The sequence below is a fragment of the Nocardioides plantarum genome (genome assembly GCF_006346395.1).
GTDB lineage: Bacteria > Actinomycetota > Actinomycetes > Propionibacteriales > Nocardioidaceae > Nocardioides > Nocardioides plantarum.
The window spans coordinates 225993-283363 of the sequence record NZ_VDMS01000001.1; the positions used below are offsets into that span (position 1 = coordinate 225993).

Sequence of the window (57371 nt, forward strand, 5' to 3'; positions counted from 1 at the left end):
AGCAGGGCTGCTCGACGGGCCGGGCCGACGTACGTCAGAGGATCAACGGAGCTTGATGACGATCCTCTTGCTGACGGTGTTGAAGGTCGTGCTGCCGTTGTAGCGGACCGTGACAGCGGTGTCCTTCGTGATCTTCGGCATCTTGTACTGCGCCTTGCCGTTGACCAGCGTGATCGTGGCGGTCTTGCCGCCGACGGTGAACGACGCCCGGCCGGTGACGACCGCGCCGTCGCCGGTCACGGCCACCTTGACGGTGGGCTGGGTGCCCTTGCGAGCCGACGCCACGGTGGTGATGGTGAGGGTCGGGGTCTGCTTGATGACCTTCACCTGCACCGTCGTCGTGTCGGACGACGCACGCTCGTCACCGCGGTAGACCACGGTGAGCGTGGCCGTGCCGACGCTGGCGTAGGGCCCGACCCGGATCGCGACCCGGCCCTGGCTGTTGAGCTCGCCGGTGCCCAGGACGGTGGAGCCGCGGCGGATCTCGACGGTGCCCGTGGGCGTGTAGCCGTCGGCCGTGACCGCCGCCGTGACCGTGTTGCGACTGCGCAGGACCGTCACCGACGTCGGGCTCGAGGTGGCCGTGACGGTGGTCGTCGCCTTGACGACGGTCACGGTGACCTCGGTGGTGCTCGGGTCGAACCCGTCGTCCCCGGCGTAGGCCACGGTCAGCGGGTGGGAGCCGACCTCGAGGGCACGTGCCTCCAGGGTGAAGGTGGCCTTGCCGTCGACCAGGGTGGCCGAGTCGAGGACGTCCTCACCGTCGCGGAGCTCGACCTCGCCGGTGGGCGTGGCGTCGCTGCCGGTCGCGGTCACCGTGACCGAGACGGAGCCCGCCTTGCCGTAGACGATGTCAGCGGCAGTCGCGCTGATCGTCGTACCGACGCCCGGCGCGGCCTCGACCTCGACCGGGACCTTGACCACGGTGCCGGTCTTGTCGCCGGTGAAGACGATCTCGTGCGTGCCACCGGCGAGGTTGCTCGGGAGCTCCACCTCGGCGGTCGCCGTGCCGACCTCGTCGAACCCGGGAAGGGCGGTCTGCAGCGTGGTCGTCACCGGGAAGGACCCGACCGACTGGCCGTCGATGGTGGCGGTCACGTTGGCGTCGACCAGATCGTTCGGCCCGGTCATCGACAGCGACGACAGGTTGACCGTGACGGTGCTACCGGCCGGGTAGGTCTCCGGGTCCGTGCTCGGGATCGAGACCCCGACGCCGCGCTGGCTGTAGTCCACCGCGAGCGGCGCGGTCTGGGCGTCGAAGTAGTCGACCTGCGCCTGCAGGTCGGTCACCCCGGTGTCCTGCTTGCGACCCGTGCCGTTGAGCGCGGTGAAGTTGTCGCCACCGGTCGACAGGAACGAGTTGACCGTCACCGAGTAGGTGTCGGTCAGCACGATCGGCGTGCCGTTGAGGCTCATCGTCTTGATCCGCGAGCCCTGGGCGGCGCTGGGGTCGTAGGTGTAGCGGAACCCCTTGCTGATGCCGAGCTTGAGGAACGGACGCGAGGCACCGCTGGGCTGCCACTGCTGCTCCAGAGCCGCCTTGATCTGAGCACCCGTCAGGGCCTCGTTGACCAGCGTGTTGGCGAACGGCTGGACGTTGGCGGCCTGCTTGTAGGTGACGTCGCGGCTGGAGCCGTTGACGGTGCCGGCCAGGTCGGCCCGCAGACCACCCGGGTTCATGAACGCGATCTGCGCGGCGCCCCGGTTGGAGCCCGAGGTCTGCTCACGCTGGATCTCGGCGACCAGGTTGCCCAGGGTCGACTCGCCACCGCGGTTCTCGGTGGTGCCGTCGGCCAGCTTGGCCCGGTTGTAGGCGCCACCGATCTGACCGATCACCTGAGCACCGAGCACCTCGGCCTGCTGGACCGCGGTGGTCACGATCGACTGCGTCGCCGAGTCGACCGGGTAGTTGAAGGTCGAGCCCGTCGTACCGCTCTTGAGCGGCAGGACCGACTGGGTCTTCGCCTCGACGACGCCGGTGGTGGCGTCGACCGAGAAGTTGATCTTGTTCAGGTTGGTGCCGTACTGGCCGGCCGAGACGATCGGGCGGGTCGTGACCGGCCGGTTCGCCCAGCTGCTGACCGGCTGCGAGCAGTTGTAGACCAGGTGGGTGTGGCCCGAGACGATCGCGTCGACGTTGCCGTTGACCGCCGAGGTGATCTTGCCGAAGTCACTGGTCGTGTCGGAGTTGATCGTCGCGCAGTCGGTGCCCGCGGCACCCTCGTGGACCAGCAGGACGACCACGTCGACCCCGTCGGCCTTGAGGGCATCGGCCTCGGCGTTGACCGCGTTGGCGATGTTGGTGACCTCGATGTCGGCGATGCCGCCGGGGGCGACGAGCTCGGGCAGGTGCTCGGTGACCGCACCGACGTAGCCGACCTCGACGCCGCCCTGGTTCATGACGAAGCTGGGCTCGAGAGCCGGGTCGCCGCTGGCGCGCATCTTGACGTTGGCGCCGATGTAGGTCCACTCCGCGCGGTCCATGACCCGGTTGACCAGGTCGTCGTAGCCCTTGTCGAACTCGTGGTTGCCCACCGCCGACACGTCGAGACCGGCCTCGTTGAGCGCGTCGATCGTCGGCTCGTCGTTCTGGATGAACGACTCGAACGTCGAGGCGCCGATCAGGTCACCCGCGGCGACGAACGACGTCGCCGGGTTGGCGGCCTTGAACTGCTTGACCGCACCGGCCAGGACGGCCGCGCCGGCCGAGCCGGAGCTGGTGTCGTTCTGGATCCGGCCGTGGAAGTCGTTGGTCGCCAGGATCTGGACGTCGACCGGGGTCTCCCCCGCCGCCGAGGTGGTCAGCCCGATGATCTCGGGGTTGTGGTCCGAGGCACGGTAGGGCTCGGTGTTGTAGAGGTTGGTGACGTTGTAGTTGAAGCGGCTGTACTCCTGGTAGACGGACTCGTCGCCGTTGATGTTCCAGATGTCGACGCCGGTCACGAGCTCCTCGGCCGCCGCGTTCGCGAACACGTGGTCGAGCGAGCCGTCGAGGCCACCGAAGTTGTAGCTGTCCTCACCGGGCGTCGTGGTCGACTGGAGCTCGGTGTAGTCGCCGTTCTCCTCGATCTTCTGGACCGGGTCCTCGTGGCTGTAGGCGTTGAAGTCGCCCGTGAGGAACACGGCGCCGCTGCCACCGAGGCTGGTGGAGAAGCTGGCGGCGAAGGTCTTCAGGGCCGCAGCCTGGTTGACGCGGTCGGGGTTGGCGTTGCCCTGCCCGGTGCCGTCGTTGGTGCCGGAGCCCTTGGACTTGAAGTGGTTGACCACCACGGCGAACGCGTTGCTGTCGGGGTCGCCGACCTTCTTGAAGCCCTGGGCCAGCGGCTCACGGGCGTTGCCGAACGGGGCCGAGCCGACGAGCACCTTGGAGGCGCCGACGAGCGAGACCTCGGAGGGCTTGTAGACGAACGCCGTGCGGATGACGTCCTGCTCGGACTGGGCCGGCAGGTCGGCGGCGGCCGGCGAGGGAGCGAAGGCCCAGGTGCCGGCGCCGGCGTCGTCGTTGAGGGCGTCGACCAGGGTGCTGAGGGCGAAGTCGCGCGGCTTGCCGTAGAAGATCGAGTTCTCGACCTCCTCGAGCGACAGGATGCTGGCGTCGAGCGAGTTGAGCTCGTGCACGATCTTGTCCTGCTGGCGCTGCAGGTTGGCCGCGTTGGCCGCACCGCGGGGACCGTTGGGGTCGCACTGGTTGTTGGTGATCCGGTTGCCCGCGCGGTCGGTGTAGTAGCTGCAGGTCCCGCCGTTCTGGGAGACGAACTCCTCGCCGGTGGTCGGGAAGTAGTTGAGCACGTTGGCCGTGGCCAGCTTGATCTCGCCGCCGACCTCGCCGGGGGCCTCGGGCCGGTTCTGGGCGAAGTTGACCTTGCCGGTCGGGTCGCCGGTGATCTGGCCGCCGGACGGCACGAACGTCGCCCCGTCGAAGCCGACGGTCAGGACCACGGGCTCGGGGAAGGTGACGGCCGCGTTGTTGCGCACGTAGTGCGTCGGCGTGAACCACGGGAGCGGGGAGCCGGTGTTGGCGGCCAGCGTGTAGTTCAGGGAGGAGCCGTCGTCCATGATGATCCGGTGGGCGTCGTTGTACGCCGTCCGGGCGGTGACCTGCGCCGCCTCGTTCTGGACGTCGTAGAGGTCGCTCGGGGCGACCAGGGCCCGGGTGCTCTCGGCCGCGAGGCCGAGCTCACCGAAGTTGGCGGTCGAGGTGCTCGGGTACGGCGAGCCGTCATAGACGTCGGTCGTCGTGTACTTGCCCGTGGGGGCGAAGAGCTCGCCCTCCACCTTCTCGCGGGCGGTGGCCAGCGCCGAGGCCGAGAGGCAGGAGCCCTGGACGCAGTCGGTGCCGGGGACGACCGTCTTGGCGACGACAGCGGGCTGCGCGGTCGCGGCGGTGGTGACGGCGCTGGCGCCGGCGACGTTGATCTCGGTGAGACCGAACGTGCCGAACTCGACGGCGGTGCCGGTCACGGTGACCGTCGAGCCCTTGGCCGGGTACGACGCCGCGGGGATGTTGGTGCCGGCGTAGACGAAGACGGCGTCGGAGGCGTCGGGCGTCGTGTCGGTGCCACCGGTCTGGATGTAGAAGCCGTTGAGGCCACCGGTCGGGAACGCCGCGGTGACGACACCGGTCGTGGTGACCGTCTGGTTGGCGTACGGCGTCGTCGCCGTCGTGCCCTGGATCTCGGCGATCGTGAGCTCGGCGCCGGGGGCCGTGACCGTGTAGGTGAAGGTCGTGGTCGCCGTGGCCGGGGTCGCGGCCGAGTCGGTGACCGTCGCGGTCACCGTCGAGGTGCCGGCCGCGGTCGGGGTGCCGGAGACCTGGCCGGCGGAGCTGATGCTCAGCCCGTCGGGCAGGCCGGTGGCCGTCCACGTGTAGGGCGAGGTGCCACCGGTGGCGGCCAGGGTGAAGGGCGTGATGGCGGTGCCGGTCACGGCGGTCTTGTTGCCGGGGTTGGTCGCCGCGAGGTCACCCGGGGTGGTGGTGCCGCCGCCCGACTTGGTCGGGGTGGGGGTGCCGTTGGTGAAGTCGGCGGCGTTGTTGTTGGTGTCGGTGTGGTTGGCGTTGCGCGAGCCCGACGTGGTGTTGGACTGGTTGGCCGTGGTCGGCGCACCCTCGAAGGTCGTCGTCGCCGGGCCGAAGCCGAGCATGTCGATCACGGTCGTCGCGGACGTGGTGTCGCCCGCAGCACCGGTGTAGGCGGTCGGCGTGGTGAGCAGCAGGACCTGACCGGCGGTGCCGGACATGCCGAGCACGGTGCTGGTGACCAGGTCGGGGTCCAGCGCCGCGCCGACGCTGCCGGCCGCGGTCGTCTGGATCAGGAAGGTGCTCCCCGCCGGGACGGACCCGGACAGGGTGGCCACGCCGCCGGAGCCGCCCGCGGCGCTGCGGTACTGCAGCCCCCGGCCGGCCAGGGAGATCGGCGCGTTCGTCGGGTTGTAGAGCTCGACGAAGTCGGCGTTGTACGGGGCGCCGGTGTTGCCACCGCCGCCGAAGACCTCGTTGATCACGAGGTCGCCGGGCACGGCGGCCTGGGCAGGGGCCGTGAGGCCGAGTGCTAGCGGACTCGCGACGAGACCGGCAACGAGCGTGCCGATCAACGTGCGGCGCTGTGGAGTGTGCATTGACACAGGGAGAGAACCCTTCGAGGGGGACGATGGAGCGGTGAGATGCCCGAGGTGAGCCATCGCACCTTACGTTGTCGCGAAGGGTGATTCGTCCGTTCCAAAGCGAAATCCTGTAAAACCCTGCGGTCCGGAAGAAGTCCGGGAGGTTTCGCAGGGATGCTGAAACTTGCGTTTCAGACTGCCGGAGCTTGGCGACGCTGGCGGAGGAAGTCGCGGAAGAACTCGTAGCCGGACCACATCGTCATCGCCACGGCGCCGGCGAGCAGGGCCTGGGCGAGGTAGAACAGCCCGTCGCCGGGGAGGTCGCCCCAGCCGGTGAGCTGGCGACCCGGCAGGGTCAGTCCGCCCAGGGCGAAGACCTGGAGCAGCGTCTTGATCTTGCCGCTCTGCGCGGCTGCGATGACGACGTCCTTGGCGACCGAGAGCCGCAGGAGCGTCACCGACCACTCGCGCAGCAGCACGACGATCGTCACCCACCACCAGATGTCACCGGTCACCGAGAGCGCGATGAACGCCATCCCGGTCATCAGCTTGTCGGCGATCGGGTCGGCGATCTTGCCGAAGTCGGTGACCAGGCCGCGGCTGCGGGCGATGTCGCCGTCGATCTTGTCGGTGATCATCGCGACCGCGAAGACCCCGTAGGCCAGGCATCGCCACAGGATCGAGTCGTGGTCGTGACCCAGCAGGAACCAGCCGTAGACCGGCACCAGCACGATCCGCAGCGTGGTGAGTGCGTTGGGGAGGTTCCAGTTGCTGACGACCGGCTGCTGAGGTGGGGTCACCGGGCCGGACCCGTGGGTCGGGCGACGAGGTCGACGCCGTCGGTGCCGACGACCACCGCGGGCACCAGGTCGCCGATCGCGAAGGTGCCCTCGCTGAGCGAGGTGGTGCCGTCGACCTCCGGCCCCTGGTGGACCGAGCGCCCCTCGGCCCGACCGCCGTGGGCCTGGTCCTCGACGTCCTCCACCAGCACGAGCACCTCCTCGCCCAGCCGCTCCTCGGCGCGCTGCGCGGTGAGCTCCTCGACCAGGGCGGTGACGTGCTGGGCGCGGGCCCAGACCTCGTCGGGGTCGAGCTTGTCGTCGTACGACGCCGCCTCGGTGCCGTCCTCGTCGGAGTAGCCGAACACCCCGGTCACGTCGAGCCGGGCGGCCTCGAGGAAGTCGCACAGGGTCTGCAGGTCGTCCTCGGTCTCGCCGGGGAAGCCCACGATGACGTTGGACCGCACGCCGGCCAGCGGCGCGTGAGACCGGACCTGGTCGAGCAGGCCAAGGAAGCTCTCGGGGTCGCCGAAGCGACGCATCCGACGTAGCACGGTGGCGCTGGCGTGCTGGAAGGACAGGTCGAAGTAGGGCGCGACGCCCGGGGTCGTGGCGATCGCCTCGACCAGGCCGGGGCGGGTCTCGGCAGGCTGCAGGTAGGACACCCGCACGACGTCGATCCCGTCGATCGCGGTCAGCTCGGGCAGCATCGTCTCGAGCAGGCGCAGGTCGCCGAGGTCCTTGCCGTAGGACGTGGAGTTCTCCGAGACCAGGAACAGCTCCCGCGCCCCCTGGCCGGCCAGCCACCGGGCCTCGGCGATCACGTCGGAGGGGCGGCGGCTGACGAAGGAGCCGCGGAAGCTCGGGATCGCGCAGAACGTGCAGCGGCGGTCGCAGCCGCTGGCCAGCTTGAGCGGGGCCATCGGCCCGGACTCCAGACGCGCGCGGGGGGCGACCTCGGGGGCCTGACGCTCGGCCGGGCTGATCGGCAGCAGCAGCCGGCGGTCGGACGGCGTGTGCGGGTGGTGGGTCTCCCCCGCCACGATCGAGCGCAGCCGACCCGCGATGTCGGGGTAGTCGTCGAACCCGAGCACGGCGTCGACCTCGGGCAGCGAGGTGGCCAGGTCTTTGCCGTAGCGCTCCGACATGCAGCCCACGGCCACCACGGCCCGGGTGTGACCGCCCTTGCCGGCGGACGCCTTGAGGTCGGCGGCCTCGAGCAGCGCGTCGACGGAGTCCTTCTTGGCCTGCTCCACGAAGCCGCAGGTGTTGACCACGACCGTGTCGGCGTCGGCCGGGTCGGAGACGAGGCGGAACCCGTCGGCGGCCAGGCGGCCGGCCAGCTCCTCGGAGTCGACCTCGTTGCGCGCGCACCCCAGGGTGAGCATCGCGACGGAGAGGGGTGCGGCGGGGGCGGCGTCAGTGGTCATAGGTACCTCCGAGTATGCCGGTGGCCGCCGGGGCACGCCGATTCGTGGACGCGCCCCCACCAGGTGAGGTGGGTGACGTCGGTGACGTCGCGGGCTGGCGACCGGCTGGCGACGGGCTGGTCTGGCTACTTGGGCACGTAGGTGCGGGCGGCGTCCGAGCCGGACGAGCCGAGCGGCCCCTTCTCGTCACCGTCGACGGTGACGACCAGGCCGCCGTCGGTGCTGTTGATGCGCACGGGCGGCACCACGACGAGCTTGGCGGTCTGGTTGAACGGGAGGTCCTCGTCGAAGACGACGCGGCTGCGACCGTCGCGGACGACGACCCGGGCGCCGCCGCTGACGGCGGTGAAGCTGACCGGGACCCGGGTGGTCGAGCCGCTGAGGCGGGCCGTGTTGCCGGGAGAGCCGTTGAGCGGGGGCTGGTCGGAGACCGGCGTCGGAGCGTCGGTGACCAGGCGCGCGACCGACCAGAGGAGCACGACGGCCATCACCGCGGCGACCAGCACCGACCAGTTGACCCGACCGCGCGTGCCCTGGAGACCGCGGCCCGTGGCGGTGGCGAGGTCGGCCTCGAAGACCCGACGCGGGTCGATCGGGGCGCCGGCGTAGTGCTCGTCGTACGCCGCCACGAGGGGCTCGGCGTCGAGCCCGAGGATGCGGCCCAGCGTGCGCAGGTGGCCGCGGGCGTAGAAGTCGCCGCCGCACGGCCCGAAGTCGTCGAGCTCGATGGACTCGATGACGTGCGGGCGAATCCGGGTGCGCTCGGCCAGCTGGTCGACGCTGAGCCCGAGCCGCGTCCGGGCCGCCACGAGGACGGGGCCCACGACCGGGTCGGCCGGGGTCTCGGGCACGTCGTCGGCGTCGATGAGGATCGTCGAGGTCGTCGAGGCGTCGGTGGGCAGCGGCAGCTGCACGACCGAGGTCTCGTCGGCGGGCCCGGCCCTCGTCAGCGCAGGAGCCTTGTCGAGGGTGACCTCCTGGCGGCGCACGGGGGCGGTCTCGCGCGCCGGCTCCGGAGACTCGGACGGGACCGAGGGGCCCGAGGGCTCGTCGGGGCCGGGCTCGACCACGGTGGTGCGACCCTCGCTGAGGTCGAGCAGCGCGTCACCCAGCTCGTGCCAGTCGGACCCGGTCAGCTGGGTCGACAGCGACAGCCGGACCGACAGCACCCGGCCGTCGAGCTCGACGACGCCGAGGGAGCCGTCGCCGAGCAGGGAGGTGCGGGGACGGTGCTCGACACGGTCGACGTCGTCCCACGCGACCCCGTGCCACACCCGCCCTCGGCGCACCCGGACGCCCTGGTGGTCGACGACCATGAGCGGTGCTCGCGCGTCGAGGACGGCCGCGAGGTGCAGCGCCCCGATCACGCCGGTCAGCAGGCACAGCGCCCAGTCGAGGACCGAGCCCGTGCCGGCGGCCCGCACGAGGTAGGCCACCGACACCGCGGCCGCGGTGGCGCCGACCAGAGCGGAGAGCGGCCCGTCACGACGTACCTCCACGGTGTCGTCGTAGGTGTCGTGGAGCTCGTCCGCCTCGGCGGACCCGCCGTCGACCGGGTGCGAAAGATCAGTGCTCACTGCTCCCCCTGGATGGTCATGATCACGGCGTCGATCTCGTCGGGCTTGATGAGCACGTCGCGGGCCTTGGAGCCCTCACTGGGCCCCACCACTCCCCTGCTCTCCATGATGTCCATCAGCCGGCCCGCCTTGGCGAACCCGACGCGCAGCTTGCGCTGCAGCATCGAGGTCGACCCGAACTGCGTCGACACCACGAGCTCGATCGCCTGCACCACGAGGTCCAGGTCGTCGCCGATGTCGTCGTCGAGCACCTTGTTGCTGGCGGCGGGGGCGGTGACGTCGTCGCGGTAGGTCGGCTGCAGCTGGGTCTTGCAGTGCTTGACGACCTGGGCGATCTCGGCCTCGGTGACCCAGGCGCCCTGCACGCGGATCGCCTTGGAGGTGCCCATCGGCAGGAACAGCCCGTCGCCCTGACCGACGAGCTTCTCGGCCCCGGGCTGGTCGAGGATGACGCGGCTGTCGGCCAGCGACGAGGTCGCGAAGGCCAGGCGCGAGGGCACGTTGGCCTTGATCAGGCCGGTGACGACGTCGACCGAGGGACGCTGCGTCGCGAGCACCAGGTGGATGCCGGCGGCGCGGGCGAGCTGGGTGATGCGGACGATGGCGTCCTCGACGTCACGCGGGGCGACCATCATCAGGTCGGCGAGCTCGTCGACGATGACCAGTAGGTAGGGGTACGGCGTCAGCACGCGCTCGCTGCCCTCGGGCAGCTCGACCTTGCCGGCCCGCACGGCCTTGTTGAAGTCGTCGATGTGGCGGAACCCGAAGTTGGCCAGGTCGTCGTAGCGCAGGTCCATCTCGCGCACGACCCACGCGAGCGCCTCGGCGGCCTTCTTGGGGTTGGTGATGATCGGGGTGATCAGGTGGGGCACGCCCTCGTAGGCGTTGAGCTCGACCCGCTTGGGGTCGACCATGATCATCCGGACCTCGTCGGGCGTGGCGCGCATGAGCACCGAGGTGATCATCGAGTTGATGAACGACGACTTGCCCGAGCCGGTGGCGCCGGCGACGAGCAGGTGCGGCATCTTCGCGAGGTTGGCGACCACGAAGCCGCCCTCGACGTCCTTCCCGAGCCCGGCGACCATCGGGTGGTGGTCGCCGCGGGCGGTGCCCGAGCGGAGCACGTCGCCGAGGCTGACGATCTCCTTGTCGACGTTGGGGATCTCGATGCCGACCGCGGACTTGCCGGGGATCGGGCTGAGGATCCGCACCTCGGCCGAGGCGACGGCGTAGGAGATGTTCTTCTGGATGCCGGTGATCTTCTCGACCTTGACCGCCGGGCCGAGCTCGACCTCGTAGCGGGTCACCGTCGGGCCGCGGGTGTAGCCGGTGACATGGGCGTCGATCCCGAACTCGACGAGCACCTGGGTCAGCCGGTCGACGACCGCGTCGCTGGCCTGGGACCGCGCCTTGTGGGGCGAGCCCTCCTTGAGCACGTCGTTGGCGGGCAGCGAGTAGACGATGTCGCCGGACAGGGCGAGCTGCTCCATGCGCGGCTCGATCGGCGTGTGCGGCGGCGGCTCGAGCGGACCGTCGTCGACCTCGACGACAGGCTGGACGGCGGGCTGGACGACGGGCTCGACCTCCGCGTCGGTCCGCATCGGCACGGGACGCGGACGCCGCGACGGCGGGGCGACCGGCTCGTCCGTGTGCGCCAGCGCCACGTCGAGGGCGTCGAACGCCTCGGTGGGCAGGCCCTCGTCCGGGACGGGCGCGGCGGCGGGCTTGCGGCGACGCTTCTTGACCTCGCGGTCCTCGAGCAGCAGCGGGGTGTCGTACGCCGGGTCGCCGAGGTCGGGGTCGATCGTGTCGTCGATGGCGCGACCGTGGGCCGTCTCGTCGACGGGCGGGCGACCGACGGCGAAGTCGTAGAGGTCGCGCAGCCGCTCGGGCACGCGGTAGAGCGGCGTCGAGGTGATGACCAGGACACCGAACACGGCCACCAGCACCAGCAGCGGGACGACGACGGCCGCGGACTGCAGCAGGTCGAGCAGGAGGGAGGAGACGACGTAGCCGACCGCTCCCCCGCCCTCACGCAGCGGCGTGGTGTCGCCCTCGACGGGCTGGGGGTTGCCGGAGGCGATGTGGACGACGCCGAGCACGCCGAGGCCCAACGCGGACCAGCCGACGGCCTGACGGCCCGCGGGGCCCTGGTCGACGGGGTGGCGCATCAGCCGCCAGCCGGCCCAGACCAGGGCCAGCGGCACGAGCCAGCCGACCTTGCCCAGGGTGCCGACGACCGCGGTGCGGCCGAGGTCCATGGCCCCACCGGCGGCGGCGAACCACACGGCTGCGCCGGTGACGACGGCCAGGCCGACCAGGAACAACCCGGCCCCGTCGCGGCGGTGCTCGGGCTCGAGGTCGCGGGCGCTGCGGCCCATCCCGCGTACGGCGGCGCCGATCCCGTGCGCCAGCGCCAGCCACAGTGCGACCACCCCGCGCAGGACGGTCCGCAGGACCCGGGCGACCGGACCGGGTCCGGAGCGCACCGCCCGGGGTGCCGGTCGCGTGCGCGCGGCCGGGCGGCGGGAGGACGTCGCGGACTTCTTCGGGGGGGTCTTCCGCGCGTTCCGGGGTGTGGCACTCGATCGGTTCTGTCCACTGCGGGCCGAGGCCCTGCCGGAACCGGACTTGCCGGTGCCGGACGTGCTGCGGGAGGACGTGCTCGAGCTGCGCGACCCCGGCGGGGAAGACGTACGGGTCGCCATGCCACCAACCTAGGTGATCGCCACATGCGTCACAGGGATCACGCGGATGCGTGTCGCCCCCACCCGTCACAGGCCGGTCACACCTCGCACGGAGTCGACCCAGGGCGGACGTGGCTCGGACGGACCATTCGGTTACCGGCTCGTGACCACCCGGACCTAGACCATCCGGAGATAGGTCCTTAAGGTGCATCTTTGGTGGGCCACATCACAGGCGGCCGACAACTTCATTCTCTCGGGAGGAACACCACGTGAAATTCTTCAAGACCGGGCTGAGCCTGGCGGTGATCGGGGCGACGCTGTCGGTGCTCCCCGGCACGGCCTCAGTCGCAGCCGGCGGCCCCAAGACCGCCGACAACACCTCGGTGACCGCCCGCATGCGCGGCGCCGCCGACGGCAGCGTGCGCATCAGCACCGAGAGCTCGACCGGCAAGGTCGGCTTCATCGCGGCTCGTGGCGCCGGTGCCGACCTCCTCCCCTCCGTGGAGGCCACCAGCAAGGCCTCCGCCGTCGCCAAGGCGACGACCTACATCGACACCTACGCCTCGGCGTTCGGCGCGAGCAAGGGCCAGCTCAAGCGGTCCAGCGTCGTGCACGACCGCTACGGCTACGTCGTGACGTTCGACCAGGCCTACCGCGACATCCCGGTGTTCGGTGCCCGCCTGAAGGCCAACATCGACCGCTCCGGCGCCCTGACCGCGGTCGCCGGCTACGCCGCCCCCGACCTGGCGCTGCCGACGGAGCACCGGGTCACCGCGGCCCAGGCCGCCGAGAAGGCCGTGGCCTTCGTCAAGGCCGACCCGCCGACCGGCGAGAAGGGCGGCAAGGCCGACACCACCGGCGTCAAGGCCGTCCACAACGAGCTCAACGTCTACCGCCTCGGCTCGCTGCGCGGCCAGAGCGGCAAGGCCGTCCTCGCCTACGTCGTCGAGGTGTCCAACGCCAAGAACGTGCGCGACATGGTCTTCATCGACGCCAACACCGCCAAGCCCGTCAACCGCTACTCGATGGTCACCGACGGTCTCGACCGCGAGCTGCAGGAGGCCACCGGCACCAAGACCGACCCGGTGCTGACCACCGTGTGGGAGGAGGGCGACCCGTTCCCCGGCGACCTCAACACCGACCAGCAGAACCTCATCAACTCCTCCGGCGAGTCCTACTGGATGTACGCCAACGCCTTCGAGCGCGACTCCTACGACGGTGAGGGCGCCAAGCGCATCACCGTCAACAACGACCCCCGCATCGACTGCCCCAACGCCAACTGGAACGGCGTCACCACCAACTACTGCGACGGCGTCACCTCCGACGACGTCGTGGCACACGAGTGGGGCCACGCCTACACCGAGTACACCTCCGGCCTGATCTACCAGTACCAGTCCGGCGCGCTCAACGAGTCCTACTCCGACGTCTGGGGCGAGACCCTCGACCTGGTCAACGGCCGCGAAGACGAGGGCGAGGGCGACCTCACCGTCAAGCGCGAGGACGGTACCTGCGACCCGACCGCTCCGGCCCGACTGCAGGTCTCGATCACCGCGCCGTCCTCCGTCGCCGGCCCGTGCACCGCTGCCGCTGCCGGGTTCGGCCCGGCCTACGGCACCACTGCGGTGACCCCGCAGGTCGTCGTGGCCCAGGACGCCGTCAACTCCACCGGCCCCTCGCCGACCGACGGCTGCACGGCGTTCACCAACGCCGCCGACATCGCCGGCAACTACGCATTCGCCGACCGCGGCACCTGCAACTTCAAGGTCAAGATCGACAACGCCATCGCTGCCGGGGCCACCGGCCTCGTCCTCGGTCAGAACGTCGCCGGTCTGCCGTCGGTCGCCACGGGCGACTCGGCGATCCCCGGCCTCATGGTCAGCCAGGCCGACGCCACCCGCATCAAGAGCGTCGGCACCGTGACGATGAGCATCGCGGCCGAGGACACCTCGACCCGCCCCGCCACCAGCCGCTGGCTGATCGGCGAGAAGTCCGAGGCGTTCGGCGGCGCGATCCGCGACATGTGGAACCCCACCTGCTACGGCAACCCGGGCAAGGTGACCGACGCCGAGTACAACTGCGACCCCAACCTGCTCGACTCGGGCGGTGTCCACGGCAACTCCGGCGTGCCGAACCACGCCTACGCGCTGGTCGTCGACGGCGGCACCTTCAACGGCGAGACCATCACCGGTCTGGGCCTCGACAAGGCCGCCAACATCTGGTGGTACGCGCAGACCCACTACCTGACGCCGTCCTCGGACTTCACCGACGCGGCCGACGGCCTCGAGCAGTCGTGCGCCGACCTCGTGGGCGAGCCGATCAACAAGATCAGCACCCAGGCCGACGAGGGTGCGACCCCGGTGACCCCGATCGCCGCGGCCGACTGCGCCTCGGTGACCAAGGCCATGACGGCCACGGAGATGCGGACCGAGCCGGTCCAGTGCGCCTTCCAGCCCGTGCTGGCCCCCGGTGAGCTCAGCCCCTGTGGCGCGGGCACGGTCACCGAGACCACCGTCCTGGACGACTTCGAGGACGGCATCAAGGACTGGACCCTCGAGCAGCAGCTCGCCTCCGGCGCGACCCAGGGCTACCCCTGGACCGCCACGGACGACGCCCCGGCGGACCGCAAGGGCACCGTCGCCTACGGGGCCGACCCCGACGAGGGCTCCTGCGCCCCCGGCGAGGACGACATCTCCAGCCGCGACTCGATGATCAGCCCCGAGTACACCGTCCCCGCGGGCCTGAGCCCCCGGATCACGGTCGACCACTACGTGGCCACCGAGGCCGGCTACGACGGCGGCAACGTCAAGGTCAGCCTCAACGGCGGCGCCTTCGCCACCGTTCCGGCCACGGCGTTCCTCTTCAACCCCTACAACGCCACGATGGCCACCTCGGCCACCAACACCAGCCCGCTCGCCGGGCAGCCGGGCTTCACCGGCACCGACGGTGGCAAGACCCTGGGCAGCTGGGGCCAGTCGACGATCTCGGTCTCCAAGCTCGGCGCCAAGGCCGGCGACAAGATCAAGGTCCGCTTCGACTTCGGTCGTGACGGCTGTGGTGGCAACGACGGCTGGTACCTCGACAACCTGGTGATGACCGTGTGCAAGAAGGCCCCCGAGGTCACCGCGGTGCACAAGCCGGAGCCGTCGACGTACGGCAAGGCCAGCTCGGTGGAGGTCACCGCCCCGGCCGACGCCACCGGCTCGGTCACCCTGCTGTCCGGCAGCACCGAGGTGGCCACCGCCGACCTCAAGGACGGCAAGGCCTCGCTCCCCGTCAAGGCCTCCACGCTGGCCGGCAGCTACGACTGGACCGTCCGCTACAGCGGCGACTCCACCTACGGCAAGGACTCGACCACGGTCTCGGCCACGGTCAAGAAGGCGTCGTCGAGCACCTCGATCACCGCGTGGAACAAGAAGGTCCGGGCCGGCAGCACGGCCGTGGTCAAGGTCCAGGTCACGTCCCCCGGCGGCACGCCGACCGGCAAGGTCACGCTCGTCAGCCAGGGCGTCACCTACGGCACCGGCTACCTGTCGGGTGGCGCGGTCCGCATCGTCACCAAGAAGCTCACCAAGGCCGGCACCTACCGGCTCTACGCGAGCTACGCCGGTGACCGCAACCGCACCGCGAGCCAGACCAAGCTCTTCACGATCACCGTGGTGAAGTAGCACCCCGCTCGCAGCACCTGCACCACCACGGAACCCCCGTCGGCCTCACGGCCGGCGGGGGTTCCTGCGTCCGGCGGTACGACGCGGTGGCTCAGGGGTTCAGGACAGCCCGACGAGCACGGGGCGACGACGAAGCCGATCGACCCCGCTGCCGAGGGTCACCCCGGCGCCGGGACCGGCCGCGCGCGAGCCGGCCAGCTCGACCAGGGCCCGACCGAGCGCCTGGCGGCCCGAGGACCGCACCGCGGCCCGGTCGGCCAGCACCTCGCCCCCGGACGAGACGACGACGTGCGCCCCGAGCATGCCGGGGACGCCCGCGTGGTGGCCAGGTCAATCAGTTCCCTGGTCTTGACGAGCTCGTCGCAAGAAACGTAGCTCCGATCGCGATGAACACCGCCGCGACAGGGCTCACTCTGAGGGTCGTGGGGTCATGCTGGGGCAAGCTCCCTCAGTGCATCCTCGGCGTAGTCCGCGATCCACGGTGGATCGACGGAGACTTCTGCTCGTGCAAAGAACTCGACGGTCGTCTTCTGGGCCGCTTCGACCTTGCTCGAGACGGTGTAGACGGTCACGTATCGCGACCCTCGGATCCGCCTGATCACCTCGGCGGTGGACTGCGGCTCGCACGCGTCCGAGTTGCTGAGTCGAATGTTTCTCGTGCACATCTGCACGGTGAACCCGTCGTACTCGAAGGAGAGGTGCTGACCACTGGCGACAGGGTCGGCGAACGACCTGCTCCGCACGAGGGCTCCCTCCGGCGGTCGGTCGACCGGAAGCGGGACGTGGTCGTACTGATCGATGCGCGGGAGCTCGAGGCCACCGGGAGCAGGTGTCGAATCATTCCCGTCATCTCGTCCGCATGCCGTCGCGAACAGCACCGCTGCTACCGATGCCGAGACCTTGAGACCCAGCTGGAACCGAGAAGTCACGCACCCTCCTTCCGAGAGGGCCAGAACTTAACACCCCGGACGGCAACAGCGTGGACAGTTCGACGATTTTCTCTTGCGCTGCCCGCTCGCCGTCTGTCGCCCCGAACGGATCGGGACACCGGCGCGGTCCTCACGCACCACGGAAGCGCGTTGTCAGGACAGACCCGCGAGCCAGGGCGCGACGACGAAGCCGCTGGGCAAGGCGAGGAGCGCCACGGCGAGGACGAGCAGGAGCGTGGCCTGCACGCGGTGCGGGCCGTCGTCGCCGAGCAGCCGGACCCGCGTCACCAGGTCGACGCCGGCCACGCCGCTGCCGAGGGTCACGCCGGCGCCCGGGCCCGCGGCCCGGGACCCGGCGAGCTCGACCAGTGCGCGACCCAGCGCCCTCCGGTCGGCGGCGCGTACGGCGGCCCGGTCGGCCAGCACCTCGACCAGCAGCCTGACCTCGCCGAGGGCGGCGGCGCTCGACACCCAGCGCGGGAACGCGTCGTGCAGCGCGCTGAACGCCTCGAGCACGAGGTCGTGGCGGGCGCGCAGGTGGGCGCGCTCGTGGGCCAGGACGGCGTCGAGCTCGATGTCGGTGAGGCGGCCGACCGCCCCGGCCGAGACGACGACGCGCGCCCCGACCATGCCGGGGACGCAGTAGGCCACGGGAAGGTCGTGGTCGAGGACCAGGACCGAGGCCCCGCCGTCACGGGCCCGGTCGCGCCGGGCGACCAGGTCGACCTGGTGACGGTGGTGGCGGCGCAGCGCCCGGAGCCGGGTCCCGATCCGGTGCCCGCTGAGCAGGAGCCGCCCGAGCACGAGGCCAGTGACCACCAGGGCCGCCCCGGCGACGACGACGGCCGCGACGTCCGGGTCGCGGCGCCAGGCCCGGTCGGTGGCCAAGGAGGCGCCGGCGCCGAGGGCGGCGAGCACGGCCGCGAGGGCGACGCTCTGCCACAGCAGCATGGCGGCGCGGGGCGTGTGCCGGGTGCGGACCACCCGCGCCAGCAGCGCCGGGACGGGGCCGGCCAGGAGCACGGCCAACGTGCCGAGCAGCAGCGGGGTCATCGTCAGGTGCGGTCGAGGTCGGCCAGGGCCTGGCGCAGGGCGGCGAGGTCCTCGGCGCTGGCCTCCTCGACGAACGCCACCAGGGCGGTGCCGCGGTCGTGGTCGGCGAAGTCGGCCAGGGTGTCGCGCATCAGCCCGGCGGTGAGCGCCGCCCGCGACTCGCGCGCGCGGTAGCGGTAGGCGCGCCCGTCCCGCTCCTGCGTGACGAGGTCCTTGCGGGCGAGGCGGTCCATCACCGTCATCACCGTCGTGTAGGCGATCTCGCGGGTCTCGGCGAGCGCGGCGTGCACCTCGCGGACGGTGAGGGCGCCGTCGCCGGCCGTCGTCTCGAGGGCCGACCAGAGCCGCTCCATGACCGCACGCTCGAGGTCGCCGAGCTGGGACCGGGAGGGCTGGGAGGCGGGCACGAACCGATTGTACCTACGCGACGGGTAGTACTACATTCCGTAGTAACTACTACGGACTGTCGTAGCCAGACCACCAGGAGCCCGTATGGACGTCGTCGACATCGCCCGCTGGCAGTTCGGCATCGTGACCGTCTACCACTTCCTCTTCGTGCCGCTGACGATCGGACTGACCGCCCTGGTGGCGCTGCTCGAGACGCAGTGGCTGCGCACCGGCCTCCCCGACTACCTGAGGCTGACCAAGTTCTTCGGCCGGCTGCTGCTCATCAACTTCGCGATCGGCGTCGTGACCGGGATCGTGCAGGAGTTCCAGTTCGGGATGAACTGGTCGGACTACTCCCGCTTCGTCGGCGACGTCTTCGGCGCTCCCCTGGCGATCGAGGGACTGCTCGCCTTCTTTCTCGAGTCGACCTTCCTGGGGCTGTGGATCTTCGGCTGGGACCGGCTCCCCCGGCGGCTGCACGCCGCCTGCATGTGGATCGTCCACCTCGGCACGCTCGCGTCGTCCTGGTTCATCCTGGCCGCCAACTCCTGGATGCAGCACCCCGTCGGCTACCGGTACGACGCCGAGTCGGGACGTGCCGAGCTCACCGACTTCGCCGCGGTGATGTTCAACAAGGTGCAGCTCGTGACCTTCCCGCACGTCATCGCGGCGGCGTACCTCACCGCGGGGGTCTTCATGGTCGGGGTCGCCGGCTGGCTCTACGTGCGCCGCTCGACGCCCGAGCAGACCGAGGACCGCCCGATGTACCGGCGCGCGATCCGGGTCGGTGCCGTCGTCGCCCTCGTCTCGGGGCTCGCCGTCGCCGTCACCGGCGACCTGCAGGGCAAGGTGATGACCGAGGTCCAGCCGATGAAGATGGCCGCCGCCGAGGGGCTCTACGAGACCCGGGACTCGTGCGCGCCGTTCTCGGTGTTCACGCTCGGCACCCCCGACGGGCGGGAGGAGAAGTTCTCCGTCACCGTCCCGTGCCTGTTGTCCTTCCTCGGCACCGGCTCCTTCGACGGCAAGGTCGAGGGCATCGACGACCTCCGCCAGGCCTACCGCGCCGAGTACGGCGAGGACCCGGGCACGACCTACTACCAGGCCGCCGACTACGTGCCCGTCATCCCGGTGACCTACTGGTCGTTCCGCTTCATGATCGGGCTCGGCATGTCGGCCGCCGCCGGGGCCGCCCTCGTCCTGTGGCTGACCCGCCCTGGCCGGTCGCCGTCGGGACGGTGGTTCCGGGTGCTGCTCCTCGGACTGCCGCTCGGTGCCCTGGCCGCCAACTCGTTCGGGTGGATCTTCACCGAGATGGGACGCCAGCCCTGGGTGGTGTTCGGGCTGATGACCACCGACCACGCCGTGTCGCCCGGCGTCAGCACGGCGGAGGCGATGACCTCGCTGGTGGCCCTCACCTCGCTGTATGCCGTGCTCGCCGTGGTCGAGGTCCGGCTGCTGGTCTCGGCGATCCGCGGCGGCGCCCCGGCGTACGTCGAGCCGCCCGACCCGTCGCGCGACCGCACGGACGACGACGCCCTCGCCTTCGCCTACTGACACCGATCCCAGGAGACCGTCATGGAGCTCACCACCGTCTGGTTCGTGCTGATCGCCGTCCTGTGGGTCGGCTACTTCGCCCTCGAGGGCTTCGACTTCGGGGTGGGGATGCTGCTGCCCGTGCTGGCCCGCGACGACACCGAGCGCCGCGTCATGATCAACACGATCGGGCCGGTGTGGGACGGCAACGAGGTGTGGGTGCTGGTCGCGGGAGGCGCGACGTTCGCGGCCTTCCCCGAGTGGTACGCCTCGCTGTTCAGCGGGTTCTACCTGCCGCTGCTGCTGATCCTGCTCGCCCTGATCGTGCGCGGGGTGGCCTTCGAGTACCGCCACCAACGGCCGGAGGCCGCCTGGCAGGGCTGGTGGGACCGGGCGATCATCGTCGGCTCGTTCGTCCCCGCGCTGTTGTGGGGCGTCGCCTTCGCCAACCTCGCGCGTGGCGTGCCGCTCGACGCCGACCACGAGTTCACCGGGTCGCTGCTCACCCTGCTCAACCCGTTCGGGCTCCTCGGTGGCGTGGTCACGCTGCTGCTCTTCCTCACGCACGGGGCGATGTTCGTCGCGCTCAAGACCGACGGCGACATCCGCCACCGGGCCCGCGCCCTCGCCGTACGCCTCGGCGCCGTCGGCGCGGTCGCGGCCGTGGTGTTCCTCGTGTGGGCCCAGTCCCTCACCGGCACCGCGGTCTCGGCGGTCGTCTTCCTCGCCGCTGCCGTCGCGCTGGTGCTCGGGATCGACGCGGCGCGACGCGGCCGGGAGGGCTGGGCCTTCGCCGGCACCTTCGCCACGATCGCGCTCGCGGTCGCCGGGCTGTTCGTCGCCATGTTCCCCGACGTGATGCCGTCGACCACCGACGCCGCCTTCTCGCTGACGACCACCAACGCCGCCGCGACGCCGTACACGCTGAAGATCATGACGTGGGTGGCCGCGGTGTTCACGCCGATGGTGATCGGCTACCAGGCCTGGTCCTACTGGGTGTTCCGCAAGCGCATCGCCGTGCACCACATCCCGACCGCCGAGCTGGCGCACCGGTGAAGCCCCTGGACCCCCGGGTCCTCCCGCACCTCCGACCCGCAAGAGCACTGCTCTCGATCGTCGTCGCGAGCGGCGTGCTCGGTGCGGTGCTGCTCGTCGCGCAGGCCTACGCCCTGGCGGGGCTGGTGGTCTCGCTCGTGGGCGACGGCGCGACCACGCCGTACGCCGTGGGGCTGGCCTGCGTCGTCGCCGGCCGCGCCCTGACGACGTACGCCGGAGACCTCGCCGCGGCCGCGGCCGCCGACCGGGTCGGGGCCCACCTGCGCACACACGTCATGGAGGACGCGCTGCGCCTCGACGCCACCGCCCACGCACGGCAGCGGGTGGGTGAGCTGACGCTGCTCACCACCCGCGGCGTGGCCGCCGTCGAGCCCTACCTGACCCGCTACCTCCCAGCGCTCGTGCTGGCCGCGGTGCTGCCGGTGCTGACGCTGGCCGCGATCGCGTGGGAGGACCGATGGGCCGCGCTCGTCGTGCTTCTCACCCTGCCGCTCGTCCCGGTGTTCGCGGCCCTCGTGGGCCTCGCGACCCGGGACCGGGTCGACCGACAGTGGCGCCTGCTGGGGCGCCTGTCGGGCCACTTCGTCGACGTCGTACGCGGGCTGCCGACGCTGGTGGCCCACCGACGCGCGAGGGCCCAGTCGGCACGGATCGCCGAGGTGACCGACCGCTACCGGCGAGCCAACCGCGACGTGCTCCGGCTCGCCTTCGCCTCCTCCGCCGTGCTCGAGCTCGTCGCGACGCTGTCGGTCGCGCTGGTCGCGGTCACGGTCGGCCTGCGCCTGGCCGGCGGCGGCCTCGACCTGCACACCGCACTGGTGGTGCTGCTGCTCGCGCCCGAGGCCTACTGGCCGCTGCGCCGGGTGGGGGCGGAGTTCCACGCCGCGGCCGAGGGGACGGCCACCTTCGAGCGGATCGCGGCGCTGGCCGAGGCCGTGCCGTCGCCGGTGCCCGTGACGGCGGGGGCACGGCTGGCGCTCCAGGGCGTCGAGGTCACCTGGCCCGGGCGGTCGGTCGCCGCCCTCGCGCCGGTCTCCGTCGACCTCCCGACGCGCGGCCTGGTCGCGGTCACCGGACCGTCGGGCTGCGGCAAGAGCACGCTGCTCGCAGCCGTCCTGGGCGAGGTGCCGCTCTCGGCCGGACGGCTCGTGGTCCCTGCGGCCTCGCTCGAGGAGTGGCGCGCCTCGGTCGCCTGGCTCGGCCAGGTGCCGTGGCTGGTGGCCGGCACGGTGGCCGACAACGTGCGGATCGGCCGGCCCGACGCCGACACCGCCGACGTCGTGGCGGCGCTGGCCCGCGTGGGTCTGCCGCTCGCGCCCGACCACCCGCTCGGCGAGGACGGTCGCGGCCTGTCCGCCGGCCAGCGCGCGCGGCTCGGGCTGGCCCGGGTGCTCGTGAGCGACCGGCCCGTCGTCCTCCTCGACGAGCCCACCGCCCACGTCGACGCCGCCACCGAGGAGGTGCTGCTGGGCGTCGTACGCGAGCTGGCGCGCGAGCGTCTGGTCGTGGTCGTGGCGCACCGGCCCGCGCTGGTGGCGGCGGCTGATCGGGTGGTCGAGCTGGCTCCGGTGACCCGGTTGGAAAATCTCCGCCTCAGCGGTGAATCTCCCACCGCTATGACGAAGCTTCGTCGTGGAGGTCGGAGTTTCACCACTGACGTGGTGAATCTCCCAACGCCTACGACCCCCGAGATCCGCACCCGCGCCCGCCTGGCGGCCGCCACCGTGCTGGGCGTCCTGGCCTCGACCGCCGGGGTCGCGCTGACGGCCACCGCCGGGTGGCTGATCGTGCGCTCGTCGGAGCACCCCCCGGTGCTGATGCTGATGGTCGCGATCGTCGGGGTCCGCACGTTCGGGCTGGCGCGGCCGGTGCTGCGCTACGTCGAGCGTCTGGTCTCGCACGACGCGGCGCTGCGGCTGCTCGCTGCGCGCCGCGTGCAGGTGTACGACGACCTGGTGCCGCTGGTCCCCGGGCGCACCGGGCGTCGTGGTGACGTGCTGGCGGCGGTCGTGGACGACGTCGACGCCGTGGTGGACGCCGTCGTACGGGTGCGGATGCCCGTGGCCACGTGGCTGGGCACGACCGGGCTGGTCGCGCTGGTGTCGGCGCTGTTCCTGCCCGCCGCCGCCCCGGTCGTCGCCGCGACCGGGCTGGTCGCCGGCGGCGTCGCGTGGTCCGTGGCGCTGGTCGGGGGGCGCCGGCACGGGGCGGCCCGGGTCCGCGCCCGCGCCACCCTGTCCGAGCGGGTCCTGGCCACCCTGCAGGACGCACGTCCGCTCGTGCTGTGGGGCGTCGAGGCAGGCCGGCTGGCCGAGGTCGAACGGGCCGGCGCGGCCCTCGGCACCGCGACCCGCCGGGCCGCCCGGTGGCTCGCCGCGGCCCGCACGGCGCCGCTGCTCGCGGCCGGGGCCGGGGTGCTGGTCATGGCCGATGTCGCGGCCGGACGTGTCTCGGACCCCGTGCTCGCGCTCCTGGTGCTCGCCCCCCTCGCCCTGGCCGAGGCTGCGGCCCCCCTCGCCGACGCGGGTGCGCTGCGCGACCCGACCCGTGCGGCCGCCGCGCGGCTCGACGCCCTCGCCGCCACCGCGCCCGCGGTGACCGAGCCCTCCCGGCCCGCACCGCACCCCGGGTCCGCCGACGTGGACGTCGACGGGGTCTCGGCCTCGTGGGGTGACGCACCCGCGCTGCGCGACGTGTCGCTGCGGGTCGGCCCCGGGCGCGCCACGGCCGTCGTCGGGCCCTCGGGCTCGGGCAAGTCGACGCTGGCGGCGGTGCTGGTGAGGTTCCTCGACCCGACCGCGGGCCGCTACGCGTTGGGTCCGGTCGAGACCCGCGACCTGCGCGCCGACGACGTACGCCGCACGGTCGGGCTCCTGGACGACGACCCGTACCTCTTCGCCACCTCGGTGGTCGAGAACGTCCGGCTCGCCCGCCCCGACGCCACCGACGACGAGGTGCGGGCCGCACTGGTGGCCGCCCATCTCGACGACTGGGTCTCCTCGCTCCCGCGTGGCCTCGACACGGTCCTGGGTGACGGGGGCGACGCGGTGTCGGGCGGCGAGCGCGCCCGGATCGGTCTGGCCCGCCTGCTCCTGGCCGATCACGACGTGCTGGTGCTCGACGAGCCGACGGCTCACCTCGACCACGCGACCGCGACCGGCGTCGCCGACGACCTGCTCCGGCTGCGCACGACCACGGGCCTGGTGTGGATCACCCACACCGCGCACGGCCTCGACCGGATCGACGAGGTGCTCGACCTCAGCGCCGGGTGGGGTTCCCCAGATCGGTCACCAGGTCTCGACGCGCCGGTTCATGGCCCTCGCAGGCTCGGGCCATGACGGCTTGCTCGACCACCGATGAGGCGTAGCGCCCGCTCGCTGCGCTCGCGGGCCTACGCCTCGACGACCACCGGGATGATCATCGGACGACGGCGGTGGGTGTTGCTGACCCAGCGGCCCACGACGCGTCGTACGGTCTGCTGGAGCTGGTAGGAGTCGACGTTGCCCTCGGCGAGCGCGGCGTTGACCGCGTCGATGACCGACTTCTGCACGGCGCTGAAGTCGTTGTTCTCCAGCGCGTTGCCGCGGGCGTGGATCTCGGGGCCTGCGGAGACCTTGCCGGTCACGGAGTCGATCACGATGATCACCGAGATGAAGCCCTCCTCGCCCAGGATGCGGCGGTCCTTGAGGTCGGCCTCGGTGATGTCGCCGACCGAGGTGCCGTCGACGAAGACCAGTCCGACGTCGACCTTGCCGACGATGGACGCGACCCCGTCGACGAGGTCGACGACCACGCCGTCCTCGGCGACGACGACGTTCTCGACGCCGACCGAGCGGGCCAGGGCGGCGTTGGCCAGCATGTGCCGGATCTCGCCGTGCACGGGCAGCACGTTGCGGGGCTGGACGATGTTGTAGCAGTAGAGGAGCTCGCCGGCGCTGGCGTGGCCCGAGACGTGCACGTGCGCGTTGCCCTTGTGGACCACCCGCGCGCCCCAGCGGGCCAGCCCGTTGATGACCCGGTAGATGGCGTTCTCGTTGCCGGGGATCAGGCTGGAGGCGAGCAGGACGGTGTCGTTCTCCTCGATGTGGACGAAGTTGTGGCTGCGCTGGGCGATCCGGCTCAGCGCGCTCATCGGCTCGCCCTGGCTGCCGGTGGAGACCAGCACCTGACGCTCGGGCGGCAGGTCGGCGAGGTCCTTGGCCTCGACCAGGGTGCCACCGGGGACCGTGAGGTAGCCGAGGTCGCGGGCGATGCCCATGTTGCGCACCATCGAGCGGCCGACGTAGGCGACCTTGCGGTTGTTGGCCACCGCGGCGTCGAGCACCTGCTGCACGCGGTGCACGTGGGAGGCGAAGCAGGCCACGATGATGCGCTGGGTGGAGTCGCGGAAGACCTGGTCGATGACCGGCGTGATCGACTTCTCGGTCGGGGTGAACCCAGGTGTCTCGGCGTTGGTGGAGTCGGTGAGGAACAGGTCGACGCCCTCCTCACCGAGGCGCGCGAACGAGCGCAGGTCGGTGATCCGGCCGTCGAGCGGCAGCTGGTCCATCTTGAAGTCACCGGTGTGCAGCACCAGCGCGGTGCCGGTGCGGATGGCGATGGCCAGCGCGTCGGGGATCGAGTGGTTGACCGCGATGAACTCGAGCTCGAACGGCCCCAGGATCATCCGGTCGCCGGCCTTGACCTTGTGGTGCACGGTCTGGCGCAGGCGGTGCTCGCGCAGCTTGCTGTCGAGCAGGGCGAGGGTGAGCTCGGAGCCGACCAGCGGGATGTCCTGGCGCTCGCGCAGGAGGTAGGGCGTGGCGCCGATGTGGTCCTCGTGGCCGTGCGTCAGCACCAGGGCCTCGATGTCGTCGAGCCGGTCCCTGATCGGGCCGAAGTCGGGGAGGATCAGGTCGACGCCGGGCTGGTGGTCCTCGGGGAAGAGCACGCCGCAGTCGACGATCAGCAGGCGGCCGTCGTACTCGAAGACCGTCATGTTGCGACCGACCTCGCCGAGCCCGCCGAGCGCGGTGACGCGCAGTCCGCCCTTCGGCAGCTCGGGGGGTGCGGACAGCTCGGGGTGCGGGTGGCTCAAGGGGTGTTCCTCACGTGTCTAGAGAAGCCCCGACGCGGTGAGGCCGGCCCGCAGGGCGGCGACCTCGTCGTCGTCGAGGGCCGCGAGCGGGGAGCGCACGCGGCGGTTGTCGAGGACGCCGAGGAGCTCGAGTCCTGCCTTGGCGGTGGTGGCGCCGTAGTTGGGGGTGCCCATGACCGCGTCGATCGCGGGCAGCAGTCGCACGTAGATCTCGCGGGCGCGCACGGGGTCGCCACCGGTGAAGGCGTCGTACATCGCGCGCAGCTCGTCGCCGCAGACGTGGCCGAGCACGGAGACGAACCCGACCGCGCCGTGGGCGAGCCAGGCGAGGTTGAGGATGTCGTCACCGGAGTAGATCGCGTAGCCGAGGTCGATCAGGCGGCTGCCGCGGGGCAGGTCGCCGACGGCGTCCTTGACGGCCACGACCTCGTCCCAGCCGGCCATCTCCTCGTACGACGACAGGGCCAGCTGGCTGCCCGTGCGGCCGGGCACGTCATAGAGCATCACCGGCAGCTCGGCGGCGTCGACGACCGTGCGGAAGTGCTGCAGCATGCCGCGCTGACCGGGCTTGCTGTAGTAGGGGGTGACGAGCAGGACCCCGTCGGCGCCGGCCTTGTGGGCCTGCTGGGCCAGCCAGGTCGAGGTGCTGGTGTCGTTGGTGCCGACCCCGGCGACCAGCGCGATGTCGGGCCCGACGGCGTCACGGACGGCGGCCAGGGTCTCGCCGTCCTCCTCCTTGGTCGTCGTCGGCGACTCGCCGGTGGTTCCCGAGACGACGAGCCCGTCGTGACCGTGCTCGACGAGGTGGCGGGCGATGCGCTGGGTGGCCTCGAGGTCGACGGAGCCATCGGGCGCGAACGCGGTGGCCATCGCGGTGAGCACGGTGCCGAACGGCGCGGACGTCATGGGTGCAGGCTATCGGGCGAGGTCGGCTGCACCCGGCAGGACCTCCGCGGCCAGCAGGTCGAGGTGGTCGAGGTCGGCGAGGTCGAGCACCTGGAGGTAGGCCCGCTGCGAGCCGACCGCCGCGAAGCGTGCCAGCGTCGCCACCGCCTCGGCCGGGGTGCCGGCGACGCCGTTGGCCCGCAGCTCGTCGGGCTCGCGCCCGATCGCCTCGGCCCGCCGGCGGAACTCGGCCTCGTCGGACCCCACGCACACCACGAGCGCGTTGGACCACCGCATCGTGGCCGGGTCGCGGTCGGCGTCCTCGCAGGCCCGGGTGACCCGCTCGAGCTGGGCGCGGGTGGTGTCGGTGTCGACGAACGGCAGGTTGAACTCGTCGGCGTACGCCGCGGCGAGGGCCGGGGTGCGCCTCTTGCCGACGCCGCCCACGATGACCGGCGGCTTCGGCTGGTGGGGCTTGGGGAGGCCCGGGCTGTCGCTCACCTGGTAGTGCGTGCCGTGGTGGGAGAAGCCGCCGGTGCTCGCGTCGGCGGCCCACAGCCCGGTGATGACCGCGAGCTGCTCCTCGTAGCGGTCGAACCGCTCGGCCGTGGACGGGAACGGGATGCCGTACTTCTGGTGCTCGGCCTCGAACCAGCCCGCGCCGAAGCCGAGCTCGACCCGCCCGCCGCTCATCTGGTCGACGCCCGCGACGCTGATGGCCAGCGGGCCGGGGTGGCGGAAGGTCGCACTGGTCATCAGGGTGCCGAGGCGGATCGTCGTGGTGTCACGGGCCAGGCCGGCCAGGGTGATCCACGCGTCGCTCGGGCCGGGCAGGCCGTCGGTGCCCATGCCGAGGTAGTGGTCGGAGCGGAAGAAGGCGCCGAAGCCGAGCCGCTCGGCGTGCAGCGCGACCGCGAGCAGGTCGTCGTACGTCGCCCCCTGCTGGGGCTCGGTGAAGATGCGGAGGTCCATGGGCCCCAGCCTGCCAGCCGGTCGGGAGCCGGCCGAGCGTCGGTCAGACCCGCTCGTACCAGACGCGGTCGTAGCCCTCGAAGTGCTCACGGTCGGACTCGGCCCACAGCGCGGGGTCGATCACGGGGAAGAACGCGTCGCCCTCGGGCTCGAGCGGTACCTCGCTGATCACCAGCTCGCTGGCCAGGCTGATCGCCTCGGCGTAGACCTGCGCGCCGCCCGCCACGATCACCTCGCCGTCGGGCAGGGTCGCGGCCTTGGCGAGCGCGTCGAGCATCGACCGGGCGACGAGGACCTCAGGGTGGCCGGGGGTCCAGTCGCGGTCACGCGTCAGCACGATCGTCGTACGGCCCGGGAGCGGGCGGCCGATCGACTCGAAGGTGGCGCGTCCCATCACCAGGGCGTGGCCCAGGGTGAGCTTCTTGAACTCGGCCTGCTCGCCGGGGACCTGCCACGGGATGTCGGGGCCGCGGCCGATGACGCGGTTGCGCGCCACGGCGGCGACGAGGAGGACGCGCTTCATGCGAGCTTGACCCCCTGGTCGGACTGGTCGGGTACGACGCCCAGCAGCCGGTCGCGCAGCTCGACGAGCTCGCCGACCGCGTCGACGAACCGGACGGTGCTCTCGCCGACCTGGAGGTCGTCGAAGTAGTGGTGCCGCATCGCGACGCGGGCCAGGTGGTGCTCGTCGTGCTCGAGGCGGCTGGCGAGCAGCTCGGTCAGGCCGCCGACGGTGCGGACGTCGACGACGTCGGCGCACCGGCTGACCGGGACCTCGCGACGCAGCCGCTCGCCGTCGAGATGGGGGTCGGTGATCAGGATCGGCGCGTCGTTGCGCAGGTAGAGCCAGTCGAGGCCGACCGAGGAGACGTCGGTGACGATCGCGTCGCAGGCCGGCATCAGCGCGAGGATGTCGCCGACGACGACCGCCCGGTGTCCCGCCTCGGGCGCGGCTTCGCGGGCCCGGTCGATCGCCGCGAGGACGTCGCGGTGGGCCTCGCGGATCTCGGGACGCAGGCTCGTGGTGACCTTCGGGTGCGGCTTGTAGACCAGGCGCACGTCGGGCAGGGCCAGCACCGCCTCGACGATGCGCCGCCCGAGGACCGCCACGGAGGTGTAGTCGTTGTAGTCGGCGTCGCCCTCCCAGGTGGGGGCGTAGAGCACCGTGCGCCGCTCGCTCGCGGCGAGCGGGTCGGCGGGGTGCAGGTCGAGCTGGGGCCGGCCGACGCGCACGAGCCTGGCGGCGTCGAACTCCATCAGCGCCGCCGTGTGCCGCTGCACAGCGGCCTCCCCCGCCACGAACACGCGGTCGTAGGCCTTGGCGTTGTTGCTGGCCATGCTCTGCTTGTCGCTCTCGCCGTGGTTGACGTGCGCGTGCAGCATCCGGGCGTCGATGAGCGACTGGAAGTTGGCCGGGCTGTTGTTGCAGTAGAGGACGACCCGGGCGTCGAGCTCGCCGTAGAGCTCGGTGAGGTCGGCGAAGGTCGGCGCCACCAGCACGGGCAGCCCGGTGCGGGCACCGACCACCTCGGCGGAGTCGGGGTCGCGCAGCACCAGCGCCACCGGGTGGTGCTGGTGGAGCACCTCGAGGACCGGCAGCCACGGGATGAGCTGGTAGGTGCGCGTGGGGTCGTCGGCGAAGTAGGCGACGACGGAGACCTCAGGCACCCCGTGATCCTATGCATCGGTGTCGATCGGACCCCACGCTGGTCGAGGTGGCCACCCGCGGCCGTCACCAGACCGCCGTGGTCGCGCTGGCAGCACAGGGTCCAGAGATCTCGAGGCTCGGCCGTGGCCGGCCTCGCACCTCGATCGACGGCCACGCTGGTCGAGGCGGGCCCTGGTCGCTCAGACCGCGATCGGCGCCTTGATGCCGGGGTGGGGGTCGTAGCCCTCGACGGCGATGTGCTCGAGGTCGAAGGCCGCGAGGTCGGTGACCGTGGGGTCCAGGACGAGCCGTGGGAGCGGGCGGGGCTCGCGGGTGAGCTGGAGGCGGGCCTGGTCGAGGTGGTTGGTGTAGAGGTGGGCGTCGCCGAAGGTGTGCACGAAGTCGCCGACCTCGAGGCCGGTGACCTGGGCGACCATGTGGGTCAGCAGCGCGTAGGACGCGATGTTGAACGGGACACCGAGGAAGACGTCGGCCGAGCGCTGGTAGAGCTGGCACGAGAGCCGGCCGTCGGCGACGTAGAACTGGAACATCGTGTGGCACGGCGCCAACGCCATGGCGGGGATGTCGGCGACGTTCCAGGCCGAGACGACGTGGCGGCGGGAGTCGGGGTCGGCGCGGATCTGCTCGACGACCTGGGCGATCTGGTCGACGTGGTGGCCGTCGGGCGTCGGCCACGAGCGCCACTGGTAGCCGTAGACGGGCCCGAGGTCGCCGTCGGCGTCGGCCCACTCGTCCCAGATGGTGACGCCGCGGTCCTGCAGCCACTTGACGTTGGTGTCGCCGCGCAGGAACCACAGCAGCTCGGCGAAGATCGAGCGCGTGTGGACCTTCTTGGTCGTCACCAGCGGGAAGCCCTCGGTCAGGTCGAAGCGCAGCTGGTGGCCGAAGACCGAGAGGGTGCCGGTGCCGGTGCGGTCCGCCTTCTCGACGCCCTCGTCGAGGACGCGTTGGACGAGGTCGAGGTAGGCGCGCACGGTCTCAGGCTAGTCGCCGAGACCGACCGTTCCGACGACCGTCGTCCGGGTGTCCCCGCCGACCCAGACCACGTCGTCCACACGCGTCACGTGGACCCTCCCCCGTCGCTGCAGCACCGTGCCCTGCGCGGCGACGTACGACGACGGGAGCACCCGTCCACCGAGCCACTGGCCGATGCCGGCGTTGAGCGAGCCGGTCACCGGGTCCTCCTCGGGGCCGTAGCCCGGGCAGAACGCCCGCACCTCGACGGCGCACCCGTCGGGACCCGCGCCCTCGCGCCAGGGCCCGACGATCCCGACCTTGAGGTCGTCGAAGGCGCGGTAGTCGGGTCGGCACGCCAGCACCGTCTCGGCGTCGGTGACGAGCAGGCCCATCCAACCCGGCCCGTTGTCGATCCAGGCCGCCTCCACGAGGTCGTCGGGCGCGAGCCCCAGCACCCGGAGGGCGTGCGCGAGGTCGGGCTCGGCGACCGGACCCGAGCGCACGAGAGGCGGAGCCGCGAAGGTCAACCGCTCCTCCCGGCGTACGTCGACCAACCCGGCCGGGCACTCCTGCACGACCACGTCGGTGGACGCCGGCGCTCCCCCGGCCTCGAGCCAGGCGTGCGCCGAGCCGAGGGTCGGGTGGCCGGCGAACGGCAGCTCGCCGCCGGGGGTCCAGATGCGGACCCGGTAGTCGGCGCCGGGCGCCGACGGCGACAGCAGGAAGGTCGTCTCGGACAGGTTGGTCCACCGGGCGAAGGCGGCCATCTGCTCGTCGGTGAGGGCGTCGGCGTCGTGGACGACCGCGACCGGGTTGCCGAGCAGCGGCTCGCTGGAGAAGACGTCGACCTGGCGGAAGGCGGGCACGGCTGGAGTCTGCCCCAGCGTTCGTCGTCAGTGGGACAGCACGGGGGGCCGGTCGACGTCGTAGGTGCTCTCACGCACCTCGCACGCCACCTCGGGCACGGAGCACGCGACCAGGTCGTAGCCGGGGCGGGCGTCCCGGTCGCCGTAGCCGTCGGGGATGAGCGACGGACCGCGTCGCATCGCCAGCACGAGCCCGCCGTCGTCGTCGAACGACGCGTCGACCACCACGGCGTCCGCGGGCAGAGGGAGGGGGACGGGCTCCTGCCGGCCGACGTCGAGCAGGGTCAGGGTCGCGCCGGTGCGCAGGGCGAGGAAGCGCCCGTCGTCGGACAGCACGGCCCCCTCGCCCGCGACCTCGAAGCGGGCACCGCCGGGCACCGCGACCTCCAGGAGCCCGTCGAGCCGGCGGCCCACCCGGACGTCGGACGCGACGTCGAGCAGCGCCGAGCGACGGGCCCGCACCCCGCGCAGGCCCCGGGTGCCGGTCGGGCGGGCGGTCACGACGACCGACCCCGTGGCGGTCTCGGCGTAGACCCGGGAGCCGTCGATCGCCACGACCCGGGCGCCGCGGCCGACGGCGACCTGGTCTCGGCCACCACCCAGGACCTGGACGACGAGCTCGCCCGTGCCGGCCTGCACCCACGACGCCACCGAGCCGGTCGCGACCGCCTGCCGCCCGGGCGCCGTACGACCGAGCGTGGTGACCTCGCCGCCGGTGTGGACCTGGACGACGCGGCCGGCGCCGTCGGTCGTCACGACGCCCCGGTCGGTGCCGGCCAGCGACGTCACCCCGGCCAGCAGGACGCCGGAGGGGCGTCGGTCGCGGCGGTCGGTCCGGTCGCCGTCGTCGGGCAGGTGGACCACGCGGCCGTCGGACCACGCCACGGGCACGCCCCGGCTCCCGGGTGCGACCCCGGCGCTGCCCGGGACGGGGGTCGCGCCGGTGCTGCCGGGAGGTGTCGGGGACGGCGCGGGCTGCGGGTCGCGGGCCAGCACGACGTAGGTCAGCACGGCCGCGAGCACCAGGGCGAGGACCAGCGTCGTCACGGCGACCGTGCGGCAGTTCCGGGTGGACTGCCGGACGAGGGCGTGCGCCGAGTCGACCCGCGCCACTCCGACCGGTACGCCGCGCGCGAGAGCCGCCAGGTCGGGGCCGGCCCGGGCGGTCCCGGCTCCGCTCCACCCGAGGTCGGGGTCGGGACCCAGGGCGTCCTCGACCTGCTCGCGGGACAGCCCCGCCGCGGCGGCCACCAGCCGGGCCCGGGCGGCCGGCGTCAGGGTGTCGAGCTCGTCGAGGGCCCGGCGCAACCCGAGGTCGTCGCTCTCGCCGTCGCGCCCGTCGTCGTCACGCGACGACGACGACGGCGGCGGCGGTCGGTCCCACCAGGCGGTGCGGTCGGACTCCCAGGCCTCGATGGTCTCGGCGACCAGGACGGTGTCGAGGTCGAGCCACGAGTCCTCGTCGGACCGGCCGCCGAGCCGCCCGAGGAACCCGCCGACGGCGGTGACCGCCAGCTCGGCGGCGTACGACGGCGGGGCGCCGAGGAGCACGAGGGTGCGCACGACGACGGGCCAGCGGGCGGCGGCGAAGGAGGAGAGCTCGTCGTCGTGGCCCACCGCCGTCGCCCCCGTCCGACCAGGTCCGGCTAGGGGTGCAGTGACATGGGCCCGTAGACCCGACGGTCGTGCTCGAACAAGGTGACCTGGTCGACCCCGGCGGCGGCGAGCTCACCGAAGAGCTCGCCGACCCAGGACTCGGCATCGGCCTGACTGGCGAAGCGCTGCTCGACCAGGCCGTCGACGTGGTCGCCGGTGGGGGTGACCTCGGCCCCGGCGGCGTCCTCGAGCCGCCAGGCCCAGGGGCGCTCGGCGACCGTGGGACGGCGGAAGGTGGGCGGCTGGTCGGGGAGGTTCACGGCTCAGGACTCCCGCACGGAGGTGTCGACGAAGGGCAGGGGGCGGACCTGGAAGAGCTCACGACGGCCGCGGACGTCGACGCCCACCTGGGCCTCGGGGTCGACGACGGTCGACAGCAGGGCGAGCGCGATGCCCTTCTTGAGCGTCGGCGAGAACGTGCCGGACGTGATCTCGCCGAGCAGCACGTCGGGCGTCAGCGACACGCTCATGTGGGGCCGGGGAATCGCCCGGCCGGTCGACTCCAGGGCGACCAGGCGACGCCGGGGACCGGCCTGCTTCTCGGCCAGGAGCGCGTCGCGGCCCCAGAAGGCGTCCTTCTTCCACCCGACCGCCCAGCCCAGGCGGGCCTGGTTGGGGGTGACGGAGAGCGAGATGTCCTGGCCGTGGAGCGGGTAGCCCATCTCGGTGCGCAGCGTGTCGCGTGCGCCCAGCCCACAGGGCGCGACGCCCAGCGGCTCCCCGGCGGCGAGCAGCGCGTCCCACAGCTCGACGGCGACGGCGTTGGGTGCGACGAGCTCGTAGCCCCGCTCACCGGTGTAGCCGGTGCGGCACACGGTGACCTGGCTGTCGGCGTACGGCGCCTCGACGAAGCTCATGTAGTCGTGGCCGGTCGGCAGCCCGACCGCCTCGAGCACCTCGTCGCTGCGCGGGCCCTGCACGGCCAGCACGACGAAGTCGCGGTGCTGGTCGGTCACCTCGACGCCGTCGGGCGCGGCGGCGCGCAGCAGGCGCACGACCTCGGCGGTGTTGGCCGCGTTGGGGATCAGGAAGACGTGCTCGTCGTCGCGGTAGTAGGCGATGAGGTCGTCGACGATGCCGCCGGTCTCGTCGTCGCAGCACAGCGTGTACTGGGCCTGGCCGGGCGCGATCTTGCGCAGGTCGTTGGACAGCGTGGCGTTGACGAACGCAGCGGCACCGGGCCCGGCGACCAGCGCCTTGCCGAGGTGGCTGACGTCGAACACGCCGACGGCGGTGCGGACGGCGGTGTGCTCCTCGACCACGCCGGCGTACTGCAGCGGCATCGTCCACCCGCCGAAGTCGGCGAACCTGGCGCCGAGCGCCGCGTGTCGGTCGTGCAGGGGCGAGCGCAGCGGCTCAGGGGGACCGGCAGCCTCGGACATGGCTCGAAACCTACCCCCGCGCCCACATGATCGGCGCGGCGGTCGTCGCGCCGTAGGCTCCCGGGGTGACGACGTGGACCCTGCGCAGCGCCAGCCCCGCCAAGACCCGATGCGACGCCGTCGTCGTGGGGGTGCTGTCGGGCGGCTCCCGCCCGACGCTCGCCCCGGGTGGTGACGACGTCGCTGCCGCCTACGGCCGCCGGCTCGCGCCGCTGCTGGCCACGCTCGGCGTGACCGGCAAGCCCGGCGAGGTCGTGAAGGTGCCGACGTCCAAGACGATCTCCTCCCCGGTGCTGGTGCTCGTCGGGCTGGGCTCCGAGGTCACCGCGACCGGCGTACGCCGCGCGGCGGGTGCCGCAGCCCGCGCGGTGTCCAACGCCGCGTCCGTGGCGCTGGCCCTCCCGGCCGACTCGGCCCCGCTCGTGCGGGCCGTCGCCGAGGGCTACGCGCTGGGCGGCTACACGTTCACGACCTACAAGAAGTCGTCCGCTGCGGCGAAGGTGCCCGGTGAGGTCGTCGTGCTCAGCCCGGCCGCACGCAAGAAGGACGTGGTGGCCGCCTTCGAGACCGGACAGGTCCTCGCCGCCGCGGTGTCCCTGACCCGCGACTGGGTCAACACCCCGCCCAACGACCTGCGTCCCCCGTCGTTCGCCGAGGCCGTGGTCACCGCGGTCAAGGCCCGCCCGCGCGGGTCGGCCAAGGTCAAGGTCGAGGTGCTCGACGAGACCCGGCTGGCCGAGCTCGGCTGCGGCGGCATCCTGTCGGTGGGCCAGGGCTCCGACGCCCCGCCGCGGCTCGTCGAGCTGCGCTACGAGCCCAAGGGCGCCACCCAGCACCTCGCCCTGGTCGGCAAGGGCATCACCTTCGACACCGGCGGCCTGTCGATCAAGCCCGCGGCCAACATGCACGAGATGAAGTCCGACATGGCCGGAGCCGCCGCGGTCGTCGCGGCCACGCTGGCGATCGCCGACCTCGGACTGCCGATCCGCGTCACGGCGTACGCCTCGATGGCCGAGAACATGGTCGGCGCCGCCGCGACCCGCCCCGGCGACGTCGTCACGATGTACGGCGGCACCACCGTCGAGATCCTCAACACCGACGCCGAGGGCCGCATGGTGCTCGGCGACGCGTTGGTGCGGGCCACCGAGCAGGAGCCCGACGTCATCCTCGACGTCGCCACCCTGACCGGCCACATGGTCGTCGCGCTCGGCGACCGGGTGGGCGGTGTGCTGGGCGACCCGGGCGTCGTCGACGCCGTGCTCGCGGCCGCCGACGCGGCCGGCGAGGACCACTGGCCGATGCCGATCCCCGAGGCGATGGAGGAGCGGATCCGCTCCAGCAAGATCGCCGACCTGGCCCAGCACGACTGGATCCGCTGGGGCGGCGGGCTCTACGCCGCCGCCTTCCTGCGCGAGTTCACCGCCGGGCTGCCCTGGGCCCACCTCGACATCGCGGGCCCGTCGTACAACTCCGGCGGGCCGCACGGACACGTCACCAGCGGCGGCACCGGCGTCGCGGTCACCACGCTGGTCGAGTTCGCGCGGACGCTCTCGACGACGTCCTGACCACGTCCGACCGCGCACCGGTCGTGACCGGCTCGCGCCGTCCGGTCAGGTGAGGGGCTCGTCCGGCAGCAGCCCCTGCTGGCGCCGCTGCTGCTTGACGCGTGAGTTGTAGTCGCGCATCCGCTGCGGGATGCCGACCACCGCCGCGTCGTACGACGGCACCTGCTGCTTGTTGCAGAAGTCGTGGGCCCACTTGACCGACGGCACCCGCCGTCGCGTCCACTCGCCGTCGTGGGCGACCAGGAGCAGGGTCACCTCGCTGACCGCGGTGCGGGGCTCCACGAAGCCCTCGACGCCGCGGCGCCCCTCGACCCAGGTCTCGAGGTGGAGCACGTCGACCTTGTCGGCGGCACGCACCGTGGTGGACCCGGTGCGCGCGCCACCGGTCGGACGACTCACACGCGGGCGGGACCCGCGGCGGAAACGGTCGAGGAATGCCATGTGCCCAGTCTGCCCCGCCGGGGCCGCGGGGCGCGGCAGAACCCCCGGGGCACCCCCGAGGCGCACTTGCCGACGGTCTTCTGCGTAGTGCAAGGATGGGTGCTCCGGCGGGTCGAGCACCCGCACACCGTGCAGACAGGGAAGGACCAGCGTGGCCGACTTCGACGTCCTCGTCCTCGGAGCGGGCTCGGGTGGCTACGCATGCGCCCTGCGAGCCGCCCAGCTCGGGCTGAGCGTCGGCCTGGTCGAGAAGGGCAAGCTCGGCGGCACCTGCCTGCACGTCGGCTGCATCCCGACCAAGGCCCTGCTCCACGCCGCCGAGGTCGCCGACAGCACCCGTGACTCGGCCCAGTTCGGGGTGCGCGCCACGCTCGAGGGCATCGACATGCCGGGCGTCAATGCCTACAAGGACGGCGTCGTCTCCCGCCTCTTCAAGGGCCTCACCGGGCTGATCAAGAGCCGCGGCATCACCGTGCTCGAGGGCGAGGGCACGGTCACCGGGCCGCGCCAGGTCACGGTGGGCGGCGAGGTCCACACCGGCACCCACCTCGTGCTCGCCTCCGGCTCCTACTCCCGCACGCTGCCCGGCCTCGAGGTCGACGGCGAGCGCGTGGTCACCTCCGAGCACGCCCTGCGCCTCGAGCGCGTGCCCGCCTCGGTCGTCGTGCTCGGTGGCGGCGTGATCGGCAGCGAGTTCGCGAGCGTGTGGCGCAGCTTCGGTGCCGAGGTCACCATCGTCGAGGCGCTCCCCCACCTGGTCGCCGCCGAGGACGAGGCGTCCTCCAAGGCCCTCGAGCGGGCCTTCCGCAAGCGCGGCATCGCCTTCCTCACCCAGACCCGCTTCCAGAGCGTGGCGACCACCGACGCCGGCGTCGCCGTGACCGTCGAGGCCGCCGACGGCACGCAGAGCGTGATCGAGGCCGAGCTCCTGCTCGTCGCCGTCGGGCGCGGTCCGTCCACCGACGGCCTCGGCTACGCCGAGGCCGGCATCGCGATGGACCGCGGCTTCGTGCTCGCCGACGAGCGGTGCCGTACCAACGTCGAGGGCGTCTACGCCGTCGGCGACATCGTCCCCGGCCTGCAGCTGGCCCACCGCGGCTTCCAGCAGGGCATCTTCGTGGCCGAGGACATCGCCGGTCTCGACCCGCGGCCGATCGACGAGACCGCCATCCCCCGCGTGACCTACTCCCACCCCGAGATCGCGTCGGTCGGGCTCGACGAGGCCGCCGCGCGGGCGGCGTACGGCGACGAGGTCGAGACCCTCGTCTACGACCTCGGCGGCAACGGCAAGAGCCAGATCCTCAAGACGGCCGGGTTCGTCAAGCTCATCCGCCGCAAGGACGGTCCCGTGATCGGCGTCCACCTCGTCGGCGACCGCGTCGGCGAGCTGATCGGTGAAGCCCAGCTGATCTACTCGTGGGAGGCCCACGCCGAGGACGTCGCCCCGCTCGTGCACGCCCACCCCACCCAGAACGAAGCGCTCGGCGAGGCCCACCTGGCCCTCGCCGGCAAGCCTCTCCACGCCCACTCCTGAACCTCAGGACTCCACTCCACAAAGGGGAACCGCTCACCCATGGCTACCGAAGTCAACCTCCCGGCACTCGGGGAGTCCGTCACCGAAGGCACCGTCACCCGCTGGCTCAAGCAGGTCGGTGACACCGTCGCGGTCGACGAGCCGCTGCTCGAGGTCTCGACCGACAAGGTCGACACCGAGATCCCCTCCCCGGTCGCCGGCACGCTGCTGGAGATCAAGGCCGCCGAGGACGACACCGTCGAGGTCGGCGCCGTGCTCGCGGTGATCGGCGACGAGGGCGAGTCCGCCGGCGACGCCGACGAGTCGGCCGCGCCCGAGGCCCAGCCGGCCGACGACGGCGAGGCCGCCAAGAAGGCCGAGCAGGAGGAGCAGATCGCCGAGGACAAGGGCGAGCTGCCCGCCGGCGACGAGACGCCCGAGGCCGACAAGGACGCCGACACCGGCGGCGCCGGTCGCGACCTGGCGCAGGAGCGCGGCGAGGCCCAGGCCGCCGAGTCCGACCAGTCCGACGCCGCCCCCTCGAGCGGTGGCGGCAGCGGTGGCGGCAGCGGTACGGCGGTGACGCTGCCCGCGCTGGGCGAGTCGGTCACCGAGGGCACCGTGACCCGCTGGCTCAAGAAGGTCGGCGACGACGTCGCCGTCGACGAGCCGCTGCTCGAGGTCTCCACCGACAAGGTCGACACCGAGATCCCCTCCCCCGTCGCGGGCACGCTGCTCGAGATCAAGGTCGAGGAGGACGAGACGGTCGAGGTCGGTGCCGAGCTCGCGATCATCGGCGACCAGGGCGCCTCCCCGGCCGAGGTCACCGAGAGCGCCGCTCCCGAGGCTCAGCCGAAGGACGACGAGCAGGCCGAGAAGAAGGCCGAGCAGGAGGAGCAGATCGCCGAGGACAAGGGCGAGCTGCCCGCCGGCGACGAGACGCCCGAGAAGGCCAAGGAGCCCGCGGCGGCCAAGCAGCCCGAGCAGCCCGAGCAGCCCAAGCAGCCCGAGCCGGCCCCGGCTCCCGCGGCGGCGGCCGAGAGCGGTGGCACCAGCGGCAGCCCCAGCCAGACCCCGCCCACCGGCGGCTCGTCCGAGCGTGCGTCGAGCAGCGAGGGCGCGGGCTACGTGACCCCCCTGGTGCGCAAGCTCGCCGCCCAGAACAACGTCCACCTGGCCTCGGTGACCGGGTCGGGCGTGGGTGGCCGGATCCGCAAGCAGGACGTGCTCGACGCCGCCAAGGCCCAGGCCGCCCCGGCGCCTGCCGCCGCGGCTCCGGCCGCTGCCGCTCCGGCCGCTGCGGCGTCCGGTGGGGCCGCCCCGGTGACCCCGTCGCCGCTGCGCGGGACGACCGACAAGATCAGCCGGCTGCGCAAGATCATCGCCCAGCGGGTGGTCGAGTCGCTCCAGGTCAGCGCCCAGCTCACCCAGGTCGTCGAGGTCGACGTCACCAACATCGCGCGACTGCGCGACCGCACTAAGGCCGACTTCCTGGCCCGCGAGGGCGTGAAGCTGTCCTACCTGCCGTTCTTCGCCAAGGCGACGGTCGACGCCCTCAAGCAGCACCCGAAGTTCAACGCCACGATCGACACCGACGCCGGCACGGTCACCTACTACGACCGCGAGAACCTCGCCTTCGCCGTCGACACCGAGAAGGGCCTGATCTCCCCGGTCGTCAAGGACGCCGGCGACCTCTCCATCGCCGGTCTGGCCAAGAAGATCGCCGACGTCGCCGAGCGCACCCGCACCAACAAGATCGGACCCGACGAGCTCGGTGGGGGCACCTTTACGATCACCAACCTCGGCAGCGTCGGGGCCCTGTGGGACACCCCGATCATCAACCAGCCGCAGGTCGCGATCCTCGGGCCCGGCGCGGTGGTCAAGCGTCCCGTCGTGATCGACGACCCCAATCTCGGCGAGACGATCGCGGTGCGCCACATGGTCTACCTCGCGCTGACCTACGACCACCGGCTGATCGACGGCGCCGACGCCGGTCGGTTCCTGCAGGACGTCAAGAAGCGCCTCGAGGCCGGCCAGTTCGAGATCTGAGGTCTGAGGCACGACGACGGACGCCCCCGCGAGCTTGCTCGTGGGGGCGTCCGTCGTCGTGACCCGAAGAGGTCGAGCGAGCGCGCGACCGAGCTTGCTCGGGCGCGACCGCGGGTCGAGACCCCGCTGACCCGTCGCCCATGGGCGACGGGTCAGCGCAGAAATGACATCGACCCGTCGCCCATGGGCGACGGGTCGATGTGATGTGATCTCGGGCAGGACTAGAGCTCGAACTCCGAGGGGTCGATGCCGACGGCGTGGCAGGCCTCGCGGACGACGGCCTTCTCCTGGTCGTCGAAGTTGCCGTCGGCGCCGCCGATGATGATGCCGATCTGGATGACCGCGCGTGCCTCGGCGGGCTTCTTCTTGGTCTTGCCGACCAGCTGGACGAGCTCGACCTTGCCGAGCTGGTAGTCGGCGGCCAGCTTGTTGCAGTTGTCCTCGAAGCGGCTGCTCAGGGTGTCGGGCGGGAAGTTGCCGAGCGCGGCGTTGGAGGTGATCAGGCTCGACACCTTCTGGCGCTCGGCGGCATCGACGGTGCCGTCGGCGGCCGCGACCAGGGCGCACATCGCCATGCTCGCGTCGCGGAACGCGCCGCTCTGCAGGTCGTTCTTCTTCGACAGCAGCTGCGCCTGCATGTCCTGGGTGGCCTGGCGGAGTCGGTTCCAGATGGGCATGCGGTTCCTTCACGGGTCGGTGGGGGTGGTCGTCACCCATCGTGCCCGAGCGCACAACCTCCGGGTGAGCCCCGGTCTGGGAGGCTGAGGACATGTCGACTCCCCTCTCGATCGTGCTCGCCGGCGGTTCCGGCTTCCTCGGCCACCACCTGCGCGAGGCGCTGCGCGAGCGCGGCCACCGCGTCACCTCGCTCGTACGCCGCGAGGCGGCCGGGCCCGACGAGTCCACCTGGGACCCGTACGCCGGGCAGGTCGACCGCACCCTGGTGCGCACCGCCGACGTCGTCGTCAACCTCGCCGGTGCCCCCACCCTCGGCAACCCGCACTCCAAGAAGTGGGCCCGCGAGCTGCGCGAGAGCCGGGTGGTGACCACGCGGCTCCTCGCCGAGACCATCGCCGGTGCCGGGTCCGAGCACCGGCCGGCGTACTTGGCCGGCAACGGCATCTCCTACTACGGCGACCACGGCTCGGCGGTGCTGACCGAGGCCTCCGACACCCGCGGGCACGCCCTGCTGACCGACGTGACCCGTGAGTGGCAGGCCGCGGCCGACCCGGCGGTGGCGGCCGGAGCCCGGGTCTGCGTGCTGCGCACCGCGCCGGTGATGGATCGGCGCGCGGCCCCGCTGCAGCCGCTGCGGCTGCTCTTCAAGGCCGGCCTCGGCGGCCGGATGGGCAACGGTCGCCAGCACATGCCGATGATCTCGCTACGCGACTGGGTCGGGGCCGTGGTCCACCTCGCCGAGCACCCGGACGTGTCTGGCCCGGTCAACCTGTGCCTGCCCCAGGCGCCCACCAACGCCGAGTTCACCCGGGCCCTCGCCTCCGCCGTACGACGCCCCGCCTTCATGCGGGTGCCGGGCGCGGCCCTCAGGGTCGCCGGCGGAGCCATGGCTCCCGAGCTGCTCGGGTCGCTCAACGTGCGGCCCGCGGCGCTGCTGGCCTCGGGGTTCGTCTTCGCCGACCCCGACCTCGAGTCGACCCTCAGGACCGCGCTGGCGGCTGGGGACTGACCGACGCCACCCGCCAGCGGCCGGCGGTGCGGACCAGCACGATCCGCCGGGTCGAGGGCCGGTCGCGCGGCAGGCCACCGACGCTCGCCACCCCCGCGACCCCGACCTGCGCGACCCGGTCGGTGACCACCAGCACCAACCGTCGTCCGCGATCGGACAACACCTGCAGCCGCAGCACCTGCGTGGTGAGCTCGGTGACGCGGGCGCCGCGGTGGGTCCAGGCGCGCAGCATCGCGATGTCACGGGCTCCGGCGACCGACCCCGGCGTGTAGAGCCGGGCCAGCGCGGCCGGGTCGGCGCGCCTCCAGGCCCGCTCCCGGTCGGCGTCCCACCGGCGGAGCACCTCGCGCGCCCGGTGACGCGGGTGCGCGGACGGGGTGGCGGACTGCTCAGGCGCAAGGCGCGGCACCGTCGTCGGGTCCCCGACACCGCCGTCACCGTCGTCGGCGACACCCAGCACCAGCACGCCGCAGGTCACGACCACCCCGCAGAGCCCACCGGCCAGCACGCTGAGCAGCACGCGCGTGAGGGTCCGGGTCGACATGGCTCCAGTAGAGCCGAGATCCGACCCACCGTGCCGAGGTCATCCACAGGCCCGCGGGCACCCCGGCCCCCCGCGCACGACGCGCGTAGGCTGAGCGGGTGCTGAGCTTCCAGGTCGCCGGGCTCGGGTCCGACGCCGTCGACTACCTCGCCGCGTGGGACCTCCAGCGTGCCGTGCACGCCGGGGTCGTCGAGGGCTCCCGCCCCCCGACCGTGCTCCTGCTCGAGCACCCGCCGGTCTACACCGCGGGCAAGCGCACCGACGCCCACGAGCGACCGGCCGATCCCGGCGGCGCCCAGGTGGTCGACGTCGACCGCGGCGGCAAGATCACCTTCCACGGGCCGGGTCAGCTCGTCGGCTACCCGATCGTCGCGCTGCCCGACCACGTCAAGGTCGTCGACTACGTCCGGCGCGTCGAGGAGGCCCTGATCGCCGTGTGCGCCGACCTCGGCGTCGAGACCGCGCGCGTGCCCGGCCGCAGCGGCGTGTGGCTGCGCGCCGACGTCGAGCGCGGCCTGCCCGAGCGCAAGGTCGCCGCCCTCGGCATCCGCGTCAGCCGCGGCGTGACCATGCACGGCTTCTCGCTCAACTGCGACGTCGACCTGTCCTGGTACGACCGGTTCGTCCCCTGCGGCATCGCCGACGCCGGCGTCACGACGCTGTCGGTCGAGACCGGCCGACCGGTCACGGTGCCCGACGTCCTCCCCCTGGTCGAGCGGCACCTGCGAGACCTGCTCGCCTGGGCGCCGTACGACGCCACGCCCGACTACGAGCCGCGCCCCGAGCCCGGCCGCGCGCCGCGCATCGAGCTGGTCCGTCCCGGCGGTTGACCGCTCGCCGCTGACGCGCCGGCGGTGGCCCGCGCGGCGTACCCGTGATCCGGCGGCCGGCCGTGGTCTGATGTCGTCCGCCGACGACGAGGAGCACGTGTGAGTGAGCTGGTGATCGAGACCATCGGGCTGCGCAAGGAGTTCCGCGGGCGCCGCGGGACCCGGGTCGCGGTGCACGACCTCGACCTGGCCGTGCCCGCTGGCGGGGTGCACGGCTTCCTGGGGCCCAACGGATCGGGCAAGACCACGACGATCAGGATGCTGCTGGGCCTGGCCCGCGCCACCGGTGGCCAGATGCGGCTCTTCGGCCAGGTGGTTCCCGCGCACCTGCCCGCGGTGATCGACCGCGTCGGTGCGGTCGTGGAGTCGCCGAAGTTCTCCCCCCACCTCACCGGGGGCCGCAACCTGCTGCTGCTCTCGCGCAGCATCGGCGCCCCGGACACCCAGGTCGACCAGGCCCTGGAGACCGTCGGGCTCACCGGGCGCGACCGGGACCGCTACAAGTCCTACTCACTCGGCATGAAGCAGCGCCTGGCGATCGCCGCGACGCTGCTCAAGGACCCCCAGCTGCTGATCCTCGACGAGCCCACCAACGGCCTGGACCCCGCAGGGATCCGCGAGATCCGCGAGACCATCCGCGACCTCGGCGAGCGCGGGGTCACCGTGCTGCTGAGCTCGCACATCCTCGCCGAGGTGCAGCAGGTCTGCACCTCGGCCACGATCATCGGCAACGGCCGGCTGCTGGCCTCCGGACGCGTCGACGACCTCATCGGCGGCGGTGCGACGGCGTACGCCGTCACCGTGGCCGATCCCGGCCCGGCCACCCGGGCGCTCGCCGCCGCCGGCCTCGCCGCGACACCGGTCGACGAGGGGCTGCGCGTCGAGACCGACGACCCGGCCCTGGTCACCCGGACCCTCGGCGAGGCCGGCATCTGGCTGACCTCGCTGACGCCGCTGCGCCGAGACCTCGAGTCGGTCTTCCTCGAGCTCACCACGACCGACACCCTCGGCCACCAGACCGCCACCGGGGACGGTGCCGCATGAGGCTCCTTCGTGTCGAGCTCACCCGCCTGCGGTGGCGCCGGGCCGTCCTGCTGCTCCTGGCCGCGACCGTCCTCGTCCCCGTGGTGCTCGCGATCGTCAAGGTCGCCGAGCTCGCTCCCCCAAGTCCCGACGCCTACGAGCAGGCCGTCGCCGCGGCTGAGCGCGAGGCGCAGCAGCCCTACGTCCAGGACTCGATCGAGGACTGCATCGCCAATCCCGACGACTACGTCGGCACCGCGATCGAGGACGTCGAAGGCGCCTGCCGCGACTCCTACGCCCCGGTCCCCGAGCAGTTCCTGCCCTCCTCGCTCGACCTCGCCTACGAGCGCGAGGACTCCGGCTACGTGGCGGCCGTCTTCGTCGGGATGATCGCCATCCTCATCGGCACGACGTTCGTCGGCCACGACTGGAACACCGGGTCGATGGGCAACCAGCTGCTCTTCGAGTCCCGACGGCTGCGGGTGTGGGGTGCGAAGGCGGTCGCGGTGACCGCCGCGACCGGGGTCGCTGCGGCCGTGGGCCTCTCTGCGTTCTGGTTCGTCCTGGCGGCCCGCTTCCAGCTCGCCGGGGTGCACGTTCCCGACGGGGCTCTCCTCGCCGGCCTCGAGCAGGGCTGGCGCGGCGCCGGCGTCGCCGCACTGGCCGCCCTGGCCGGGTTCGCGATCACCATGCTGTCCCGCAGCACCGTCTTCACCCTGGGGCTGCTGCTCGGGATCGCGGTGGCCGGCGGCCTGCTCATCTCGTTCTTCGCCGACGACCCCGGCTGGGTCGACCCGACCGTCAACGTCTCCGCCGTGATCCAGGACGGCACGACGTACTACGTCGACGTGCCCGAGTCGTGCTACTCCGACACGAGCTACGACGACACCGGCGACTGCGCCTCGGAGAGAAGGCGCAGCCTGGGTCAGGGGCTCGGCTACCTCGCGATCCTGACACCCGTGGTCGTGGGGGCCTCGGCCGTCTCCTACCGCCGGCGCGACGTGCCCTGAGCCGCAGGCCTGTCCCGGCCGGAATACCTACCGTCCCGACCCGTTGGGCCAGGTATGGAGATCCTGCTGACCGGGGCGACCGGCTACATCGGCAACGCCGTGCTCGAACGACTGCTGGCGACGGGCCACGAGGTCCGTGCCGTGGTGCGCAGCGAGGAGAGGGCCGCAGCGGTCCGGGCGGTCGGGGTGACCCCGGTCGTCGGGGACCTGCTCGACACCGGCTGGTTGCGCGGCCAGCTCGACACCGTGCAGGGCGCCATCCACACCGCGGCCGGCAGCGACGAGAACGACCCGGCGCTCAACGACTCCGTCATCGACGCGGTCCTGGGGTCGTTCGCCGGCACCGACAAGCCGTTCGTGCACACCGGCGGCGTCTGGACCTACGGCGAGGGCTCCGACATCCGCGACGACGACCCGCAGCAGCCGCCCGCGATCACCTCGTGGCGGCCCGCCGGCGAGGAGCGGCTCCTGGCCGCCGACGTCCGCGCGTCGGTCGTGCGGCCCGGCATCGTCTACGGCCACGGCGCCGGCATCCCCGCGATGCTCGCGGGCGGGCCGCGTGACGACTCCGGTGCCCTGGTGCTGATCGGCAGCGGTGAGCAGCACTGGCCGACCGTGCACGTCGACGACCTCGCCGACCTCTACCTGCACGTCCTCGGCAACGCCCCGGGCGGATCGGCGTACGTCGGCGCCAGCGGCACCAACCCGACCGTCCGCGAGCTCGGCGAGGCCGTCGTGGGCCCGGACGGCTCCGTCGTGCGCGGCAGCGCCGAGGAGGCCTCGGGCCGCTTCGGACCGGCCTTCGCCGAGGCCCTCCTGCTCGACCAGCGGTCCTCGGCCCCGGCGGCCAGGTCGCTCGGCTGGCAGCCGTCGGCCCCGGCGCTCGTCGACCTGCTCCGCGACGGCTACCCGGCCGACCGGTGAGTGCCCGCGAGCGACGTAGGATCGACGAAGTGAGCACCACCTCCCTGCCGACCAACCCCACTCCCGAGGGCCGCAAGCTGCTACGCCTCGAGGTCCGCAACGCCGAGACCCCGATCGAGCGCAAGCCCGAGTGGATCAAGACCCGCGCCAAGATGGGTCCCGAATACAACGCGCTGCAGAAGCTGGTCAAGGACGAGGGCCTCCACACCGTCTGCCAGGAGGCGGGCTGCCCCAACATCTTCGAGTGCTGGGAGGACCGCGAGGCGACCTTCCTCATCGGTGGCGAGCAGTGCACCCGGCGCTGCGACTTCTGCCAGATCGACACCGGCAAGCCCGACCCGCTCGACCGCGACGAGCCCCGTCGCGTCGCCGAGTCGGTGCAGAAGATGCAGCTGCGCTACGCCACCATCACCGGCGTGGCCCGCGACGACCTGCCCGACGGCGGCGCCTGGCTCTACGCCGAGACCGTGCGGATGATCCACGAGCTCAACCCCGGCATCGGGGTCGAGAACCTGATCCCCGACTTCAACGGCCGCCCCGAGCAGCTGGCGGAGGTCTTCGAGTCGCGGCCCGAGGTGCTGGCCCACAACGTCGAGACGGTGCCGCGCATCTTCAAGCGGATCCGTCCGGCGTTCCGCTACGAGCGCTCCCTCGACGTGATCACCGCGGCCCGCGACTTCGGCCTGGTCACCAAGTCCAACCTCATCCTCGGCATGGGCGAGACCCGTGAGGAGGTCTCGCAGGCCCTGCGCGACCTGCACGGCGCCGGGTGCGAGCTCATCACCGTCACCCAGTACCTCCGCCCCTCGGTGCGCCACCACCCCGTCGAGCGCTGGGTCAAGCCCGAGGAGTTCGTCGAGCTCGCCGCCGAGGCCGAGGAGATCGGGTTCTCCGGGGTGCTCTCGGGCCCGCTCGTGCGTTCGTCCTACCGTGCCGGTCGGTTGTACCGTCAGGCGATGGACGCCCGCGCGACCGTCTGACCGACGTTCCGCCCGATCGAGCACAAGAGCGAGGCAGCGACACCCATGGCCAAGGAGCCCAAGGCCCCCAAGTCCCCGAAGACCCCGAAGGTCAAGGAGACCGACCCGACCAAGATGAGTCGGAGTCGTCAGATCGTCGAGACCTACCGGATGTCGAAGGAGCACGACCCTCGACTCGGGCTCTGGATGCTCGGGGCGTTCGTGGTGTTCGGCGCGATCGGCTTCGCGCTGGTCTTCCTCGCCTTCGGCGGGCCCGGCACCTTCGGCCTGGTCATCGCGATCCTGATCGGCGTCCTGATGGGCGTGCTCGGCACGATGATCGTCTTCAGCCGACGCGCCCAGCGCGCGGCCTACCACCGTCTCGACGGCCGCGTCGGCGGCGGCGCGCAGGCGCTGACCATGCTGCGTCGCGGCTGGAACGTCGAGCAGATGGTCGGCTTCACCAAGCAGCAGGACATGGTCCACCGCGTGGTCGGGCCTCCCGGAATCGTCCTGGTCGGCGAGGGCAACGCCCACCGGCTGCGGGCGCTGATGGTCTCCGAGCGCAAGAAGCACGAGCGGGTCGCCTTCGCCACGCCCATCCACGAGGTCGTCGTCGGCAACGACGAGGGTCAGGTCCCGCTGCCCAAGCTCGTGCGCCACGTCCAGAAGCTCGGCCGCCAGGTCAAGCCGGCCGAGATCACCGACATCCTGCAGCGGCTCAAGGCACTCGACGCCCAGCGCCCCCGCATCCCCCTGCCGCGCGGCCCCGTGCCGACGTCGATGAAGGGCATGCGCGGCAACATGCGCGGCCGCTGATCCTCGCGACCGCCGACTATCGGCCGACGCGCCCCTGCGGGGTCGCGGCGACCAACGCCCGGAACGTGTCGATCGTGACCGTCGCCGTGCCCGCGACGACGTCGTGCAGCCCACGGCCGTCGGGTCGGAAGACCAGCGGCGGGATCACCAGGGCGACCAGCACCTGGCGCAGGAGCAGACGCAGCGGGTTGATCGGGCGCAGCACCCCGTCGGCCGGTACGACGCGCAGCCGGGTCGCGATCTTGCCGAACGACCCACCCAGCAGCCAGGTGAAGACCACGCTCTCGAGCACGTAGACGCCCAGGGTGACGAACGTGCCCGGGCTGCCCGGCTCGAAGTAGTCCTCGGCCCCGCCCACGACGACGATCGCCACGAGGGTCGAGGCGATCCAGTCGACCAGTAGGGCGAGGATCCGACGCCCCCAGGACGCGGTGGGGATGGCGTCGTTCACGTGGTCAGCCTAGGCGGCAGGCGGTGCGGGCGACCGCGTGGCCGGTCGCGACCAGCGGTGGAGACACCTGTTACGCCGTGGAAACAAACCGGATACGGTCGGGAAACAGCCCGAGAGTTACCTTTCGAGCACCACTGCCACGCGTTCGGCTGCCCCCACGATGGCGCAGCCAAGGAGGACGAATGTTCAAAGACAGCGACGAGCTGCTCGCCTACGTGAAGGACGAGGGCGTCGAGATGATCGACGTCCGCTTCTGCGACCTGCCCGGCATCATGCAGCACTTCACCGTCCCGGTGTCGTCCTTCGACCAGAGCGTCTTCGACGACGGCCTCGGCTTCGACGGCTCCTCGATCCGTGGCTTCCAGGCCATCAACGAGTCCGACATGTCGCTCTTCCCGGACCCGACGACGGCCTACCTCGACCCGTTCCGTACGGCGAAGACGCTGGTCATCAACTTCTTCATCCACGACCCGATCACCGGCGAGCCCTACTCGCGCGACCCGCGCAACATCGCCCGCAAGGCGCTGGCCTACCTGTCCACCACGGGCATCGCCGACACCGCGTTCTTCGCGCCCGAGGCCGAGTTCTACATCTTCGACAAGGTCCGCTACTCGACCGGCGTCAACGAGAGCTACTACCACATCGACTCCGTCGAGGGCTGGTGGAACTCCGGCGCCGAGGGCGACAACCTGGGCTACAAAACCCGCCTCAAGGGCGGCTACTTCCCGGTCGCGCCTTACGACCACTACACCGACCTGCGCGACGAGATGGTCAAGAACCTCGAGGCCAGCGGGCTGCTCGTCGAGCGCGCCCACCACGAGGTCGGCACGGCCGGCCAGGCCGAGATCAACTACCGCTTCGACACGCTGCTCAAGGCCGCCGACGACGTGATGAAGTTCAAGTACATCATCAAGAACACGGCGTGGGCCAACCAGAAGTCGGTCACCTTCATGCCCAAGCCGATCTTCGGCGACAACGGCTCCGGCATGCACGTCCACCAGTCGCTGTGGAACGGCGGCGAGCCGCTGTTCTACGACGAGACCGGCTACGGCGGGCTGTCCGACATGGCGCGCTGGTACATCGGCGGCATCCTCAAGCACGCCCCGTCGCTGCTGGCCTTCACGAACCCGACGGTGAACTCGTTCCACCGCCTGGTCCCCGGCTTCGAGGCGCCGATCTCGCTGGTCTACTCCTCGCGCAACCGCTCGGCGTCGGTCCGGATCCCGATCACCGGCTCCAACCCCAAGGCCAAGCGCATCGAGACCCGCTTCCCGGACCCGTCGGCCAACCCCTACCTGGCCTTCTCGGCCCTGCTGCTCGCCGGCATCGACGGCATCAAGAACAAGATCGAGCCGGCCGCCCCGATCGACAAGGACATCTACGAGCTCCCGCCGGACGAGATGGCCGAGATCGACCAGGTGCCGACCTCCCTCGGCGCGGTCCTCGACGCCCTCGAGGCCGACCACGACTACCTGACGGCCGGCAACGTGTTCACGCCCGACCTGATCGAGACGTGGATCGACTACAAGCGCGTGCACGAGATCGCCCCGGTCCAGCTGCGCCCGCACCCGCACGAGTTCGAGCTCTACTACGACATCTGATCGACCCCGATCGCGACCGCCCCTCGGCAGCCTCACCGGCAGCCGGGGGGCGCTGCGCGTCTCCTGACCTGAGGTGACTTCTTCAGCATGACGCTCGACGGGGTGGGTTCGCTGCTCGGTCTCGTGGGCGCACCGTTCTGGCTCTACGCCGTCGGCACACTCGCGGTCACCCAACGCGATCCGGGAGGAGCAGTCGACCGGTCCGTAGCCCAGGTCCTCGCCGAGCTCCTCGCCGCCGAGGAGCGCTTCGTCGAGCGGCGGGTCGCCGCGCTCAGCAGGGCAGACCGAGCTCCTGGGTCGAAGATCCGTGCCATCTGGTGACTCGAACCTTCGAGCCTGCCGAGCCGTCCCTGGCGCCTGCCCCTGCGGCGAGGCGCTGTGACCCGGACCACCTGGGCATCGTGAGCAACACCGCAGTCCCTTGAAGCCGCGCCGGCCACCTGCCTACGGTCGCCCGGTCCCGCGGTCTGCGGGACGTCCGCCGGTCACGCCCCTCCTGCCCGGCCGGCGGTCGAACGCGATCCACCGCATCGTCGGTGGTCGTGGGCAGGAGCGGAGCCGCCGTCGACGTGCTCCGTCGGCGTCCCGGAGACATCACATGCGCATGCGCACCATCATCAGCACAGCCGCCGTCGCCGCCCTCACCGCCGTACCGCTGGCGACCCAGACCCAGTCACCCGCCTCCGCCCTCGAGAGCCAGCGCACCTGGAACCGGCTCGCCGAGTGCGAGTCCGGGCAGGACTGGGACATCAACACCGGCAACGGCTACTACGGCGGGCTGCAGATCAGCGGGGACACCTGGGCGGCCTACCGCGGTCACTGGATCGCCCCGCGGCCCGACAAGGCCAGCAAGGCCGGGCAGATCAAGGTGGCCGAGCGGATCCTGAACGACCAGGGGTGGGGCGCGTGGCCGTCCTGCTCGCAGCAGATCGGCGTCGCCTGATCGACCTTCGGCCGAGGTCGTTTCCACAAAGGACCGTGCCGAAGTTCCCCTTCAGCCATCGAGGGGCTACGCTCGGAGATGTTGAAGGGATGGCGCTGCAGGCCATCCGGTGCCGCGCACCAAGTCGCGGCCCATAGTTCGTACTTCTGGTATTCGGTTCGCTGGACATCAGCACGGTGAATGTCTTCAGCGGCTCGAGAGCACAGTGTTCTCGGCACCGAACAAAGGAACAAGATCATGGCTCAGGGCACCGTCAAGTGGTTCAACGCTGACAAGGGCTTCGGCTTCATCGCTCAGGATGGCGGCGGCGAGGACGTCTTCGTCCACTTCTCCGCGATCCAGACCAGCGGCTACAAGTCGCTCGACGAGAACCAGAAGGTCGAGTTCGACCTCGCCCAGGGCCCCAAGGGTCCCCAGGCTGAGAACGTTCGCGTTTCCTGATCTCACTCGAAAGGCCCCGACCGCTCGCGGTCGGGGCCTTTCGTGCGTCCTGACCCGCTCCCTGGGCGTGGCCTAGGCTGCGGGGCATGGCGCTCCTCCTCGCGGTCGACGCGCCGTCGCTGCTGCACCGCAACCACCACGCCCGCGTGGGCTCGGACCTGCGCGACCTCGGCAACCGGCCGGCATGGGCCCTCAACGGCATGCTGCGCCAGGTCATCGAGGCGGTCGACCGGTTCGACCCCGACCGGCTCGTCCTCGGCTTCGACGACCGCCGGTCCTCGGTGCGGACCACGACCTACCCGGCCTACAAGGCGGGTCGGGCCGAGAAGCAGCCCGAGCTCGTCGACCAGCTCGACCGGGCCGCCGCCATGCTCGACGCGGCCGGGCTGCACACCGTCACCCCCGAGGGGCTCGAGGCCGACGACGTCAGCGCGTCGGCGGCCGCGTGGGCCGAGCGCGAGGGCTGGCAGTGCGTCGTCATCACCTCCGACCGCGACACCTTCGCCCACCTCAGCGGGACGACGCGGGTGCTGCGCCTGATCGACGGCGGCATCCACGGCTCTCCGCTCCTCGACCCCGCCCGGCTCTTCACGATGTACGGCGTCGCAGCCGAGCACTACCTCGACTACGCGGCGCTGCGCGGCGACGCCAGCGACAACCTGCCAGGCGTCGCCGGCATCGGCGAGAAGTCCGCGGCGCTGCTGCTGGCGGGCATGGGCTCCATGCAGGAGGTCTGGGCCGACATCGAGCACGCCGGGGGCGCCAACCTGGTGGCCACGCTCGACTCCTTCGCCGCGGAGTCCGGCGGACGGCGTACCGGGGCGGGGGCGCTGCGCAAGCTCACCGCGGAGGGCGCGCGGGAGCAGTTCGAGTTCAACCGCGCCATGATGACCAGCCGCGACGACGTCGATCTCGGGCTGACGACCGGCGACGACTCCCCCGGGCGCCTGCCGCTGGATCCCGACGTCGTGGCACGCGTCGTGGGCTACCTGGGGGTCGCCGACACGACCGACCTCGCGCTGCGGGTGCTCGCGCGCTCAGCCCTGAGCAACGAATGACCGGTCGCCAGCGCCCCGTTCTCCCACGACGCACTCGCGTCCACAGGTGACGCACAGACGCCACGGGTCGCACACCCAGGTCGCCACCGCACAGTCAGGGCATGAGCCTGACCGCCCCGCGCCCGATCGCCCTGGACCCGCGGACGCCGCCTGTGCTCGACCACCGGGCGCGCCACGACGCGACCGTCCGGCAGACGGCGGGAGCAGCCCTGTGGCTGAGCCTGCTGCTCGTCACCTACTGGTGGGTGTCCGGCGCCGGCCTGCAGGACCTCGGCGACTGGGGTGACGGGCTCACCTCGCTCGGTCGGCTGACCGGGCTGGTCTCCTCGGTGCTGCTGCTGGCCCAGGTGCTGCTGATGGCCCGGGTGCCGGCGCTCGAGGCGGCGTACGGCCAGGACCGGCTGGCCCGCATCCACCGCGTCGTCGGCTTCACGTCGTTCGCGCTCATGGTGGCGCACGTCGTGCTCGTCACCTGGGGGTACGCCGCCGGGTCGCTGCTCGACAGCCCCGCGACGCTGTGGGACCTCACCGTCGACTACCCCGGCATGCTGCTCGCCGCCGCCGGCAGCCTGTGCCTGGTGATGGTCGTGGTGACCAGCGTCCGGGCGGCGCGCCGTCGGCTGCGCTACGAGTCGTGGCACCTCTTGCACCTCTACGCCTACCTCGGCGTCGGGCTCGCGCTACCCCACCAGCTGTGGACCGGCCAGGACCTGGTGTCCTCGACCGCCCGCACCGTGTTCTGGTGGAGCGCCTGGGGCCTGATCGCCGCTGCCGTGCTCGTCTGGCGGGTCGCGCTGCCGCTGACCCGGACCCTGCGTCACGACCTGCGGGTCACCCACCTCGTGCCCGAGGCACCCGGCGTCGTGTCGGTCCACCTCACGGGGCGCCGCCTGGACCTGCTCGACGTCGAGGCCGGGCAGTTCCTCGTCTGGCGGTTCCTCGGGCGCCGCGGCTGGACGCGCGCCAACCCCTACTCCCTCTCGGCCGCCCCCGACGGCCGCACGCTGCGCATCACGGTGCAGGCGGTCGGCGACGGCAGCGCCGCGCTCGCGATGCTCCGACCCGGCACCCGCGCCGTCGTGGAGGGCCCCTACGGACGGCTCAGCCCGCGGGCCCGCAGCCGGCGCAAGGTCGCGCTGATCGGTGCGGGTGCGGGCCTCGCGCCCCTGCGGTCGCTCGCCGAGGGGCTCGACTACGCACCCGGCGAGGCCGTGCTCCTGCACCGCTACTCCGAGCACGCCCTGTTCGCCCGCGAGATCGCCGCGCTGGGCGCAGCCCGCGGGCTGGGCGTCGTACCCCTGCCTGGACGGCGGCGTACGCCGGGCTCGTGGCTCGGCACGGGCGTCCACCCGCAGGTCGACGACCTGCGGGCCCTGCAGCACTGGGTGCCCGACATCGCGGAGCGCGACGTCTACGTCTGCGGTCCGCGCGCCTGGACCGACCTGGTCCGTGTCGACCTCCACCGTGCCGGGCTGCCGCCCGAGCACCTCCACCTCGAGACGTTCGGATGGTGACCCGATGACCCGGATCTCCCTGTGGGCCCTGAGCACGCTCAGCGCCCTGGTCCTGCTGTTCGGCTACCACACGTCGACGGTCGGACCGTCGGCCGCGACCTCGCCGACCGCGGTCTACTCCGGCTCCGTCGCCGGTGCCCCACCGGCGGACTCGACGGGCACCAACACCTCCGGCACCGCCGGCACCGCCGCGCAAACCTTCACCGGCGCCGCGGCGGACACCCGGTGGGGGCCGGTGCAGGTCGCGATCACCGTGGACGACGGCACGATCACCGACGTCCAGGTGCCGACGTACCCGACAGGCAACCCGAAGGACGCCGAGATCAACGGCTACGCCCTGCCGATCCTGGTGCGGTCGACGCTCGACACGCAGAGCGGCGACGTCGACATGGTCAGCGGCGCGACCGTCACCAGCGGTGGCTACCAGCAGTCGCTGCAGAGCGCGCTCGACCAGGCCGGACTGTGACCGCGTCGCGCCCGTGGCGGGCCGTGGAGCAGGTCATGGGCCTGCCGGTCAGCGTCGCGCTGCGCGGCCGGCACGCGGGCGACGCGCGCGGTCGGGCGGCCTGGGCGGCGGTCGTCTCGGAGCTGCGGGAGGTCGACCGCGTGTTCAGCACCTACCGGCCCGACTCCGTCGTGTCGCGTCTGGACCGTGGCGAGATCCCGCTTCACGATGTACCGCCCGAGGTGCACGAGGTCCTGGCCCTCGGCGAGCGTGCGCGCCGCGAGTCCGCCGGCGCGTTCGACGTACGCCGCCCCGACGCCACCGGGGTTGTGCGTCTCGACCCCAGCGGCGTCGTCAAGGGCTGGGCCGTGCAGCGCGCCTGCGCCCACCTCGCGGCCCTGACCGACACCGACTTCTGCCTGGGTGGCGGCGGCGACCTCGTGGGCCGCGTGGTCGACCCCGACTCCCCCGCCTGGCAGGTCGGGATCGAGGACCCGCACGACCCGACCCGACTGGTGGCCCGCGTGCCGCTGCGCGACGGCGCGGTCGCGACCTCCGCCGAGACCCATCGCGGCGCCCACGTCGTCGACGCCCGCACCGGCCTGCGACCCCGCGGCCTGGCCTCGGTCACGGTCACGGCCCCCGACCTGACGACCGCCGACATTGAGGCGACCGCGGCCTTCGCGATGGGCGTCGATGGGATCGACTGGCTGGCGGTGCGAACCGACGCCACCGACCGGACCGTCCTCGTGGTCCTGGCCGACGGCACGGTCCTCGCGACTCAGTCCGCGCGGTGCCTGGCGGCGTCGTCGCCCGTGGTGGCCTCGCCCGTCGGAGCGGGTGCGGCCGGGGGCTCCGGCGCGCCTGGGGAGACCGGGACTCCCGGAGCCGGGGTGACCGCGTCCTGGGGCGTGCCCGGAGTGACCGGCGCCGGGTCGGCGCCCGGGGTGCCGTCGAGCGTGGAGGCCTTCATGTCCGGGCCGGTGACCGGCCGGTAGTCCTTGGCGCCGGTGTCGACCCGCGGGTCGAGCCGGTCGGCCTCGCGGACGACGTCCTCCTGGGCGGCGCGCTCGTGGTCGAGGTCGCGGTGCGCGTCGACGGCCACCCGCTCGGCCTGCTCGGCCTCGGCGCGGGCCCGCTCGGCCTCCACCTCGGCCAGCTGGGCGCGCTGGGCGGCGGTCTGCACGTCGGGGGTGCGCCCGGCCGCCTCGCCACGCAGGCTCTCGGCGCGAGCCAGCCGCTCCTGGTCACGGCGCCGGGCCTGGCGCTTGCGGAGGAACGCGGCGAGAGCGAGCAGCAGCAGCACCACGGCCACTGCGACGACGATCCACACGATCTGGTCGGTGTCCATGGCTCAGCTCCCCTCGGGCTCGGGAGCAGGCGACGTCTGCGGGTCGGCGTAGGGCTGGGTGGGTTCGAGGCTCGGCACCACGTCGGGGTGCTCCTCGGGAGTGGCCGGCTGCGGGTCCTGGGGCGTGGTGGTCATCGCACCACCGTCCCGCGCGCCACTGCTGCGATCTCCACCCGCGAAGGTGGGACCTGGGAGAGACTGACCCGGTGCGCACCGCGATCCCGGCCGTCCTGACCGTGGTGGTGCTGGCCGGCTGTGGCGGCGTCAACCACCCGCCGGGCGCGCGGCAGCCCCACGCCACCGACCCGGCCGCCACCTCCTCGTCCGGCGGGCTCATCGTCCTCTCCGAGACCAGCGATCCCAGCGATCCCGCTGCCCCCGAGCCGATCGCGTTCACCGGCACCGTCGACCTGGTCGAGGGCGTGTGGTTCCTGGGCCGCGACCTCCTCGACCTGCCCGACGACCCCACCGCGGGGCAGCGCAACGGCCTGTTGGGAGCCAGCGGCGGCGACATCGTCGATATCTTCAGCCCGGCGCTCTACGGGCAGTACCGGGTCGAGGTGCGCGAGCTCGACCGCCGCCCGCCCGTCCTGTCGTGGTGCGAGGACGTCGTGGAGGTCTCCTACCGGCACCGGGGTGGTCAGCTCGTGATGGGCGGGTTCGAGGACGACCAGCAACTCGGTCGGTTGACCGAGGGCAGCTACCGGGTGCGCTTGTGCGTCGAGGGCCTGGACCGGGTGGTCGCCGAGACCGAGGAGGAGGAGTTCCAGACCTACTCCAGCCGCTGGCTGTTCCAGCTGTGGCCGGCCCGGCGCGCCCCCGACCGGGTGCTGCGCGTCGGCTCGACGTTCGCCGAGGAGGCCCACGCCGGCGTGCGCGGCTGACCGGTTCGCTACGTTCCCCCCGTGGAGACCGATACCGTCCTGGGCCTGCTGCAGGACGTCGCAGCCGAGGTGATCACCCCACGGTTCCGGGCCCTCGGTCGCGGCGACGTGAGCAGCAAGCGGCGGCCCGGTGACCTGGTGACCGTGGCCGATCGCGAGGCCGAGGTGCTGATCACCGCGGGCCTGCAGGCCGGCTACCCGGACGCCCTCGTGCTCGGCGAGGAGGCGGTCGCGGCCGACCCCGCGCTGCTCGCGAGGTGGGCAGGCGCCGAGCACTCCTTCACCGTCGACCCCGTCGACGGCACCCGCCACTTCGTCCACGGCTCCCCCGACCACGCCGTGATGGTCGCCGAGCTGCGCTCCGGCACCGTCGTGCGCAGCTGGATCTGGCAGCCCCAGCACCGCACGGCGTACGTCGCCGAGCGCGGCGCCGGGGCGTGGCGCGACGGCGTCCGCCTCGACGGCACCCAGGCCGCGACGACGCGCGGGCGCACCGGCACCTGCTGCGGCGTCGACTACCCGCGCCTGGCGACCGGCGAGGCGCGGTGGGGGTGCTGGCTCAAGACCAAGCCCTGGGACCACGCGCCCGGCTCGCTGCTGCTGACCGAGGCCGGGGGGACCGTCGCCGGCGTGCGGGGCACGGCGTACCGCCCGGCGGCTCCGCCGCGACTGCTGGTGGCCCGGTCGCCGCGACGAGGCGCGCCGACCGCGACGTAGTCCGTCGTGGGTTCGACGACGCGCCGTCGGGCGCGCCGGTCACCGCCGGCGTCCGAGCCGCTGCGCCAGGTACGGCGCCGTGGCGCTGCCGGCTGCCTCCGCGACCTGCGCGGGGGTGCCGGCGGCGACCACGGACCCGCCGGCGTCTCCCCCGCCGGGCCCGAGGTCGATGACCCAGTCGGCGGTGGCGATCGTGTCGAGGTCGTGCTCCACCAGCACGACCGTGTTGCCGGCGTCGACCAGCCGGTGCAGCTGGCGGACCAGGAGCGCGGTGTCAGCCGGGTGCAGGCCCGCGGTGGGCTCGTCGAGGAGGTAGAGCGCGTGCCCGCGCCGGGCGCGCTGCAGCTCGGTGGCCAGCTTGATCCGCTGGGCCTCGCCGCCGCTGAGCTCGGTGGCGGGCTGCCCGAGCCGTAGGTAGCCCAGCCCGACCTCGCGCAG

Annotated in this window: 49 protein-coding genes (1 of these 49 only partly in view); 24 read left to right on the plus strand and 25 right to left on the minus strand. The window is 72.3% G+C overall.

What is annotated here, in order from left to right; all coding sequences use genetic code 11:
* Window positions 1-42: 42 nt before the first annotated feature.
* The 5 genes from FJQ56_RS23095 to FJQ56_RS01095 form a co-directional block, all read right to left on the minus strand.
* Window positions 43-5517 (minus strand): ExeM/NucH family extracellular endonuclease, encoded by a 5475-nt coding sequence (locus FJQ56_RS23095; protein ID WP_170215218.1) that lies wholly within the window; start codon window positions 5515-5517, stop codon window positions 43-45.
* A 275-nt stretch (window positions 5518-5792) separates the two neighbouring features.
* Complete coding sequence (gene pgsA, locus FJQ56_RS01080) at window positions 5793-6401, minus strand: CDP-diacylglycerol--glycerol-3-phosphate 3-phosphatidyltransferase (RefSeq protein WP_140007363.1); 609 nt, start codon at window positions 6399-6401, stop codon at window positions 5793-5795.
* A complete protein-coding gene (rimO, locus tag FJQ56_RS01085; RefSeq protein ID WP_140007364.1) occupies window positions 6398-7810 on the minus strand; it encodes a 30S ribosomal protein S12 methylthiotransferase RimO in 1413 nt (470 codons plus the stop codon). The genes pgsA and rimO overlap by 4 nt, the downstream gene beginning before the upstream one ends.
* A 125-nt stretch (window positions 7811-7935) precedes the next feature.
* Window positions 7936-9387 carry a helix-turn-helix domain-containing protein gene (locus FJQ56_RS01090; RefSeq protein ID WP_140007365.1) on the minus strand — a complete coding sequence of 484 codons (1452 nt, stop codon included), beginning with the start codon at window positions 9385-9387 and terminating at the stop codon, window positions 7936-7938.
* Entirely contained in the window at window positions 9384-12095 is a 2712-nt protein-coding gene (locus FJQ56_RS01095; protein ID WP_211350716.1) for an FtsK/SpoIIIE family DNA translocase, read from the minus strand. Before FJQ56_RS01095 ends, FJQ56_RS01090 begins: the two co-directional genes overlap by 4 nt.
* A gap of 248 nt (window positions 12096-12343) precedes the next feature.
* On the opposite strand from FJQ56_RS01095, the gene FJQ56_RS22335 reads away from it, so the two are divergent.
* Entirely contained in the window at window positions 12344-15739 is a 3396-nt protein-coding gene (locus tag FJQ56_RS22335; protein WP_140007366.1) for a M4 family metallopeptidase, read from the plus strand.
* Between the two features lie 99 nt (window positions 15740-15838).
* On the opposite strand, the gene FJQ56_RS01105 is transcribed toward FJQ56_RS22335, so the two are convergent.
* From FJQ56_RS01105 to FJQ56_RS01120, 4 genes are all read right to left on the minus strand, one after another.
* Entirely contained in the window at window positions 15839-16042 is a 204-nt protein-coding gene (locus FJQ56_RS01105) for a M48 family metalloprotease (protein WP_140007367.1), read from the minus strand.
* 125 nt (window positions 16043-16167) lie between these two features.
* Window positions 16168-16668, minus strand: a complete 501-nt coding sequence (locus tag FJQ56_RS01110) for a hypothetical protein (protein ID WP_140007368.1) — start codon at window positions 16666-16668, stop codon at window positions 16168-16170.
* 153 nt (window positions 16669-16821) lie between these two features.
* Window positions 16822-17721 carry a M56 family metallopeptidase gene (locus FJQ56_RS01115; RefSeq protein ID WP_140007369.1) on the minus strand — a complete coding sequence of 300 codons (900 nt, stop codon included), beginning with the start codon at window positions 17719-17721 and terminating at the stop codon, window positions 16822-16824.
* A gap of 2 nt (window positions 17722-17723) precedes the next feature.
* The gene (locus FJQ56_RS01120; RefSeq protein ID WP_281284648.1) at window positions 17724-18128 is read right to left on the minus strand and encodes a BlaI/MecI/CopY family transcriptional regulator; all 405 of its coding nucleotides are present in this window, start codon (window positions 18126-18128) and stop codon (window positions 17724-17726) included.
* Window positions 18129-18213: 85 nt separating this feature from the next.
* Between FJQ56_RS01120 and FJQ56_RS01125 the strand changes: the two genes are divergently transcribed.
* The 3 genes from FJQ56_RS01125 to cydD are packed head-to-tail and all read left to right on the plus strand — an operon-like array spanning window position 18214 to window position 24038.
* Window positions 18214-19665, plus strand: a complete 1452-nt coding sequence (locus FJQ56_RS01125; RefSeq protein ID WP_140007370.1) for a cytochrome ubiquinol oxidase subunit I — start codon at window positions 18214-18216, stop codon at window positions 19663-19665.
* Between the two features lie 21 nt (window positions 19666-19686).
* Complete coding sequence (gene cydB / locus FJQ56_RS01130) at window positions 19687-20700, plus strand: cytochrome d ubiquinol oxidase subunit II (RefSeq protein WP_140007371.1); 1014 nt, start codon at window positions 19687-19689, stop codon at window positions 20698-20700.
* The gene (gene cydD, locus FJQ56_RS01135) at window positions 20697-24038 is read left to right on the plus strand and encodes a thiol reductant ABC exporter subunit CydD (RefSeq protein WP_140007372.1); all 3342 of its coding nucleotides are present in this window, start codon (window positions 20697-20699) and stop codon (window positions 24036-24038) included. The genes cydB and cydD overlap by 4 nt, the downstream gene beginning before the upstream one ends.
* 53 nt (window positions 24039-24091) lie before the next feature.
* On the opposite strand, the gene FJQ56_RS01140 is transcribed toward cydD, so the two are convergent.
* The 10 genes from FJQ56_RS01140 to gcvT form a co-directional block, all read right to left on the minus strand.
* A complete protein-coding gene (locus tag FJQ56_RS01140; protein WP_140007373.1) occupies window positions 24092-25777 on the minus strand; it encodes a ribonuclease J in 1686 nt (561 codons plus the stop codon).
* 18 nt (window positions 25778-25795) lie between these two features.
* On the minus strand, window positions 25796-26683 hold the full coding sequence (gene dapA / locus FJQ56_RS01145; RefSeq protein ID WP_140007374.1) for a 4-hydroxy-tetrahydrodipicolinate synthase: 888 nt from the start codon (window positions 26681-26683) through the stop codon (window positions 25796-25798).
* A 9-nt stretch (window positions 26684-26692) separates the two neighbouring features.
* A complete protein-coding gene (locus tag FJQ56_RS01150; protein ID WP_140007375.1) occupies window positions 26693-27634 on the minus strand; it encodes an LLM class F420-dependent oxidoreductase in 942 nt (313 codons plus the stop codon).
* 43 nt (window positions 27635-27677) lie between these two features.
* Window positions 27678-28157: a dihydrofolate reductase gene (locus tag FJQ56_RS01155; protein WP_140007376.1), complete on the minus strand. Its 480-nt coding sequence runs from the start codon at window positions 28155-28157 to the stop codon at window positions 27678-27680.
* Entirely contained in the window at window positions 28154-29302 is a 1149-nt protein-coding gene (locus tag FJQ56_RS01160) for a CDP-glycerol glycerophosphotransferase family protein (RefSeq protein ID WP_140007377.1), read from the minus strand. The genes FJQ56_RS01155 and FJQ56_RS01160 overlap by 4 nt, the downstream gene beginning before the upstream one ends.
* 180 nt (window positions 29303-29482) lie before the next feature.
* Window positions 29483-30277 (minus strand): thymidylate synthase, encoded by a 795-nt coding sequence (locus tag FJQ56_RS01165; protein ID WP_140007378.1) that lies wholly within the window; start codon window positions 30275-30277, stop codon window positions 29483-29485.
* A 9-nt stretch (window positions 30278-30286) separates the two neighbouring features.
* The gene (locus FJQ56_RS01170) at window positions 30287-31126 is read right to left on the minus strand and encodes a PhzF family phenazine biosynthesis protein (RefSeq protein WP_140007379.1); all 840 of its coding nucleotides are present in this window, start codon (window positions 31124-31126) and stop codon (window positions 30287-30289) included.
* Window positions 31127-31153: 27 nt separating this feature from the next.
* Window positions 31154-32743, minus strand: a complete 1590-nt coding sequence (locus FJQ56_RS01175; RefSeq protein ID WP_140007380.1) for a hypothetical protein — start codon at window positions 32741-32743, stop codon at window positions 31154-31156.
* A gap of 29 nt (window positions 32744-32772) precedes the next feature.
* A complete protein-coding gene (locus tag FJQ56_RS01180) occupies window positions 32773-33042 on the minus strand; it encodes a hypothetical protein (protein WP_140007381.1) in 270 nt (89 codons plus the stop codon).
* Between the two features lie 3 nt (window positions 33043-33045).
* Complete coding sequence (gene gcvT / locus FJQ56_RS01185) at window positions 33046-34164, minus strand: glycine cleavage system aminomethyltransferase GcvT (protein WP_140007382.1); 1119 nt, start codon at window positions 34162-34164, stop codon at window positions 33046-33048.
* A 65-nt stretch (window positions 34165-34229) separates the two neighbouring features.
* Here gcvT and FJQ56_RS01190 point away from each other — a divergent pair, with 65 nt between their 5' ends.
* The gene (locus tag FJQ56_RS01190; RefSeq protein ID WP_140007383.1) at window positions 34230-35729 is read left to right on the plus strand and encodes a leucyl aminopeptidase; all 1500 of its coding nucleotides are present in this window, start codon (window positions 34230-34232) and stop codon (window positions 35727-35729) included.
* A gap of 45 nt (window positions 35730-35774) precedes the next feature.
* On the opposite strand, the gene FJQ56_RS01195 is transcribed toward FJQ56_RS01190, so the two are convergent.
* Window positions 35775-36170, minus strand: a complete 396-nt coding sequence (locus FJQ56_RS01195; RefSeq protein WP_246083932.1) for a hypothetical protein — start codon at window positions 36168-36170, stop codon at window positions 35775-35777.
* A 151-nt stretch (window positions 36171-36321) separates the two neighbouring features.
* On the opposite strand from FJQ56_RS01195, the gene lpdA reads away from it, so the two are divergent.
* Together lpdA and sucB are read left to right on the plus strand one after the other, a co-directional pair.
* Complete coding sequence (gene lpdA, locus FJQ56_RS01200; RefSeq protein ID WP_140007384.1) at window positions 36322-37704, plus strand: dihydrolipoyl dehydrogenase; 1383 nt, start codon at window positions 36322-36324, stop codon at window positions 37702-37704.
* A gap of 39 nt (window positions 37705-37743) precedes the next feature.
* Window positions 37744-39732, plus strand: coding sequence for a 2-oxoglutarate dehydrogenase, E2 component, dihydrolipoamide succinyltransferase (gene sucB / locus FJQ56_RS01205; RefSeq protein WP_140007385.1), 1989 nt, complete (start codon window positions 37744-37746; stop codon window positions 39730-39732).
* 221 nt (window positions 39733-39953) lie between these two features.
* Here sucB and FJQ56_RS01210 read toward each other — a convergent pair whose 3' ends face one another.
* Window positions 39954-40409 carry a tellurite resistance TerB family protein gene (locus tag FJQ56_RS01210; protein ID WP_140007386.1) on the minus strand — a complete coding sequence of 152 codons (456 nt, stop codon included), beginning with the start codon at window positions 40407-40409 and terminating at the stop codon, window positions 39954-39956.
* Between the two features lie 92 nt (window positions 40410-40501).
* On the opposite strand from FJQ56_RS01210, the gene FJQ56_RS01215 reads away from it, so the two are divergent.
* The gene (locus FJQ56_RS01215; RefSeq protein ID WP_140007387.1) at window positions 40502-41419 is read left to right on the plus strand and encodes a TIGR01777 family oxidoreductase; all 918 of its coding nucleotides are present in this window, start codon (window positions 40502-40504) and stop codon (window positions 41417-41419) included.
* Here FJQ56_RS01215 and FJQ56_RS01220 read toward each other — a convergent pair.
* A complete protein-coding gene (locus FJQ56_RS01220) occupies window positions 41391-41963 on the minus strand; it encodes a nuclear transport factor 2 family protein (RefSeq protein ID WP_140007388.1) in 573 nt (190 codons plus the stop codon). The two genes, FJQ56_RS01215 and FJQ56_RS01220, sit on opposite strands and share 29 nt — an antisense overlap.
* 98 nt (window positions 41964-42061) lie before the next feature.
* On the opposite strand from FJQ56_RS01220, the gene lipB reads away from it, so the two are divergent.
* The 6 genes from lipB (at window position 42062) to FJQ56_RS01250 (ending at window position 47528) form a co-directional block, all read left to right on the plus strand.
* Window positions 42062-42793, plus strand: coding sequence for a lipoyl(octanoyl) transferase LipB (gene lipB, locus FJQ56_RS01225; protein ID WP_211350717.1), 732 nt, complete (start codon window positions 42062-42064; stop codon window positions 42791-42793).
* A gap of 99 nt (window positions 42794-42892) precedes the next feature.
* Complete coding sequence (locus FJQ56_RS01230; RefSeq protein ID WP_140007389.1) at window positions 42893-43837, plus strand: ABC transporter ATP-binding protein; 945 nt, start codon at window positions 42893-42895, stop codon at window positions 43835-43837.
* Window positions 43834-44826 (plus strand): ABC transporter permease subunit, encoded by a 993-nt coding sequence (locus FJQ56_RS01235; RefSeq protein ID WP_140007390.1) that lies wholly within the window; start codon window positions 43834-43836, stop codon window positions 44824-44826. Before FJQ56_RS01230 ends, FJQ56_RS01235 begins: the two co-directional genes overlap by 4 nt.
* Window positions 44827-44880: 54 nt before the next feature.
* On the plus strand, window positions 44881-45750 hold the full coding sequence (locus FJQ56_RS01240; protein WP_140007391.1) for an NAD-dependent epimerase/dehydratase family protein: 870 nt from the start codon (window positions 44881-44883) through the stop codon (window positions 45748-45750).
* A gap of 29 nt (window positions 45751-45779) precedes the next feature.
* On the plus strand, window positions 45780-46730 hold the full coding sequence (gene lipA / locus FJQ56_RS01245; RefSeq protein ID WP_246083933.1) for a lipoyl synthase: 951 nt from the start codon (window positions 45780-45782) through the stop codon (window positions 46728-46730).
* A 45-nt stretch (window positions 46731-46775) separates the two neighbouring features.
* On the plus strand, window positions 46776-47528 hold the full coding sequence (locus tag FJQ56_RS01250; protein ID WP_140007392.1) for a DUF4191 domain-containing protein: 753 nt from the start codon (window positions 46776-46778) through the stop codon (window positions 47526-47528).
* A gap of 16 nt (window positions 47529-47544) precedes the next feature.
* Here FJQ56_RS01250 and FJQ56_RS01255 read toward each other — a convergent pair whose 3' ends face one another.
* Window positions 47545-47979, minus strand: a complete 435-nt coding sequence (locus FJQ56_RS01255; RefSeq protein ID WP_140007393.1) for an RDD family protein — start codon at window positions 47977-47979, stop codon at window positions 47545-47547.
* 182 nt (window positions 47980-48161) lie between these two features.
* On the opposite strand from FJQ56_RS01255, the gene glnA reads away from it, so the two are divergent.
* The 8 genes from glnA (at window position 48162) to FJQ56_RS01295 (ending at window position 54979) form a co-directional block, all read left to right on the plus strand.
* Window positions 48162-49580: a type I glutamate--ammonia ligase gene (gene glnA / locus FJQ56_RS01260; RefSeq protein WP_140007394.1), complete on the plus strand. Its 1419-nt coding sequence runs from the start codon at window positions 48162-48164 to the stop codon at window positions 49578-49580.
* Between the two features lie 87 nt (window positions 49581-49667).
* Entirely contained in the window at window positions 49668-49901 is a 234-nt protein-coding gene (locus FJQ56_RS01265) for a hypothetical protein (RefSeq protein ID WP_140007395.1), read from the plus strand.
* A 283-nt stretch (window positions 49902-50184) separates the two neighbouring features.
* Window positions 50185-50523 (plus strand): transglycosylase family protein, encoded by a 339-nt coding sequence (locus tag FJQ56_RS01270; RefSeq protein WP_246083934.1) that lies wholly within the window; start codon window positions 50185-50187, stop codon window positions 50521-50523.
* 237 nt (window positions 50524-50760) lie between these two features.
* Window positions 50761-50964, plus strand: coding sequence for a cold-shock protein (locus FJQ56_RS01275; RefSeq protein ID WP_134767068.1), 204 nt, complete (start codon window positions 50761-50763; stop codon window positions 50962-50964).
* An 86-nt stretch (window positions 50965-51050) separates the two neighbouring features.
* Complete coding sequence (locus FJQ56_RS01280; RefSeq protein ID WP_140007397.1) at window positions 51051-52022, plus strand: 5'-3' exonuclease; 972 nt, start codon at window positions 51051-51053, stop codon at window positions 52020-52022.
* A 101-nt stretch (window positions 52023-52123) separates the two neighbouring features.
* Window positions 52124-53536, plus strand: a complete 1413-nt coding sequence (locus FJQ56_RS01285; RefSeq protein WP_140007398.1) for a ferredoxin reductase family protein — start codon at window positions 52124-52126, stop codon at window positions 53534-53536.
* A 4-nt stretch (window positions 53537-53540) separates the two neighbouring features.
* The gene (locus FJQ56_RS01290; protein WP_140007399.1) at window positions 53541-54002 is read left to right on the plus strand and encodes an FMN-binding protein; all 462 of its coding nucleotides are present in this window, start codon (window positions 53541-53543) and stop codon (window positions 54000-54002) included.
* Window positions 53999-54979 (plus strand): FAD:protein FMN transferase, encoded by a 981-nt coding sequence (locus FJQ56_RS01295; RefSeq protein WP_246083935.1) that lies wholly within the window; start codon window positions 53999-54001, stop codon window positions 54977-54979. The genes FJQ56_RS01290 and FJQ56_RS01295 overlap by 4 nt, the downstream gene beginning before the upstream one ends.
* Before the next feature lie 356 nt (window positions 54980-55335).
* On the opposite strand, the gene FJQ56_RS22830 is transcribed toward FJQ56_RS01295, so the two are convergent.
* Window positions 55336-55467 carry a hypothetical protein gene (locus FJQ56_RS22830; RefSeq protein ID WP_281284649.1) on the minus strand — a complete coding sequence of 44 codons (132 nt, stop codon included), beginning with the start codon at window positions 55465-55467 and terminating at the stop codon, window positions 55336-55338.
* A 71-nt stretch (window positions 55468-55538) separates the two neighbouring features.
* Between FJQ56_RS22830 and FJQ56_RS01300 the strand changes: the two genes are divergently transcribed.
* Both FJQ56_RS01300 and FJQ56_RS01305 read left to right on the plus strand, forming a co-directional pair.
* Window positions 55539-56216 (plus strand): hypothetical protein, encoded by a 678-nt coding sequence (locus tag FJQ56_RS01300; RefSeq protein WP_140007400.1) that lies wholly within the window; start codon window positions 55539-55541, stop codon window positions 56214-56216.
* Window positions 56217-56237: 21 nt separating this feature from the next.
* Entirely contained in the window at window positions 56238-56933 is a 696-nt protein-coding gene (locus FJQ56_RS01305; RefSeq protein ID WP_140007401.1) for an inositol monophosphatase family protein, read from the plus strand.
* A gap of 39 nt (window positions 56934-56972) precedes the next feature.
* Here the strand turns inward: FJQ56_RS01305 and uvrA are convergent, their stop codons facing one another.
* Window positions 56973-57371, minus strand: the end of a protein-coding gene (gene uvrA / locus FJQ56_RS01310) for an excinuclease ABC subunit UvrA (RefSeq protein WP_140007402.1). It continues 2058 nt past the right edge of the window; the window shows 399 of its 2457 coding nt (coding positions 2059-2457); its start codon lies beyond the right edge, outside the window — the gene reads right to left on this strand; it ends in the stop codon at window positions 56973-56975.

What these genes read in the sequence shown, in the direction of transcription:
- rimO (WP_140007364.1), bottom strand. Translation starts at nt 7,810, where the DNA reads ATGACCACTGACGCCGCCCCCGCCGCACCCCTCTCCGTCGCGATGCTC.
- FJQ56_RS01095 (WP_211350716.1), bottom strand. Translation starts at nt 12,095, where the DNA reads ATGGCGACCCGTACGTCTTCCCCGCCGGGGTCGCGCAGCTCGAGCACG.
- FJQ56_RS01105 (WP_140007367.1), bottom strand. Translation starts at nt 16,042, where the DNA reads ATGCTCGGGGCGCACGTCGTCGTCTCGTCCGGGGGCGAGGTGCTGGCC.
- FJQ56_RS01115 (WP_140007369.1), bottom strand. Translation starts at nt 17,721, where the DNA reads ATGACCCCGCTGCTGCTCGGCACGTTGGCCGTGCTCCTGGCCGGCCCC.
- FJQ56_RS01125 (WP_140007370.1), top strand. Translation starts at nt 18,214, where the DNA reads ATGGACGTCGTCGACATCGCCCGCTGGCAGTTCGGCATCGTGACCGTC.
- cydB (WP_140007371.1), top strand. Translation starts at nt 19,687, where the DNA reads ATGGAGCTCACCACCGTCTGGTTCGTGCTGATCGCCGTCCTGTGGGTC.
- dapA (WP_140007374.1), bottom strand. Translation starts at nt 26,683, where the DNA reads ATGACGTCCGCGCCGTTCGGCACCGTGCTCACCGCGATGGCCACCGCG.
- FJQ56_RS01150 (WP_140007375.1), bottom strand. Translation starts at nt 27,634, where the DNA reads ATGGACCTCCGCATCTTCACCGAGCCCCAGCAGGGGGCGACGTACGAC.
- FJQ56_RS01155 (WP_140007376.1), bottom strand. Translation starts at nt 28,157, where the DNA reads ATGAAGCGCGTCCTCCTCGTCGCCGCCGTGGCGCGCAACCGCGTCATC.
- gcvT (WP_140007382.1), bottom strand. Translation starts at nt 34,164, where the DNA reads ATGTCCGAGGCTGCCGGTCCCCCTGAGCCGCTGCGCTCGCCCCTGCAC.
- FJQ56_RS01195 (WP_246083932.1), bottom strand. Translation starts at nt 36,170, where the DNA reads ATGGCATTCCTCGACCGTTTCCGCCGCGGGTCCCGCCCGCGTGTGAGT.
- sucB (WP_140007385.1), top strand. Translation starts at nt 37,744, where the DNA reads ATGGCTACCGAAGTCAACCTCCCGGCACTCGGGGAGTCCGTCACCGAA.
- FJQ56_RS01210 (WP_140007386.1), bottom strand. Translation starts at nt 40,409, where the DNA reads ATGCCCATCTGGAACCGACTCCGCCAGGCCACCCAGGACATGCAGGCG.
- FJQ56_RS01215 (WP_140007387.1), top strand. Translation starts at nt 40,502, where the DNA reads ATGTCGACTCCCCTCTCGATCGTGCTCGCCGGCGGTTCCGGCTTCCTC.
- FJQ56_RS01220 (WP_140007388.1), bottom strand. Translation starts at nt 41,963, where the DNA reads ATGTCGACCCGGACCCTCACGCGCGTGCTGCTCAGCGTGCTGGCCGGT.
- FJQ56_RS01235 (WP_140007390.1), top strand. Translation starts at nt 43,834, where the DNA reads ATGAGGCTCCTTCGTGTCGAGCTCACCCGCCTGCGGTGGCGCCGGGCC.
- FJQ56_RS01240 (WP_140007391.1), top strand. Translation starts at nt 44,881, where the DNA reads ATGGAGATCCTGCTGACCGGGGCGACCGGCTACATCGGCAACGCCGTG.
- FJQ56_RS01250 (WP_140007392.1), top strand. Translation starts at nt 46,776, where the DNA reads ATGGCCAAGGAGCCCAAGGCCCCCAAGTCCCCGAAGACCCCGAAGGTC.
- glnA (WP_140007394.1), top strand. Translation starts at nt 48,162, where the DNA reads ATGTTCAAAGACAGCGACGAGCTGCTCGCCTACGTGAAGGACGAGGGC.
- FJQ56_RS01265 (WP_140007395.1), top strand. Translation starts at nt 49,668, where the DNA reads ATGACGCTCGACGGGGTGGGTTCGCTGCTCGGTCTCGTGGGCGCACCG.
- FJQ56_RS01270 (WP_246083934.1), top strand. Translation starts at nt 50,185, where the DNA reads ATGCGCACCATCATCAGCACAGCCGCCGTCGCCGCCCTCACCGCCGTA.
- FJQ56_RS01275 (WP_134767068.1), top strand. Translation starts at nt 50,761, where the DNA reads ATGGCTCAGGGCACCGTCAAGTGGTTCAACGCTGACAAGGGCTTCGGC.
- FJQ56_RS01280 (WP_140007397.1), top strand. Translation starts at nt 51,051, where the DNA reads ATGGCGCTCCTCCTCGCGGTCGACGCGCCGTCGCTGCTGCACCGCAAC.
- FJQ56_RS01285 (WP_140007398.1), top strand. Translation starts at nt 52,124, where the DNA reads ATGAGCCTGACCGCCCCGCGCCCGATCGCCCTGGACCCGCGGACGCCG.
- FJQ56_RS01290 (WP_140007399.1), top strand. Translation starts at nt 53,541, where the DNA reads ATGACCCGGATCTCCCTGTGGGCCCTGAGCACGCTCAGCGCCCTGGTC.
- FJQ56_RS22830 (WP_281284649.1), bottom strand. Translation starts at nt 55,467, where the DNA reads ATGACCACCACGCCCCAGGACCCGCAGCCGGCCACTCCCGAGGAGCAC.